Origin of the sequence: Streptomyces sp. NPDC045470, from assembly GCF_040646595.1 — a bacterium.
GTDB lineage: Bacteria > Actinomycetota > Actinomycetes > Streptomycetales > Streptomycetaceae > Streptomyces.
On record NZ_JBEZAN010000029.1, the window covers coordinates 1 to 57671 of the forward strand.

Genomic DNA, 57671 nt, shown 5'->3' on the forward strand with positions numbered 1-57671 from the left:
CCTTCGGCGGAGCCGCCCGCGGCGCCAGGGCCATCGGGGAAGCCGGGGGCGTCAAAAACGTCCTGGGCCACATGAAGCTGGACGGCTTCCGCAACATCAATGCTCCGCTGCGCAACTTCAGCAAACGATGGCGCGCGCTCGACAATCCGCTGCGCAATCTTGACCTGTCGCTGCCTGATCTGGGCGGCCGCCGCCTGGCCACGGCCGGTGGGGGCCCTGCCGGCCCCATGGGCCGCCCCCTGCTGCGCAATACTCAAGGCAACGTCGGCGGGCTTGCCCGCGCGAAACCGAGCGGCAAGTTCCCCGACTCCGCCCGGCATCACGTACTCAAGGGAGAAATCAAGTACGGCGCAAACGGCCAGGCGCGGGTCACGGGGTACCACGTTCGCCCCGGAGGACGGGACAGGCCGGGTGTGAAGGTGCCGAAGATCACCGACCGCGATCATGCGACCGGACTCACGCGGGGACATGTGTGGATGAAGAATCCCCGTGACGGAGAGTGGATCAAGAAGCGCGCGCAAAGCACCTTTTTCCCTGAGACCTGGACGCCGGCACAGTGCGACCGGGCCATCCGGAAAGCGTTTATGAATGCGGGAGTGGTCGACCCCATCAGCAACATGTGGGAGAGCACGTACAAAGGAATCCGGATCCAGGGGTATTACGATCCGGTCACCGGTCACGCCCTGACCGGCTACCCTGTCTTCCCACCGTCATAAGAAAGGTTTCACACCAATGGAGCGAGTCACCGAGTACTTCGCCAGCGATGGCGGTTACCCAAGGTACGTGGGCCCTGAGGACCTACGTGTGCTGGGGCAATGGGTGACGACGGACATCCAGCTCGCCCCCAACGGTCTGCTGGAAGTCGCCTCCCTGGTCGCAGAGGCCCGACGAAACCCCAAGGCTCAGGTCGAAGAATTCGGCGGCAATGCACACTATGCGGAGATTTCTCCTGACGGTGTGCACATCCAGAACGAACACGTTGACCATGTGCAGGGCGATTTTACCGTCGATCAGGCCGCCGCTGTCCTGTCGGACTTCTGGACCTACTGCATGGCGGTGATTCCGCAGAGGGCACAAGAGGCTCAGAACGCGTTCATGGCCGAGCATGGCCACGACCCTGTCCCGGATTTGTCCTGAGCGGGAGGGTTCGGCCGGTCGCCGAGCATCCTTCAGTCGCCCGGCCCAGCATGTGCCGCCGGACCGGGTCGCGCAGAGGCACCAACCGTTCCCACCCGATCCCAACACATGCATCGCCCCGCCCTGTCCCCCAACAGGGGCGGCGGCCTGGGAAGAACGCGTGGGTGGGCGTTGTTGTCTCCGGGGAGTCCCGTCCGCAACAGCGGTCCCGTAGCGAGGAGCCTGAACGTGAGCCTGTACGACATCCCTCTGCGCACCCTGAACGGTGAGCCCGCCTCGCTGGCCGACTACCGGGGCCGCGCCCTGCTGGTGGTCAATGTGGCGTCCAAGTGCGGTCTGACGCCGCAGTACTCGGGGCTGGAGCGGCTTCAGCAGCAGTACGGCGACCGCGGCTTCAGCGTCCTCGGCTTCCCCAGCAACCAGTTCGCGGGCCAGGAGCCGGGCAGTGCCGAGGAGATCGCCACGTTCTGCTCGGCCACCTACGGGGTCAGCTTCCCGCTCTTCGAGAAGACGGACGTCAACGGACCGGACCGCCACCCGCTGTACGCGGAACTCGCCCGCACCGAGGACGGCACGGGCGAGGCCGGTGACGTGCAGTGGAACTTCGAGAAGTTCCTCATCGACGCGGCGGGAACGGTCGTGGGGCGGTTCCGGCCCCGGACCGAGCCCGAGGCGGCGGAGCTGACGGAGGCGATCGAGGCGCACCTGCCGGCCTGACGTCTGTTCAGGCGACGGCGGTGTCCGAGGGGGCGTCCGGGGTGGCCGGGCGGCCTCTGTTCTCGGGGTGTGTGCAGGAGCAGCCGTCGTCCGGCCGGGGCTCGGCCGCGCGTCCGGGTACGGCGTCGGTGTCCGGGGCGAGGCAGAGGTCGAAGGCGGGCAGGAGGCCGGTCAGCCGGAGCAGTCGCAGCACGCTCGGGCTGTCGGCGACTCCGGCCAGGCGCAGGCGGCCCGCCTTGGCCTCGACCCGGCGCCGGGCGCGGCACAGCATCGACATGCCGCAGCAGTCGATGAAGGTCACGTGCCGCACGTCCAGGACGAGATCGGGGCGGCGCACTCCGGTGATCTCGTCGAGACGCGTGGTCAACGCGGTCGCCGCCAGGATGTCCATTTCTCCACTCAGTTCCACCACCGTGGTCGCGCCCACCACGTGTTCCCTGCTCGCGTAGCTCCGCCCCTGCTCCACCATGCCTGTCCCCACCTCCGTGCCTGTGCGTGTGATGCCGCCGCACGCTGGCGGTGGAGACGTACGGAAGTTTGGGGACTCGCCCGTTGCGGCCCGGGCGGAGATGACCACCGTCGGCGTTCGGCATCCGCGCGGTGCCAGCCTCCGGCGGGGTCCGGGTCGTCGGCTGCGCCCTACGTGTCTACGGCTTACCCGCTGGCCCCACCGTCAGTCCGGACGGCACATACGTAATGAAGTTGTCTCAAACTCATGCCGTGGGCCTGGTCGGTGGACACTCGCCCGCCGGTGGCCGCGCGGGTGGCGGCGGCCACGGCGGGCGGCGCCGGTCCGGTGGAGCGGTTGCCGGGCGGGGCGAGGGTGGGGAGAGGTGTCAGCCGGGCGGGAGAGGTGCGATATGCACCCTTTTCCGTGCCGCGCTTCGGCTGAAGTGCCGAGCTGTTTCCGGTCAGCGCTTATGCCTTAACCATATTTGTCTTACGCGGCCTCTGGGGCCTTCCTCCCCGATCGGTCATGAGGCCACAAGATCACTCAGTTCACTCAGTGCACTCCGTTCACTCAGTTGGGCGAACTGTAAGCGAATTCGCCAGCTCGCCATCCGGGGTGGCGGGCCGTCATGTGCCGATGATCTGCAAGGCTCCCCACAGGGCCAGTGTCGACAGGACCAAGCCTCCGGGGACGGTCAGCAGCCCGAGCCGAGTGAAGGTGCCCAGGTCCGGTGCGTCGCCCTGCTCCTGGAGGATGCGTCGCCACAGGAGCGTGGCCAGCGAGCCCACGTATGTCAGGTTCGGGCCGAGATTCACGCCGATCAGCACCGCGAGGACGGGGCCTGCGCCGCCGTGTGCCGCGACCGGCAGCAGCGCCAGTACGGCCGGCAGGTTGTTGATGACGTTGGCGAGGAGGGCGGCGAACACGGCCACGCCGAGGAGTGCGGGCAGTGAAGCGCCTTCGGGCAGCAGCCGGCCGACGGCGTCGCCGAGGCCGTTGGTGACGACCGCCTCCACCACGACGCCCAGGGCCAGCACGAAGAGACAGAAGAAGGGGTTGGCCGCCTTCACGATCCCGGCTGCGGTGCCGGTCACCGTACCGGTCGCGGTGCCGGTCACCGTACCGGTCGCGGTGCCGGTCGCGGTCCCGGTCGCGGTGCCGGTCGCGGTCATGGACGCAGTCGCGTCCCGGCGCGCTATCGCGCGTATCCCGAGGACGAGTACGCCGCCCAGCGCCGCCCAGACCGGAGCGACCCCGGCGAAGGAGGTCACGACGAACCCGGCGAGCGTCAGCGAGAGGACCACGAGCGCGAAGACCGGGAGCGGCGGCGGAGCGGCCCGCCGCCCGTGCGCCGCTTCCGCATGGAGCTCCCCCCTGCGGGGCTCTCCCGTGCGAGGCTCTCCCGCGTCCACGCGCCCTTCGTCGTCCGCCAGCTCCCGGTTGAAGAAGCGCCGGAACACCACGTACTCGAAGGCCACCGCGACGACCCACGGCAGCACCATCAGGGCGGCGAACCGCGTGAAGGACAGACCGGCCGCGCCGAGAGCCAACAGGTTGGTGAGGTTGGAGACGGGCAGCAGCAGCGACGCGGAGTTCGAGAGATGGGCGCAGGCGTACAGGTGGGGCCGGGCGCGTGCGCCGGCGTGCGTGACGGTGGCCAGGATCACCGGCGTCAGCAGCACCACCGTCGCGTCCAGGCTGAGCACCGCCGTGACCGCGGCGGCGAGTACGAAGACTCCGGCCAGCAGGAGCCGCGGCCGTCCCGCGCAGCGCCGCGCCAGCGCCGCGCCCGCCGCCTCGAACAGCCCTTCCTGGGCGCACAGGTACGCCAGCACCAGTACAGCGGCCAGAAAGCCGACGACCGGCAGCAGCTTGTGCACCTGCTCCCACGCGGCGTCCGGCGACACCGCGCCGACCAGTACGAGCAGACCCGCCGCCGGTACGGCCGCCACCGCCTCGGGCGCGCCGCCCGGCCTCCGTACGGCGAAGACCAGGACGCAGACCAGCAGCAGGAGGGAAAGGATCTCGGCGACGGCGGTGCTCACCCCCGCAACCTACAGGGGCGGAACCACGGGGAGATGTTGCACTGATTAGGGTGTATTTGCACCCACACCCACACCCACACCTGCATCTGCATCTGCATCTGCCCATGCTTCTCGCCGCCACCGTCCTACCGAAAGGAGCGCCGGTCATGCCGACACCGGACGCCCGCGACTCCGAGATCACCCTGCACCCGCTGCGGCCCGAGCACCTCCCGGCCGTCCTGGAGCTGGGCGAACGGGTCTACGACACCGACGCCATGCCGTACACCGGATGGTCGCTGACCGCCGTCGCCACGCACCTCGACGCCTCCGTGCCCGCCTGCCGGGTCGCCATGGCCGGTGACCGGCTCGCCGGGTTCGTGCTCGGCTCGATGACCTTCGAGCAGCGGGAGGACTGGGGCTACCTGGAGTGGATCGCGGTGGACCCGGACTTCCAGGGGCGCGGCGTGGCCGGGCGGCTGGTGCAGGACTGCTGCGCCGCGCTGACCGAGGCCGGTGCCTCGTCCGTGGTGACCGACGTCGAGGTGAACAACACGGCGTCGGCGACGCTGATGCGCCGTAACGGCTTCACCGAAGGCGTCACCGTCACCCTCTTCGTGCGGCCCGGCGCCGGCGAGACGGCGCACCCCGGCGGCATCTCCCTGCCGCACTTCGCCCGCACGGGCCGCCCTCGGCCCACCCATCGCGACGGCCGCTGAGCCGGGACCGAGGGCGAAGCGGGGGCCGGGGCCGAAGCGAAAACTGGGACCCAAGCGAGAAATGGGGCTGAAGCGGGGACTGGGGCCGAAGCAATAGCCGGGACGCCTGTTTCTCACCCGGTCGCAGGAGGTACCCGGTGGGCGCGGTGGCGAGGGCCGCCGCCCCGTGCCAGCGTGGCCGGGAGCCGACACAGCTGCTGACAGAGGCGAGGACGCGTCATGGAACGACCCAGAGTCCTGATCGTGGGCGGCGGCTTCGCCGGGGTGGAGTGCGCCCGGGGCCTGGAGCACGGGCTGTCCGCCGAGACGGCCGAGATCGTGCTGGTCACACCCAACAACTACGAGCTGTACCTGCCGCTGCTGCCGCACGTCGCCGCCGGAGTGGTCACCCCGCAGTCGATCGCGCCTTCCTTGCGGCGCATTCTGCGCCGGACGCGTCTGGTGCCCGGCGGGGTGATCGGCATCGACACCGCGGCGAAGGTCTGCGTCGTACGGCTGATCACGGGTGAGACGACCGACATCCGTTACGACCGGCTGGTACTGACGCCCGGCAGCATCACCCGTACGTTCGACATCCCTGGCCTGACGACGTACGCGCGGGGCATGAAGACGCTGGCCGAAGCGGCGTACATCCGGGATCACGTCATCGCGCAGCTCGACATCGCCGCGGCCTCGACCGACCCGGAAGAGCGCGCGGCGCGGCTCCAGTTCGTCGTCGTCGGCGGCGGTTACGCAGGGACGGAGACGGTCGCCTACCTCCAGCGGCTCACCAACGCCGCCGCCCGGCGCTACCCGCGCCTGGACCCCACCCAGATCAAGTGGCACCTCATCGACATCGCGCCGAAGCTGATGCCCGAGCTGGGCGACCGGCTGGGCCAGAAAGCGCTGGAGCTGATGCGGCAGCGCGGTACGGAGGTGTCGCTCGGCGTCTCGGTCGCCGAAGTGACCGAGGACTGTGTGCAGTTCACGGACGGGCGGGTACTGCCGTGCCGGACACTGATCTGGACGGCGGGCGTGGCGGCCAGCCCGCTCATCGGCACCCTCGGGGCGGAGACCGTACGGGGCCGGCTCGTCGTCGACGCCGATCTGACCGTGCCGGGCACGCCGGACGTGCTGGCCTGCGGTGACGCCGCGGCCGTACCGGACCTGACGAAGGGCGCCGGCGCGGTCTGCCCGCCCACCGCGCAGCACGCCCAGCGGCAGGGCAAGCACGCCGCGCGCAACATCATCGCCGGACTCCGCGGGGCGCCGCGGACGCCGTACCGGCACAAGGACCTCGGGCTGGTCGTGGACCTCGGCGGCATCGACGCGGTGTCCAAACCGCTGGGGTACGAGCTGACGGGGCTGCCCGCCCAGGTGGCGGCGCGCGGCTACCACCTGATGGCGCTGCGTACCGGCGTCGCCAGGTTCCGTACCGTGGCGAACTGGCTGATCAACGCCACCGCCGGGGACGACTTCGTGCGCACCGGCTTCCAGGCCGAGAAGCCCGCGACACTGCGCGACTTCGAGCGGACCGATGTCTATCTCTCGGCGGAGGACGTACGGGAGCGGCTGGCGGCGCACGGGGCCGGGTGAGCGCGGGAGTGCACCCGGGGGTGCGCGCGAAGTGCGTACGAAGATGCGCGCGGGTGCGCGAGGGTGCGCTCCGGGCCGCGGACGGAGTCAGCGGCTGGGTCAGCGGCTGACGCGCCTCTCAGCGGCTCCGGCTCCAGGTCCGGCTCCAGACCGGGCTCCGGCTTCGGCCTCAGAGCTGTAGGTGTCCTCGGCTTCTGCCGTGTCGGGCAGGTCCCGCGCACCGAGCCGCAGGTGCTCGATGTGGTAGACGGCCTCGTCGAGGAGTTGGGCGACGTGCGTGTCGTACAGGCTGTAGACGATCCGGCGGCCCTGCCGCGACCCGGTGACCAGGCCGAGCGCCCGGAGCAGCCGTAGCTGGTGGGAGACCGCGGACTGCTCCATGCCGACCGCCTCGGCCAGCTCGCCCACCGGGCAGGGCCCCTGGCGGAGGCGGGTGAGGATCATCAGCCGCGAGGGGGTGGCCAGCGCCTGGAGCGTGGCGGCGATGGTCGCGGCCGCGTCCGCGTCCAGGTGTGCTGCCGGTGTGGTCCTGCCGTCGACTCCGTGTCCCATATGCCTCATCGTATATTCGGTAATACTTGAAGACGTCTTCATGTGTTCGGCTATGGTGTCCGGGTTCCACTCCCGCCCCCCTCCCCGCACCGAGGTACCGATGACGTCCACGTCCAGTCACGGCCGTACGCAGCAGCCGGCGACCGGCCGGCCGGCCCCCGCCACGCCACCGGCCGACCGGTCAGCCCCCGAGGCGCCGTCCGCTGCCGCACCGCCCGCTGCCGCACCGCCTGCCGCCGCTCCCCCGCGTCCGACCGCGCCCCAGGCCACAGCCCCGACGGCAGCCCTGACGGCACCCGCTCCCCCGCCCCGACCGCGCCGCACCCGCCTCTCCGCTCTCCCGGAGGTGCGCTGGGCGGCCCTCTCCGCCCTCGCGTTCCTGCTCGCCTTCCCCCTCGACCTGGCGGGCGCCCCGGCGTGGGCGTGGGGCCCGCTGTACGCGGTGTGCTACACGGCCGGCGGCTGGGAACCGGGCCTCGCGGGCCTCCAGGCACTGCGCGAACGCACCCTCGACGTCGATCTGCTGATGGTTGTCGCGGCGATCGGCGCGGCGGGGATCGGGCAGTTCCTCGACGGCGGCCTGCTCATCGTGATCTTCGCGGTGTCCGGCGCTCTGGAGGCCCTGGCCACCCGGCGCACCGAGGACTCCGTGCGCGGCCTGCTCGACCTCGCGCCCTCCACCGCCGTACGGCTGGCACCCGACGGCCGGGAAGAGACCGTCGAGGCGGCCGCGCTGCGGGTGGGCGACACGGTGCTCGTACGCCCCGGAGAGCGGCTGCCCGCCGACGGCACGGTGCTGGCCGGCGCGAGCGAGGTGGAGCAGGCCACCATCACGGGCGAGCCGCTGCCGGTGGCCAAGGGCCCGGACGACGAGGTGTTCGCGGGAACGCTGAACGGCACCGGCGCGCTGCGGGTACGGGTCGGCAAGGATGCCACCGAGTGGGCGATCGCCCGCATCGTGGCCATGGTCGAGGAAGCCGGCCGGACGAAGGCGCCCACCCAGGTGTTCATCGAGAAGGTGGAACAGCGGTACTCCGCCGCGGTGGTGGCCGTGACCCTCGCCCTGTTCGCGGTGCCGCTGTTCTTCGGCGCGGACTTCACCACCACCCTGCTGCGTGCCATGACCTTCATGATCGTGGCATCACCTTGCGCGGTCGTGCTGGCCACCATGCCCCCGCTGCTGTCCGCGATCGCCACCGCGGGGCGGCACGGCGTCCTGGTCAAGTCGGCTGCGGCGATGGAGCGGCTGGGGGCGGTGACCCGGGTCGCGCTGGACAAGACCGGCACGCTCACCGAGGGCGCGCCGCGCGTGGCCGGGGTGCGTTCACCGGTGCCGGGCGACAGCGGTACGGACGAGGCGCGCGCCCTCGCGCTCGCCGCCGCGGCGGAGCAGCCCAGCGAACACCCGATCGCCCGGGCGGTGGTCGCGGCCGCGCGGGAGCGCGGCCTGCGGGTGCCCGGCGCGTGTGAGTTCTCGTCCACGCCGGGACGGGGCGTGCACGCCGTCGTCGACGGGTGCACCGTACGGGTCGGCAGCCCCGCCGCGCTGCTGAGCGCGGGGGCGCCAGGGAGCGGGGAAGGGCTCACTGAGGAACAGTTGCGCGGGGCGCGCGCCGTCGCGTCGGAGATCGAGGCCACCGGGCACACAGCGGTGGCTGTCCTCCTGGACGGCGTGCCCGTCGCCGTACTGGCCCTCACCGACCGGCTCCGCCCGGGCGCCCCCGAAGCGGTGGCCCGGCTGCACCGCCTGACGGGGGCCGAAGGCGGCTCCGGAGTGGGAGCCGGGCCGGCATCCGAAGCCGGCGTGACCTTGCTGACCGGCGACAACGTCCGCGCCGCCCGCCGTACGGCCGAGGAATGCGGCATCACGGACGTACGGGCCGGGCTGCTGCCGCAGGACAAGGTGGCCGCGGTCCGTGCCTGGCAGGACGACGGGGCGAAGGTACTCATGGTCGGCGACGGGGTGAACGACGCGCCCGCGCTGGCCACCGCGCACAGCGGCGTCGCCATGGGCCGGGTGGGATCCGACCTGGCGCTGGAGACGGCCGACGCGGTGGTGGTACGCGACGAGGCCGGGGCGGTGCCGACGGTCGTCGCGCTCTCCCGCCGGGCGCGCCGACTGGTGGTGCAGAACCTCGTCATCGCGTCCGTGTGCATCGGCGCGCTGGTCACCTGGGACCTGGCCGGTCACCTGCCGCTGCCGCTGGGCGTGCTCGGGCACGAGGGATCGACCGTCCTGGTCGGCCTCAACGGGCTACGGCTGCTGCGGTCCGCGGCGTGGCGGCGCGCCGCGGACGCCTGAGGCGTCGGACGCCCTGCGCACGCCGGGCGTGCACACCACTCCGTGCGCTGGGCGTACGCATCAGTCCGTACGCCCGGCGCACGCACCACCCCGTACACCCGCCAGCACACCACTCCGCCCGGCTCCCGGCGCGCCGACAAGGGAATCCCTTGACCTCAACATTGGTTGAGGTCATAGCTTCTGGCATGTCGCCGGTCACCACGGCCCGCGATCGACAACGTGCCGACCACGCCGCCCCGGAGGACCGCGATGGACATGGAAGTCACCGCCTGGCACTCACTGCACAGTGCCTCGTACGCGCAACAGGGCAAGCGCCCGTTCTCCCGCTCCACCTTGCGGCGGATCGTCGCCTTCGCCCGGCCGCACCGACGCTCGCTCACCTGGTTCCTGGTGCTGAGCACGGTGGCCGCCGTGCTGGCGGTCGCCACCCCGCTGCTCGCCGGCCGGGTGGTCGACGCCATCGACGGCGGCGAGGCGTCCGGCACCGTCCTGAAACTGGCCGGGCTGATCGCCGCCATCGCGCTGGCGGAGGCGGGGCTCGGCCTGCTGACCCGGCGGCTGTCGGCGGGCCTCGGCGAAGGACTGATCCTCGACCTGCGGACCACCGTCTACGACCACGTGCAGCGGATGCCGGTCGCCTTCTTCACCCGTACGCGGACGGGTGCCCTGGTCAGCCGCCTGAACAACGATGTGATCGGCGCGCAGCGGGCATTCAGCGACACGCTGTCCAGTGTGGTCGGCAACGTCGTGACACTCCTGCTGACGCTCGCGGTGATGCTGAGTCTGTCGTGGCAGATCACGCTGATCGCGCTGGTGCTGCTGCCGGTCTTCGTGCTGCCCGCCCGCCGCGTCGGCCGCCGGCTGGCCGGGCTGCGCCGGGAGGCGTCCGACCACAACGCCGCGATGGGTACGCAGATGACCGAGCGGTTCTCCGCGCCGGGCGCCACCCTCGTCAAGCTGTTCGGCCGCCCGGCCAGGGAGTCCGCCGAATTCGCCGCGCGGGCCCGCCGGGTGCGGGACATCGGGGTCCGTACCGCCATGGTCCAGACGTACTTCGTCACCGCGCTCACCCTGGTCTCCGCCCTCGCGCTGGCCGTCGTCTACGGCCTCGGCGGCTTCCTGGCGCTGCGCGGCCACCTCGAAACCGGCGCCATCGTCTCGCTGGCCCTGCTGCTGACCCGCCTGTACGCGCCGCTGACGGCCCTGTCCGGCGCGCACACCGAGGTGATGAGCGCGCTGGTCAGCTTCGAGCGGGTCTTCGAGGTGCTCGACCTGAAGCCGCTGATCGAGCAGAAGCCGGACGCCCGCGCGGTGCCGGACGGGCCGGTCTCGGTGGAGTTCGACTCCGTACGCTTCGGCTACCCGTCGGCCGACAAGGTCTCCCTCGCCTCCCTCGAAGAGGTGGCGTCCCTCGACACGCGGGGCGGCGCCGAGGTGCTGCACGACGTCTCCTTCCGCGCGGAACCCGGCCAGATGGTCGCCCTGGTCGGCTCCTCGGGAGCGGGCAAGTCGACGATCGCGCAGTTGCTGCCGCGCCTGTACGACGCGGACGCCGGCGCGGTACGGCTCGCCGGCGTGGACGTACGCGACCTGACGGCCGACTCGATCCGCGACACCCTCGGCATGGTGACCCAGGACGGGCACCTCTTCCACGACACGATCCGCGAGAACCTGCTGCTGGCCAGGCCGGCGGCGGGCGAGGACGAGCTGTGGGACGTGCTGCGCCGCGCCCGCCTGGACGGCCTGATCGCTTCGCTGCCCGACGGCCTGGACACGGTGGTCGGCGAGCGCGGCTACCGGCTCTCCGGCGGTGAACGGCAGCGGCTGACCATCGCCCGTCTGCTGCTGGCCCGGCCGCGCGTGATGATCCTGGACGAGGCCACCGCGCATCTGGACAACACCTCCGAGGCGGCGGTGCAGGAGGCACTGGCCGAGGCGCTGGAAGGCCGTACGTCCGTGGTCATCGCGCACCGCCTGTCGACCGTACGGGCCGCCGACCTGATCCTGGTGGTCGAGGACGGCCGGATCGTGCAGCGCGGCACCCACGACGCGCTGCTCGCGGCGGGCGGGCGCTACGAAGAGCTGTACCGCACCCAGTTCGAGCAGGCGCAGACCTCGGCCGAACGGGCGGCAAACGAAGCGGCGGCACCGGCTTCGGCCCGCTGACCGGCAGACCGCCCGCCCGCGTGGGCCCCGCCTCCGGGCGGGGCCCACGGCCGTGCCGCGTCCCGGCCCACCGCGTACCGCGCCCCGGCCCTTGGCGGGGACGCACGCATGCCGAACACTGAGGCGATGACCCAGCGTGTGGAACACACCACTGTCATGGACCGCCTCGCCATCGACGACCTGGTCACCGGCTACGCGATCGCCGTGGACGACGGCGACTGGACGGCCTACCGGGCCCTGTTCGTCCCCGAGGGGCGCGTCGACTACCGCTCGGCAGGCGGCATCGCGGGCAGCGTCACCGACGTCGCGGGCTGGCTGGCCGAGATGATGCGGCGCTTCCCGGTACGCCAGCATCTGATCGTCAACCGGCGGATCGGCATCGAGCTGCGCGACGGCGGCGCGCCCGGCGACACGGCCACCGTGCAGGCGGACTACCTCAACCCGATGCGCCTCGCGGGCCCGCACGACGCGCCACCCGGCGCGGCCGCCGATCCGCACTCCGGCGCGAACACCGGCGCGTCGGCCGCCCCGAACTACACCTGCGCGGGCCGCTACGCCTTCGCCGCCCGCCGTGCCGCCGAGGGCTGGCGGCTGAGTGAGGTCGTCGTCCACGAGAAGTGGCGGCAGTTGGTACCGGCGGGTGGCTGACGGGCCGCGCCCGCCTGCTGTCCATGATCGGCCGACGCGCGCACACTGGGTGCTGCGGTCCGACGTCCGACGGAGGGAGCGGTATGCGGAAGGCGGCCGGCTGGTGGGAGAAGGCGCTCGCGTCGCCTTGGGGACGCGGTGCCGCCGCGGTCGCGGCCGGAGCGCTGCCCGCGCTGGCGTTTCCGGCGCCCGCGCTGTGGTGGCTGGCGTACCTCGCCCTCGTCCCGTGGCTCCTGCTGGCGCGTTCGGCCCGTACGAACCGCCGGGCGGCGCTGGACGGCTGGCTCGGCGGCGCCGGGTTCATGCTGGCGGTGCACCACTGGCTGCTGCCGAGCCTGCACATCTTCATCCTCGTCCTGGCGGCGCTGCTCGGGCTGTTGTGGGCGCCCTGGGGCGTGCTCGTACGGAGCCTGCTGCACGGCGCGCCGGGCGTACGCCGGTGTGCAGCGGCCCTCGTCCTCGTACCGTCCGGCTGGCTGATGGTCGAACTGGTCAGGTCCTGGGAGTACTTGGGCGGCCCCTGGGGGCTGTTGGGAGCCAGCCAGTGGCAGGTGCCGCCTGCCCTGCGGCTCGCGTCCATCGGCGGGGTGTGGCTGCTGAGCCTGGTCATCGTGGCCGTCAACACCGCGCTCGTCGTACTCGTCGCCCTGCCACGTGCCCGCGTCCCGGCTGTGGCGGGCCTCCTTGTCTGCGCGGTCGGCGGCGGCGCGGCATGGCTGTGGGCGCCGGTGCCGCGGGCGGCGGGCAGCGTCCGTATCGGCGTCGTCCAGCCGGGCGAAGTCGTGGGCGCCGAAGCGCGGATAGCGCGCGGCGAGGCGCTGACCCGCTCGCTCGCGGGACGCGGCGTCCAGCTGGTGGTCTGGGGCGAGAGCAGCGTCAACCGCGACCTGACCCGCAGCCCGGCCATGGCGGCCCGGCTCGGCGCGCTCTCCCGGGACGTGGGCGCCGACCTCCTGGTGAACGTCGACGGTCGGCACGCCGGCCAACCCGGCATCTACAAGAGTTCCGTCCTGGTCGGCCCGCACGGCGCGACCGGCCACCGCTACGACAAGATGCGGCTGGTCCCCTTCGGCGAGTACATCCCGCTCCGCTCCGTACTGGGCTGGGCGACGCACGTCGGCAAGGCCGCCGACCAGAACCGCATGCGCGGCACCCGGCAGGAACTGATGCCCGTCGCTTCGGCGGGCGGACTGCGCGTGGGGCCGCTGGTGTGCTTCGAGTCGGCGTTCCCGGACATGAGCCGCCAACTGGTGCGCGACGGCGCACAGCTGCTGGTCGCGCAGTCCTCCACGTCGACCTTCCAGGAGAGCTGGGCGCCCGCGCAGCACGCCTCGCTGGCCGCGCTGCGCGCCGCCGAGACCTGGCGGCCGATGGCGCACGCCACGTTGACCGGGGTCAGCGCGGTGTACGGCCCGCGTGGGGAGCCGGTGGGCGACCGGCTCGGCACCGAGCGCGGTGCGGCAGCCGTGTACGACGTCCCGCTGGCCGAGGGCACGAGCCCGTACGCGCGTCTCGGTGACTGGGCGTTGTACGGAGCGATGGCGGCGCTCGGCGCGTACGCGGTGGCGAAGGGAATCCGCGCGCTCTCTGCGCGCCGGGGGCGCGTGCCGGGACGGGACCGCTCATGACTCCCCAGAGAGCGGGAAGGAAGCGTCAGATCTGATTCTCCCCGCCGTCGACATAGAGGTTGGCGCCGAGGACGTAGCTGCTCTGCTCGGAGGCGAGGAAGGCGACCGCCGCGGCGACCTCCTCCGGACGTCCCGTCCGGCCCATCGCGACGCCTGCGGCGAGGTGCGCCCGGACGCCGGGCGCGCTCTCCTCGCCGAACAGGTCCGTGATCCCGGTGGTGTCGACCGGACCCGGCGAGACGGCGTTGACCCGGATGCCGCGCCCCTTCAGTTCGTCGGCCCAGGTGCGGGCGAAAGACCGGCCGGCTGCCTTGGAGGCCGCGAACACGCCGAACGCCTCCGTGCCGTTGCCGGCCGCGGTGGAGGCGTTCAGTATCACCGAGGCGCCGTCGTTGAGCAGCGGCAGCGCCTTCTGCACGGTGAACAGCGTGCCCCGCGCGTTGACCGCGAAGGTCCGGTCGATCTGCTCCTCGGTGTCCTGCTCCAGCGTCGCGAGCGAGGCGGTCGCCGCGTTCGCGAAGACGACGTCCAGGCCCCGCCCCCGGGCACGGACCGCGTCGTAGAGGCGGTCCAGGTCGGCCAGGTTCGTGATGTCACCGGCGACGGCGGTGGCCCGTGCCGAGCCGATGGTCTCCTCGGCCGCGTCCAGTTCGGCCCTGCGCCGGCCGATGATGAACACGTGCGCGCCCTCGGCCGCCAGCCGTACGGCGCTGGCCAGGCCGATCCCGGTGTGCCCGCCGGCGATGACCGCGGCCTTGCCTTCGAGCTGTCCCATGGGGATGACCTCCGCCCACTTCCGTACCGATCGATGCGGAATGGGGACGTAGCACATCTGCACCGCCCGGTACGGAAGAGGTAGGGTTGCGGCCATGGAGACGCGACGGAAGGGACCGGTCGGCCGGCCGAGAGGCTTCGATGCCGACACGGCCCTCGAACAGGCCATGCGGGTCTTCTGGGAACAGGGATACGAGGGCGCCAGCCTCACCGACCTGACCAACGCCATGGGCATCACCCGCACCAGCATGTACGCGGCCTTCGGCAACAAGGAGGACCTGTTCCGCAAGGCTCTGGAGCGCTACTCCGAAGGCCCCGCCTCGTACGGAGCCCGCGCTCTGCAGGAGCCGACCGCCCGGCAGGTGGCCACCGCGTTCCTCAACGGCTCCGTCCGGACCACGACCCAGCCCGGCTGTCCCGCCGGATGCCTGGGCGTCCAGGCCTCCCTGGCCTCCGGCGACCCGGGACGCGCCGCCCGCGACGCCCTCGTCGCCTGGCGCGAAGAGGGCACTTCCCAGCTCCGCGACCGGTTCCGGCAGGCCGTCGCCGAAGGCGACCTGCCGCCCGGCACCGATCCCGGGCTGCTCGCCCGCTACATCATGACCGTCGCCAACGGCATCGCCGTCCAGGCCGTCGGCGGCGCCACCCGCGAGGAACTCCAGCAGGTGGCCGACATGGCCCTGCGCACCTGGCCGCCTGCCTGACGGTGCGGACGCCTCCGACGGACGACACGGACGACACCGGCGGCACGTCCGATCGCCGCAAGCACCACACACGCCCCCAAGACGCTGGTCACAGCCGTCGGGCGCGTGGCCTCACGCTCCCTGTGCCAGCGCCTCACGGATCACCCGCTCGCACAGCTCATGCGTACGGAGCGCGTCCTCCGCCGAGACGAACCTGCCCGCCCGCACGTCGTCCAGGAACGCGAGGACGATCTGCTCGATGCCGCGCTGCCGGGCCACCGGCACCCAGTCGCCGCGCCGCCGCACGCTCGGCTGCCCCTTGTGGTCGATGACCTCGGCGAGGTTGACGACCTGGCGCTTGGTGTCCTGGCCCGACACGTCGAGGATCTCCTCCGCGGAACCGCTGAGGCGGTTCATGCTGCCGATGGCGCTGAAGCCGTCGCCGGAGAGGTGCAGCACCACGTGGTGCATCAGACCGTCCTGGAGCTTCGCCCGCACGTTCACGTGATCGACGGCGCCGGGCGCCAGGAAACGCAGCGTGTCGACCACATGGATGAAGTCGTCCAGCACCAGCGAACGCGGGTCCTCCGGCAGGCCGACCCGGTTCTTCTGCATCAGGATCAGGTCGCGGGGGTGCTCCAGGCACTGCGCGTAGCCGGGGGCGAAGCGGCGGTTGAAACCCACCGCCAGGCTGACGCCGCGCTCCTCGGCAAGCCGCACGATGCGCTCGGTCTCGGCCAGCTCGTAGGCGATCGGCTTGTCGACATAGGTGGGCACTCCCGCCTCGACGAGGCGGCCGACGATCTCCGGGTGCGCGGTGGTGGGAGCGTGCACGAACGCCGCGTCCAGGCCGGCGGCGAGCAGCCCGTCCAGGTCGGTGTGGCACTGGCCGGCCGGCAGGCGATACGTTCCGGCGACCCGCTCCAGGGTGGCCGGGGTACGGGTCTGAAGGTGCAGCTCGACACCGGGCTGCGCGCCGAGCACCGGCAGATACGCCTTCTGTGCGATGTCGCCGAGTCCGATGCAGCCGACCTTCACGCGTACTCCCTGGGTTACGCCGCCGCTGCGGGCCGCCTGCGCGGACCGGCGCGCCGGACGTGCCGATGTTGCCGCCCGCCTTGATGCCGTACGGTCATCGAGCCGGGCACGCCGGTGGTGTCCCCGGCGCCCCGGAAGCATACGTGCCGCCCGGCGCACGGCGATCTCCCTGGTCCGTGGCGGCCGACCACCGCGTGTGCGCGTCGCGGGCACGCTCGTACGCGTCGTGGGCGGCCGGCAGCCTCCGGGCCGACACGACGTGGTGGCACCTGGCCCGGTCGCGTCCTCCACGGTCTGGGGGCGGACAGCGGGCGCCCGGCCCTGCCTGGCCGCCTCAGTGCCCGGGTGCCTCGATGCCTGCACGCCCTGCATGCCTGATGCCTGATGCCTGCATGCAGCCGACTCCGGGTCAACACCGTCCGTCACGTTCACCCCTGCGGGGCCTTCCCAACGGCAGCCGATGTCGGCAGAGTTGGCCGGTGTTCCGTATTCCCGCAGCGGCGGTCCTCATGCTGACGACGGCGGCCGTCACCACCGGCTGTGTCACCGTCGCCCACCGCCCGGCCCCCGAGAGTCTCCTGCCGCGCCCCGCGCTGCCCGCCCCTTCCGTCGAGCCCAACGGTCCGGAAGTCAGCCGGCCCCCGGCGCGCAAGCGGCCGACGACGCCGTCCGCAGCCGCCGCGCAGCGGTCGGCGCCCGCCCGGCCTCCCGCGCCAGGAGCCCAGCGGCCACAGCGGCCGGAACCCGCGGCGACGGGCAAGAAGAAGGGAAAGGACGTCGACCGGGGTGTACGGGGCAAGCCCAAGGCTCCCGGTTCCCGCCGGTACGGTCCGCCGTGGCCGCGCGCCGAGAACCGCCGCCCGGCCGCCCCGGCTCCGGGCCTGTGCAAGCTGGCGCGCGAATACGGGCGCTGGCAGGACGACGACCGGGCCGACACCCTCTGCCGCGACGTCTACGGCGACTGACCTTCCCCACCGCCCGCATCACCCGCACCACCCGTCCCCCCTGAGTCCTCGGAGCCCCCGGCGCCTCCCGTACCGTCCCTCGTGCCGTCCCCGGGCCCACCGCCCGGCCCGTCGGCCTCTCCTCCCCCATCCACCCCACCCGAGCCCGCGATCCGGATCCCCAGCCGCTCGATCGCCTGCCGCACGCCGCGGCCGTACTCGTCGTCGGCCAGCGGTGCGGCCGTCTGCCGGGCCCGGTCCAGTTCGGCGCGAGCCTCGCCGTGGCGGTCCAGGGCGGCGTAGTCGGCGGCGAGGCTCAGGTGGAGGGAGGGCAGCAGCGCCGCCACCGCCGGAACGGACCGGCCCGCCGACGCCGCCCGCTCCCCGTCCCGGTCCGCCGCCGAAGCGCCCTTCGCCTGCCGTGCCGTTTCGAGCGCGGTGAGATCCCAGTCCAGCTCGTCGGCCGGGTCGTCCTGCGTGTCGGCGAGGTAGTGGGCCAGCGTGCAGCGGTGGAACGGGTCGCCGTCCGGACCGATCTCGGCCCAGAGCCGCGCCAGGCGGTTGCGGGCCTCCTCCCGGTCGCCGCCCCGGTGCAGCATGACCGCCTGCCCGATGCGGGTCAGGACGACATCGCCGCCGGCCCTCGCACGCTGATCGTCCACCGCCGCACTCTCCCGCCCTCGTCCGCGCCACGTCGGGCCTGCTTTCCCCGACGCTAACCGGCGCCCGGCGGTACCGCGCGGTGTGCGCGGCACGCCGCGGCCGCCCGGCTCAGCCCAGGTCGGGGATCCGCCAGTCGATCGGGGTGTGGCCCTGCGCGGCGACGGCCTCGTTTATCCGGGTGAAGGGCTGGGACCCGAAGAACTTCTTCGCGGACAGCGGGGAGGGGTGCGCGCCCTCCACCACCGCGTGCCGCTCCGTGTCGATCAGCGGCAGCTTCTTCTTCGCGTAGTTGCCCCAGAGCACGAACACCACCGGGTCGGGACGGGAGACGACCGCCCTGATCACCGCGTCGGTGAACTTCTCCCAGCCCTTGCCCTTGTGCGAGTTGGCCTCGCCCGCCCGTACCGTCAGCACCGCGTTCAGCAGGAGCACGCCCTGGCGGGCCCAGGGCATCAAGTACCCGTTGTCCGGGACCGGGTGGCCCAGCTCCTCCTTCATCTCCTTGTAGATGTTGCGCAGCGACGGCGGCGTCTTGACGCCGGGCCGAACGGAGAAGCACAGCCCGTGTCCCTGGCCCTCGCCGTGGTACGGGTCCTGCCCCAGGATCATCACCTTGACCTGGTCGTACGGGGTGGCGTCGAGGGCCGCGAAGACCTCCTCGCGGGGCGGGTAGACCGGCCCCTTCGCCCGCTCCTGCTCGACGAACTCGGTGAGCTCCTTGAAGTAGGGCTTCTCCAACTCCTCGCCGAGGACGCCGCGCCAGGACTCGGGCAGCATGTCGGTCATCACTGAGCAACCTCCGGTGTGCGATCCGTTCTCGGCAACGAACTTACCGGCGACCACTGACAACGCCCGCACCCCGCCCCGCGCCCGGCTCCCGCCCGGTCTCCGTCCGGCTCCTACCCGGCCCGCACCCGCTCACGCCGTGTCGAGCCGCGCCCGCTGCGCCGCGTCCAGTTGCAGATCCAGCGCCGCCAGGCACTCGTCCAGCTGTGTCACCGAACTCACACCGAGGACGGGTACGACCGGCACCCGGCCACCCGTCAGCCAGGCCAGCACCACCTGGTTCACGGTGGCCCCGGCCTCCGCCGCGACCTCCTGGGCGACCCGCAGCCGCGCCACCGACCCGGGGTGGTCGTACCGTTCGGGCAGCGGCTCCTCCGGCCGCGCGTATCCGCCGTGCATCAGCGTCGAGTAGCCGAGCAGCGTCAGATCGTCGTGTGCGGCGGCGTAGTCGAGCAGTTCTCCGTCGGTCTCCCGCTGGAGGCCGGACTCCGCGTCGTACCGGGGCCGCAGGTAGGTGTGCCGCTGCTGTACGGCGCGGAAGCCGGGCAGATTCCGCGCGCCCGCGAGGTGGCGGGCCTCGGCGAGCCGCCACGTGGCGTGGTTGCTGGCCCCGAGGACGCCCACGGCGCCGTCCCGCACCAAGTCCGCGAGCACTCCGACGGTCTCCTCCAGCGGCACGGTCCGGTCCTCGACGTGGGCGTAGTACAGATCCACCCGGTCGGTGCCGAGCCGCCGCAGACTGCCGTCGATCGCGTTCCGTACGGACTTCTCGCCCAGTCCTTCCAGGTTGGCGGGCCACTCGGGACCGCGGGACGGGTCGGGGCGGGCGCCGGCCTTGGTGGCCAGGACCGTACGGTCCCTGGCGCCCCGGCTGCGCAGCCAGCGCCCGAGCAGCAGCTCGCTCTCGTCGCCGGTCGCGCCCGGCACCCAGCAGGCGTAGTTGTCGGCGGTGTCCAGGAAGGTGCCGCCTGCCTCGGCGAAGCGGTCGAGGACGGCGAACGCGGTCGGTTCGTCGACGGTGGTGCCGAACGGCAGGGTGCCCAGGCACAGAGTGCTGATCATGGGCCCCGTACTGCCGCCGAGGGTGCGGTAGCGCATGGTGGGTCTCCTTCGAGAGGCGCGTCGCGAGCCCGTACGCGGACACCCGGCCCGGAACGGCTGCGGTGCCGGTCCCCTCCGGACCGGCACCGCAGACCCTGCCTCTTGAAGTGCACATCAACGCAAGCGCCGCCGGACCTTCCGCGCGCGGGCGCACATACCGGCACGCGCTTGCTGCTCGCGCCCCCTGCCTGCCCTTGCGGCGCTGTCTCTCAGGTCTCAGACACCCGCGTTGAGGAACAGCCCGCCGTCGACCTGGAGCGTCTGCCCCGTGACCCAGCCGGCGGCGTCGGACAGCAGGAACGCCGCCGCGCCCCCGATGTCCTCCGGGACGCCGAGGCGCCCCATCGGGTAGCCCGCCGCCGCCTCCTCCTCGCGGTTCTCGTACAGCGCGGCCGCGAACTTGGTCTTGACCACCGCGGGGGCGATGGAGTTGACCCGTACCACCGGCGCGAACTCGTGCGCCAGCTGGAACGTCAGGTTGATCATCGCGGCCTTGCTCATGCCGTACGCGCCGATGAAGGGCGAGGCGGAGACGCCGGCGATGGAGGCGATGTTGACGATCGCGCCGCCGTTGTCCTTCTGCCACGCGTGCCAGGTGCGCTGCGCGAAGCCCAGCGCGGAGACGACGTTGGTCTCGAACACCTTGCGGGCGACGTTCAGGTCGAGGTCCGCGATCGGGCCGAAGACCGGATTCGTACCGGCGTTGTTGACGAGGTAGTCGACCCGGCCGAACGCCTCCATGGCGCGCTCGACGGCGACGCCCTGGTGCGCCTCGTCGTGCGCCTTGCCCGCGACGCCGATCACGCGGTCGGCGCCCAGCGTCTCGACGGCCTCCTTGAGGGCGTCCTCGTTGCGGCCGGTGATGCAGACCTTGTCGCCGCGCGCCACGAGCGCCCGCGCGATGCCGTACCCGATGCCCCGGCTGGCGCCGGTGACCAGCGCCGCCTTGCCGGAGAGCGGGGGCAGCGGCTTGTCCTGTGCGGTCATCTTCGTCACCTCCGGTGTCAGTTGAGCGGTCCGCCGGCGACGTACATGACCTGGCCGGAGACAAAGCCGGCCGCCTCGCCCGTGAAGAAGGCGATGGCGTTGGCGATGTCCTCGGGCCGGCCGACGCGCTGGACGGGAATCTGGGTGGCGGCCGCGGCCTGGAAGTCCTCGAAGCCCATGCCGACGCGCTCGGCGGTGGCGGCGGTCATGTCGGTGACGATGAATCCGGGGGCGACGGCGTTGGCGGTGACGCCGAACTTGCCCAGTTCGATGGCGAGGGTCTTGGTGAAGCCCTGGAGGCCGGCCTTGGCGGCCGAGTAGTTGACCTGCCCGCGGTTGCCGAGCGCCGAGCTGGAGGAGAGGTTGACGATCCGGCCGAACTTGGCGTCGACCATGTGCTTCTGACAGGCGCGCGACATCAGGAACGCGCCCCGCAGGTGCACGTTCATGACGGTGTCCCAGTCGCTGTCGCTCATCTTGAACAGCAGGTTGTCACGGAGTACGCCCGCGTTGTTGACCAGCACGGTCGGCGCGCCCAGCTCCGCCGCGACCCGCGCGACCGCCGCCTCCACCTGCTCCGCGTCCGAGACGTCGCAGCCCACGGCCAGCGCCTTGCCACCGGCCGCGGTGATCTTCTCGACGGTGTCCTTGCAGGCCGCCTCGTCCAGGTCGAGGACGGCGACGGCGCGGCCCTCGGCGGCCAGGCGTACGGCGGTGGCCGCGCCGATGCCGCGGGCCGCGCCCGTCACGATGGCTACGCGCTGCTCGGTGGTGGACATGCGGGGTTCTCCTCACCCTCGAAACCTCGACGAGCGGTCCGCCGCACCGCAACCTCGGGTGAGCAACCGCTTAGTAGCTTCAGCAGGGGTGACGCTAGAAGCCCGGCCACCCCCTGTCAACGCCTCTCCGGCGCGCCCGCGCACTTCAGGGCGGCCGCCGGACCCTACGGACCGGCGGCCGTCCCGCTCACCTCACCAGCAGTTCGAGCAGCCGCTCCGCCTCCCCGGACGGATCCACGGTCAGCCCGGTGTGCACCGGCCCGGGCTGGACCACGGTGCTGCGCGGCGCGATCAGCCACCGGAAGCGCCGCCCCGCGTCGTCACCCGCAGCCTGCCCGGCCCGCTCGCCGCCCACGCAGATCCCCTCGACGGCACGCAGAGCCGCCCTGACCCCGTCGACGTCGACGTGCGCGTCGAGTGCCCGCAACCGCCCCTCGTCCAGATACGTACGCGCTTCCACGAAGCGCCGGGCGCGGCAGTACACGACCACCCCCGCGTTGATCATCTCCCCGCGTTCGACCCGCGGTACGACCTTGAGCAGGGCGTACTCGAACACGTCACGTCCGTTGTGCAGGCCGCTCACTTCACTGCCCTCCGCGGCAACTCGGTCGCCAGCCAGCCCGGCACCCGCGAGGGCCCGTCCTTCGTGGGTTCCCCGACCTTGATCCGCTCACCGATCACCGGGGCGCGGCCCAGCAGGGCCCGCACATACGCACCGCGCAGCTCGTCGGGCGAGTCGAATCCGGGCTCGCCCACCAGCCACTCGTCCGGCACCGCGGCCGTGACCTCGGTCAGCAGCTCCTCGGTGACCAGCGGCGCGAACTCGGCCGCCGCGGCCTCGATGTCCGGCCCGAAGCTCGCCAGCACGTGGTCGGAGGCGTCGTACGGCTTGGCGGCCGACTTCTCGGCGGTGGGCCAGTTGTGCTGCCAGATCATCGTGGCGCCGTGGTCGATCAGCCACAGCTCACCGTGCCAGACCAGCAGATTCGGGTTGCGCCACGACCGGTCCACGTTGTTGATCAACGCGTCGAACCACACCACCCGGCCCGCCTCCCGAGCGGACACCTCGAAGGCCAGCGGATCGAACCCGAGAGACCCCGGCAGATAGTCCATCCCCAGGTTCAGCCCGCCACTGGCCTTCAGCAGCTCCTGCACCTCCTGGTCGGGCTCGCTCAGCCCGATCACCGGATCCAGCTGCATCCGCACCAGCTCCGGCACCCGCAGCCCGAGCCGGCGCCCCAGCTCCCCGCAGACGACCTCGGCGACCAGAGTCTTGCGCCCCTGCCCCGCCCCGGTGAACTTCATGACGTACGTACCGAGATCGTCGGCCTCGACGATCCCCGGAAGCGACCCGCCTTCACGCAAGGGCGTGACATAGCGGGTCGCGGTGACTTCGGACAACATGCGGATCAGGCTACTTCCTGGGCTTCGTCGCAGGTCAGCGACGTGCGGTCGATTCGGTCCACAGATAATGATGCAAGCATACCGATACGATCGCATCGAATCCCGTTCCGGTCACCCCCTTTACTCGGAAGCCCCCCGGAAGGCCATGGGGAAAGTTTGGGTGATTTCAACCTTCAACCACAGCGTCCGCCGGATCGCCGAGCAATCATCGATGGCCCGACGCCCTCACCCCTGCCCCCGGCCTCCGGCCTCCGGCATGAAGTGAGCATAGTGACTGAGCGTGATCACCGAGGACGAGTGGCCCAGCCATCTGGCCAAGGTCACCACAGACTCGCCGGCCTCAAGGACCAGCGACGCGTACGTATGCCGCAGCACATGGAAACCGTCCCGGTGCGCAGCCTTCCACTGCCACGACTTCGCGCCCGCAGGCCGCGGAGGGATGATTCCAACGCGCGCCAGCGCAGGCTTCCAGCGGCACCTACTTCTCCCGCGAGACACCCCTCGGCTCCGTCCTGCCGGACCTCTTCGACGAGGACCACTGGCGGCCCGAGTTCTGCTCCCCCGAGCCGGACTCCACCCGCCACCAGGTCGACCAGGCCCTGGCCATCGCCGACACCTACCGCGAGAGGCCGCTGTTCCTGTTCGTCAACGTCTCGGCCACCCACGTCCCCCACGGGCACTACCTCGGCGAGGCGAAGGACACCGCCGCCTCCCAACGGGCCGCCCTCGCCTACGCCGACGCCCACCTCAACCGCCTGATCACCACCGTAAGCGCCCGGAAGCGCTGGCTGATCATCCTGTGCGCCGACCACGGCGACGCGTACGGCGACGACGGCTTCCACGGCCGCGGCATCGGCCATCCCGTCGTGCTGAATGTGCCATTCGCCGTAATGGTGCGCTAAAGGCTTGTCCCGCAATGATCGAATAGCTGAGACAGGCAGCTCCGTGGCGGGACCCCTCGGTCTACCCGGCCAGGGCGAGGTTGTGGAGGCGGGCGATGCCGAGCATCGCGTGGTGAACGCCCTCGTCCTTGAGGCGGCAGTCGCGGGGGATCTTCCAGCTCTTCATCCGGGCGAAGGTGTGCTCGACGCGGGCGCGGACCTTGCGGTGGGAGAGGTTGTGCTCCTCTTTCCAGGCCGGGAGTTCGGTCTGGCCGCGTTCCCGGCGGTGTGGGATGACCAGGCCGGTGCCGCGGTAGCCGCCATCGGCGATCACGGTTGTATCGCCGACGGCCGCCTTCGCGCCGGACAGCTCCCCTGCCTTGCAGTCGTTGCGGTTGCCGGGCAGGGGCTGGCCGACCACCACGACGAGCCGGGTGTCAGCGTCGATGACAACCTGGTGATTGGTGGAATAGCGGTAGTCCTTCGACTGTTCGGCCACCGTGTGGTCATGCGTGGGCACCAGGGTGCCGTCCACGATGAGCACGGTGTCCTTGCGGAACCGTCGGCGCGGCCCGGGGGCGAGGAGGGGGCCAAGGTGATTGATGATGCGGTCGGCCGCGGACTTCGAGTTGCCGAACAGCGGGCCGAGCTGGCGCAGCGTCAAGTTGGTCCGCCAGTAGACCGTGACCAGCAGAACCCGGTCCTCCAGCGGAAGGATCCACGGCCGGCCCCGCCGGACCGAGTCCGTTGCGTCGCGGCGCAGGGCGGTAACCAGCTTGCGGAAACAGCGCGGGCTCAGCCCGGTGAACGGGCCGATCCAGGACGGCTGCGACGCCGTGATCACACCGGGCACCGCAAGATCTTCACATGGATCTCGCCGATGCCGGTGCATGGATCAGCAGGTGGACAGCCGCAGTTCGCCAGCCCAGCTCTGGCACCGGAGACGGCCGGATTCGAAGGTGATGTCCAGCGCGAGCCGTCCGGTGACCGCGTCAGCTTCTTCCCGTACCGCCAGAACCGTCTCACCGAGGTGAGCGGTGAAGGGCGTCTCGTCACGGACCGGTGCCACCTCGACGCGGCCCGCGCCTCCCATGTCGAACCCCTCGTAGGGGGCTGATCGCTCCACGATCAGGCACCAGTCCGAGCCGGCCGTCACGCGCGTGGCCATACCATTCCCGTCGATCAGCCACACATCCAGCGGGCAGGACGACGCTTCCCCATCCTGCCGGTGCCAGGATGCGACGATCCCCTCCAGCCGCTGTCCGACCAGGTGGTCAGGGCTCAGGCCGGCCCCGTGCAACGGGCACTCATTCAACCTCGCGGACTCCATCGCACGACCGTACCGTCGGCAAAGCCACAGCTCACGCGCTTATCCGGGACAAGCTTTAGGTGTGTGGATCGTGCTCACCCTGGCGCGCATCCGGTCCCTCAGCGGGCTGAAAGCGTGGTGCGGCGGCTTCGTGGAAGGACTGCGCAAACCTTGCAGTCCCCGCAAGGCGATGAGGTGGCGCACGGTGTGGCAGATGACGCGCCTGGGGCGTCCCCCGCGGATCTGAGCGTCAGGGTTGTGGCCGCAGATGACGGTCAGGGGCCAGGGGCTGGAAGGGGCGGCCGCCGCCCCCTCCGCAAGGGCTGGGCGGACCGCGACTACCTCGTCGACCACGCCGCCCGCCTCGGCATCGACCTCGGAATCGCCCGCCTCGCCCCCGGCGGCGCCCGCGGCTTCACCGTGCAACCGCGCAGGTGGTGCGTGGAGCGAACGCTGGGGTGGCTGATCCTGAACCGCCGCCTGGCCCGCGACTACGAGGCCCTCCCAGCCCGCTCCACCGCCATGATCTACATTGCGATGATCGCCCTGATGGCCCGCCGCCTCACCAGAATCCACCCCACCTGGTGAGGGCTCTACTGACCTTGTAGGGGTGGTGTCGCGGGGGGCTGACGAGTGATGGTCGTCGCGGTATGTGCAGGGCATGAGGTATCCGCAAGGTGGTGGCCTGACGGACGAGCGCCGGGCATTTCGCGAGCGTATCCGGATGGAAGCGGCCGAGAGGTTCGTCGCCGGACAGGACAACGCCCTGGTGGCGCGGCAACTGCGGATCAGCGTGCGATCGGTGCAACGGTGGCGCCGCTGCCGGCAGGACGGCGGTGGCAAATCCCTCAAGTCCAAGGGCTCCCCGGGCCGGCCACGGCTGAGTGAGACCCTGTTCAGGGTGCTGGAACAGGAGCTGGGCAAAGGGCCGGTCGCACAGGGCTGGCCGGACCAGACCTGGACCCTGGAGCGCATCAAGACGCTCATCGGACGCCGGTTCCACAAGACCATGACGCTCTCGGCCGTCGCGCAGATGCTCCACCGGCACGGCTGGAGCCACCAGGTCCCGGCGAGGCGGGCCGTGGAGCGGGACGAGGAGAAGGTCACCGGCTGGGTGAAGGACACATGGCCACAGGTGGAAACGCCGCGGCGGCGCTCGGAGCCTTCATCGTCTTTGAGGACGAGGCCGGGTTCTCGATGACGCCGCCGACCCGCAAAACCCGGTCCCGGCGTGGGCACACGCCCGTGGTCCAGGTGCGGGGACGGTCCCAGCGCCGTTTCTCCGTCGCCGCCCTGGCCTGCTACAAACCCGGTGAACGTTCGCGTCTGATCTACCGGCCCAAACGGCATTCCGACCACAAGCGCGGCGGCCGGCGCAGTTTCACCTGGGCCGACTATCGCGACCTGCTGATCGCCGCCTACCTGCAGCTCAAGGCGCCGCTGGTGCTCGTCTGGGACAACTTGAATGTGCACCTAGACGCCCGCCTGCGGGACTTCGTCGACGGCCACGGCTGGATCACCTCCTTCCAGCTGCCCTCGTACTCACCTGACCTGAACCCGGTCGAGGGCATCTGGTCTCTGGTGCGGCGCTCGGGTCAGTGCAACACCGCCTTCACCGACCCCGAGCACCTGATGCGGGTGCTACGGCACAGACTCCGGGAGATTCAATACCGACCCGACCTCATCGACGGATGTCTCGCCGCCACCGGACTCACGCTGACGACATCACACCCACAAGGTCGGTAATAGCTCATCAGCGACGCATCTGCGGACGAAACATCGGGAGAAAATGACCTCCAACGAGCGCGCCCTCACCTCCAAGCCCTCATGTCGGCCCAGCTTCAATGAGCCGGCCTACGAGGGCGCTCCCGTCTGCCTGACGGGTCTTTGCAGTCGGCATCGTCCAGGTCTTCTTCGTTGCTGTCCGCCGCGGCGACGGCACGCTCGTCGAAACGACACGGCAGTCGGGCTCTGCGGATCCCGGCAGGCTGTGGTGGACCAAGAGCGGGCCGGCTTGGTGATGACGGCCGCCGTCGTGGCCCCTCGCTGGGGCCCGACAGCAAGTGACGTCAGGCGGACCGGTTGAGGTCGTCGAAGTCGGTGGAGGCCGAGAGTTCGGCCCATGCCAGCATCTCGCGCTCGAAGGCGTCGCGGCCGGCCTGGACGCGCCGAAGCGCGTCGGTGCCGAGCAGCAGGCGCGTCGGCGGCTGGTCGGCCGCCACGATGCGCAGCACCGCGGCCGCGGCCTTGTCCGGGTCGCCCGGCTGGTGCCCGCTGCCGTGGGCGCGCCGGGCGCGCAGCGGCTCGAACAGCTCGTCGTAGTCGGCGATCACACGGGGTGCGCGGACCATCGAGCGGCCGGCCCAGTCGGTCCGGAAACTGCCCGGCTCGACGGCGGTGACATGGATGCCGAAATCGGCGACCTCCTTGCCGAGCGTTTCGAGGATGCCCTCCACCGCGAACTTGCTGCCGTGGTAGAAGCTGAGGCCCGGCATGGTGATCAGCCCGCCCATCGAGGTGACGGCGATGATGTGGCCCGAACGGCGCTCCCGCATGTGCGGCAGCACGGCCTTGATCACCGCCACGGTTCCGTAGACGTTCACCTCGAACTGCCGGCGAAGATCATCTATCGACGACTCCTCGAAGAGGCCGTCATGGCCGTACCCGGCGTTGGCGACGAGTACGTCGACCGGGCCCAGGACGCGCTCGGTCTCGTCCACGACCGTGTCCACCGCGCCATGGTCGGTCACGTCCAGGATGCGGGCGTGCGCGTCGCCGGCGAGCGCCTCGAAGGCCCGTGCGTCGGCGGGCGTGCGCACCGTGCCCACCACCCGGTGGCCCGCGGCCAACGCCGCGCGCGCGAGGGCGCGGCCCAGGCCGGTGCTGACGCCGGTGATCAGGAATGTCTTGGTGTCGGACACAGGAGTTCCCTTCGTGCGATGCGGACAGAGGCCGACCGGGGCGTTGGGCCCCGGTCGGTCTCGGCACGTTCCACTTCAGCACCGGAATCGGCTGCCGAACGTCTTTTGGGGAGCCCGCTTCGCCCCGGGGACAGCCGGACCGGGGACTGTCAGTCCCCCCTTCGCGGGCCGTCGGGGCGATCTGGGGCCCTATCGTGAACGGCATGGACCGCAACACAGCTCTCGGTGAGTTCCTCCGCTCCCGGCGGGCACGGATCACCCCGCGCCAGGCGGGCCTGCCCGACGACGGCGGCCCTCGGCGCGTGCCAGGACTGCGCCGCGAAGAGATCGCGCAACTGGCGGGCGTAAGCGTCGACTACTACGTACGCCTGGAACGCGGACGCCGGCTGAACGTCTCCGAGACCGTGCTGGACGCCATCTCCCGCGCGCTGCGCCTCGATCCCGTCGAGCGCACCCACCTGTTCCAGCTCGCCAAGCCCGCCGCGGGCAGGCCGCGCCGCACGGCGACGCGTCCGCAGCCGGTCCGCCCGGGACTGCGCGACCTGCTCCGGACCCTCGAGCACACCCCCGCCCTTGTGCTGGGGAGACGGCTGGACGTACTTGCCTCCAACCAGATGGCACGTGCGCTGCTCACCGACTTCGACGCGCTGCCGCACCGCGAGCGGAACCTGGTGCGGTTCATGTTCTGCGACGAGACCGCCCGCTCGCTGTATACCCACTGGGACACCCACGCCCAGGACATTGTCGCCTCGCTCCGGCGCGACGCCGGACGCCATCCCCACGATCCGCTGCTGGCCGAACTCGTCGGCGAACTCTCGATCGCGGACGACGACTTCCGCCGCTGGTGGGCCGACCAGAACGTGTATCGGCACACGCATGGCAGCAAACACTTCCATCACCCGATCGTCGGCCCGCTCACCCTCCATTACGAGTCCCTCACCCTGCCCGCCGACCCGGACCAGCGGCTGAGTGTCTACACCGCCGAGGCAGGCTCCAGCTCCGAAGAGGCGCTTCGGCTCCTGGCCGCGTGGATACGGCAGCCCGAGACCTCGCACGAGCAGTACACAGATCATTAGACGCCCGCCGTCCGCGAGGAGCGGTCGGCTACCGTGACTGCGTCCCACGAACCGGGCTGGGACAAGCTCCGGTCCTCCCGTTCTCTGTTCGCGAGTATGTTGTCTGTCTAGTCGGTCTTGGCCAGGTGGACCATGGCTTCGCAGCGGGCGGGGAGAGTTTCCCTGTCGTGGGCCAGGCGGTAGTGGAGGATCAGCCGGCCGGTTGGGACGACTGCTTGGTGAGGTGCCGGCCGTAGCCGGTTTTCTTCCGCTCCGCGCATGGTCCCGCCGGGCCGGAGCCGTTCCTCGTCACGGCCGTGCGATGGTGACCGGCTCACCCGGTGGGCTGAGCTGGATCACGGTGGTGCCCGCGGCCTTGTCGTGCAGGGGCCTGCCCTCTTCACCCAGGAGCCACAAGTGGCCGACCAAGAAGAGGACCTCCCAGCACATGACGGCGAACAGCGCATGCAGGAAGAAGCGGCCCCAGGAACGCGCGACGGACACCGGCTCACCCGTGTTGTAGTTGATCACCCTGAGGCGGAAAACCAGCTTGCCCGGCGTCGCACCCCAGAAATAGGTACAGACCGGCACGTAGCAGAAGAAGACCGCGAGGGCGATCACCGTTCCGGGTACGGTCGCAGCACTATCCAAGTCCCCGCCCAGCAACTCGACGACTGCGGCGTTGATCCCCGGGGGGAGGCAGAACGCTGCTGCCCAGCCCCCCACATCGACGAGAAACGCCGAAAGCCGGCTTCCGGCTTTCGCGGGAATCCCTGCCCCCGACCGGAGCAGTTGCCTGGACATACCAGCCGGTCGGCCTCCGGGAAGACGCGTTCGTCACGGTCGGCCGCGGCCAGTACGGGCAGCACGGCCTCGCCGGCGCGGACGGTCCGCCCGTGCAGCGTGACGTCCTGCCGGGCCTGGAGGACGACGACGCCGTTCTGTACGGGAAGGAAGCGCAGGAGTTCCTCGACCGCGGCGGGCAGCAGCGAGCGGTCGCGCAGCAGCCGCGCGTACCGGTCCGGCTCCGTCAGCAGGGCCGGTACGGCGTTGGCCAGAAACATGGTGCTGGTGCGGTAACCGGCCACGAGCATCGACAGCACGAAGGCCAGCACGCTTTCCTCGTCCACCACTCCGCGGTCACAGGCGTGGGCGAGCGACGTGAGGATGTTGTCGCCCGGCGCCCGGCGGCGGCTTGCCGGCAGCGATTCCGCGTAGGCGCGCAACTGGCGGGTGGCCGCCCGGCCTTCCGGCAGGGTGATCAGTGCGCCGAGCGCGGCGTCGGCCGGGGAGAGGAGCTGGGCCCGGTCCTCGTAGGGGATGCCCACCAGTTCGCACATCACCAGCAGCGGGAAGGGGTCGAGGAAGTCGCTCACCAGCTCGCCGGGCGGCCCGGCGTCGGTGAACCGCGCCAGCAGGCGGTCGGCGGTGGCGCGGAGGGCCGGCCGCCGTTGCCGCGTGGCACGGGTGCCGAACGGCTCCGCCAGCGCATGGCGCAGCGCCGTGTGCCGGGCCCCGTCGAGTTCCATCATGGTGACCAGGCCGGGGCAGCCCTTGGTGCCGGCGTCCGGGTCGAGCGGCCAGTCGTTGATGGTCGGGCGGGTGAACCGGTCGTCGGCGAGCAGGTTCCGTACGTCGTCGTAGCGGGTGACGTACCAGGCCGGAGCACCGAACGGGGTGGTGACCCGGACGACCGGGCACTGGTCGCGCAGCGTCGGGTACTGCGGCGGCGGGCCCATGCCGCCCGGCGCGGGCATCGGGAACGGCTGGGGTTCTTCCTCGGGCTCCGGTGTGGCCGTGTCAGGTGCGTGGGGCATCGGCTCATCGCCTCGCGCGGGTTGTTCTACAGGGTCGGAGCCGGTGGCGGCGGTGGTGCGGAACGCCTCTCGCCGTAGGGGCCGGGCGTCGGGTCCCACTGTCCGCCGCCCACGGGCGGGCCCGTCGCCGCGACAGTGGCTGCTGCGCGCCGCTGATTTCTGATCCTGGGGACACCGGCGTCGCACCGCCTACAGGAACAGTTCCCGGGCACCGATGCGGGAACCGGCGGCGCGCGCAAACTCACCAGCTCCGGTGAACGTGGCGTGCACGGCACCGGGCGTCCGCGCCGGAATTCGCGCCGGGGCGCACTACGGCGTGACTGTCCCCAGCCCCCAGCCCCCCGGCCCCCAGCGCTAGACGGATTCTGGACCAAACCGGGCGCAGCCGGGAAAACGGCCTCTGGGGGGCGTTTTCTCCTGCGCGCGGTGGCCTGATTCCCCGCGGTCCCCTGACGAGGCGGTCGGGCCCTTGAGATTCGAGGGCCCGACCGCCTCGTTCGTTCCGGCCGCCGGAGGGTTACCGCAGGTCAGCCCGCGGGGTAGAACTTGGCGGCCTGGTCGATCTCGTGGCCGGGGACGGAGGTGCCGCCGGGCTGCGGCACCTCGTCGGTGTCGGGCTCGACGACCCACTCCAGGCTGTCGGCGTACGCGGTGGCCGTGGCGAACGCCTCCTGGGCGGTCGGCCGCTCCACCATCACGTGGCCCACCCGGTCGAGCGCCCAGCGCAGCGGCGGGACGCGGTCACCGGCCTTGAACTGGACGTAGAACTCGACGACGTCCTCCTTGTCGCGCACCTCCTCCGCGCCCCGCACCTCCCGCAGGATGCCCGGCTCGGCCTCGAAGAAGCGGACCGAGGCGCCCAGCCGGGGCCGGGGGCTCTCGGTCAGCGCGTCGAGTACCCCGGCGGGGTGGCCGAGGGTGTACGCCTCCATGTCGATGCCGTAGACCCGGCGCGTCAGTTCGCCGATGCGGTCGCCCGCCCGGCGGGTGTGGGTCTCGATGACCTTCGGGCCCTTGGCGGTGAGCATCAGCTCGGTGTGCGAGGCGCCCTCGTCGACGCCGAGCGTGTCGAGGACCCGGCCGACGAACGCGAAGAGTTCGGCGCGCTGTTCCGAGGGCAGCTCGGCCGGGCTGTAGTGCGCCACTTCCATGAAATCGGCGTTGATTTCCTTGTCAGTGCAACCGAGCGGGACGTGCCGCCCGCCGAAGGTGAGGACCTCCACCCCGATTTCCCGGCCTTCGAGGAATTCCTCGACGAGGAAGGTGGAGAGGCCGAGGGCGCTGAGCTTCTCCCAGACCGCATCGATGTCTTCGGGGCCGGAGACCCGGAAGACGCCGTAACTGCCGGACGCGGCGATCGGCTTGATGAGGAAGGGGTAGCCGTAGGTGGAGGCGAAGTCGGTGAGGTCGGAGCGGTCGCGGCCCCGGACCGCTCCCACTTCGCCGACGCCGGCCGCGTTCAGGGCCTCGCGCATGGCGAACTTGTCCGTCACCAGTTCCACCGTACGCGGGGAGACGCCCGGCAGGCCGAGGGCCTCGTTGATGTGGGCGGTGGCGAGCTGGGCCCATTCGGTGATGGTGACGGCCGCGGCGAACGGGCGGAAGGTGTGCAGCCCGCGGGCCACCTCGACCGCCTTGTCCACGTCCTCGTAGTCCAGCAGGACGGTGAGGTCGGCCAGTTCGGCCTGGTCGGGGGTGAATTCCTTGGCGAGTTGCATGTGCAGGACCGTCAGCCCCAGCTTCTGTGCCTTCAGCAGCAGGGAGCGCTTGCCGCCCAGGAGAAGGATGGTCGGCTGCGGGGCGTCCGTGTCCGGCGTGGTCGGGTTGGTCTGCGTCATGTCCTCGGAATTCCTCCGCGGAGTCGTCGTCGGACGCTCCGCCGTTGTTGTGGGGTGGATGTCGTTCGGTGGGTGGGTGGCGTTTGGTGGGTGGGTGGCGTTTGGTGGGTGGGGGGCGTTTGGTGGGTGGGTGGCGTTTGGTGGGTGCAGGGTGTTCACCGGACCGAGGTGATGCGGGAGACGGCGGCGGCGCCGAGGACGCTGACGACCGCGGCCACGACGAAGAGCAGGCGGTAGCCGCCGGACGCGCTGATGAGCGCACCGGCCGCCAGGGGGCCCAGGGACGAGGGCACGAACGCGCCGATGTTCATGATCCCGAGGTCCTTGGCGCGGTCCCGTTCCTCGGGCAGGACCTGCATGATGACGACCTGGTCCACGGCCATGTAGGCGCCGTATCCCGCTCCGAGCAGGGCCGCCGCGAGGAAGGCCGCGCCGAAGGCGGGCACCAGGGCGAGCACCAGGCAGGCGGTGGCCTGCGCGGCCGCCGCACCCGCCACGAAGACGCGCCGCCGCCCCGTCCGGTCCGACAGGGCGCTGCCGCCGTACGTGGCCAGCAGGGTGAACGCCAGGTACACAGAGGTGAGGGCGAGCAGCGCCCGGTCCGGGTCCGCCGCCTTGAGCCCGTCCTTGATGAAGAACAGCAGATAGCTGTTGGTGAGGACGTTCGCGAGGTTGATCAGCAGCCGGCTGCCGAACGCCCAGGCGAACTCGTTGGTCCGCCGGGTCCCGTACGGCCGCGGGGCCGAGGCCGGGCGCCGGCCCGCCGCCGGGCGCGGCGGACCGGTGCCCGCACAGGGCGCGGCAGCGTCCGGGGCGGGGGGCGCGGTGTCGCGGGTCCGCCGCACGAAGGGCCAGCCGAAGGCGACGACCCCGATGGCCAGGGCGGCGTAGCGCAGCGGGGTGTCGCGGAAGGAGGACAGCGCCGCCAGGCCGAGGACCAGGCCGACGGCCTGGGGCCCGTAGATCGCGGTCGAGACCTTGCCCCGCTGGGCCTCGGGGACCTGGTCGGCGACGGCGGCCGTGAAACCGACCGTCGCCATGTTGAACCCCAGGGTGGCCACCAGCCAGGCGGCCCCGACCCCGGTCGCGGTCGTCTGCGCACCGGTCGCGGCCAGTCCGGCGGCGAAGACGCCCAGGCCCGCCGCCATCCATGTCCGGCGCCGCCCGAACCGGGTCCGGGTGCGGTCGCACAGCGCGCCGAACAGCGGCAGGGTGACGAGGGCGGCGACGCCGGCGACCGCGTTGATGACGGCGTAGTCCCCGATCCGGCCGGAGTGGTCGAGCCGGTCGAGCTGGTCGGGCAGGGTGAGCTGGCTCGGCACCAGGTACGCCATCCACAGGCCCAGCCAGGCCAGGGTGAAGCGGACGAGCCAGCTCCGCGGGACCGGTGCCGGCGGTTGGGGTGAGGTGGTACGGGGTCCCGTCGGGCGCCCCGGTACCACGTACGGGCGTGTGTCACCAGGCAAGGGCGTTCGCCTCGGCGTAGGCCGGGTCCGCGAGCGTGCGGCGGTCGGTCTTGCCGCTGCCGGTGCGCGGCAGCTTTTCGAACCGGTGGTGGACGGTGGGCAGCATGTACTGCGGCAGCCGCTGCGCCGCGTGCTCGCGCAGGTCCGCCTCCGAGAGGTCCCCGGTCGTGGACACCGCGGCGCGCAGGACCGGGTGGAGCGGGTCCGGCCGGTCCAGGAGCACCGCGCATTCCGTCACGCCCGGCACCTCCAGCAGGACGCCCTCGATCTCACCCAGGTCGATGCGGATGCCCCGGATCTTGACCTGGCTGTCGTCCCGCCCCAGGAACTCCAGTTCGCCCGACGGCAGCCAGCGGCCGATGTCGCCGGAGTCGTACATCCGGCCGTTCCCGCCGCCGAATTCGGGGACGAACTTGCGGGCGGTGAGGTCGGGGTCGCCGAGGTAGCCGCGCGCGACCCCGGCGCCGGCCAGGAACAGTGTGCCGTACACCCCGACCGGTACCGGCCGGCCGTGGCGCAGCACGTAGACGCGGGTGTTGTCGATGGGGCGGCCGATGGGCACCGGCCCGTCGGGCGGTGTCGCCGGGCAGTCGTGGCCCGTGACGTCGACGGTCGCCTCGGTGGGCCCGTAGAGGTTCACCAGGGTCGTGCCCTGCGGGCCGAGGAGCCGGCCGAAGGCGGCCACCGAACTCGCCGGCAGGCTCTCGCCGCTGGAGAAGCACCAGCGCAGGCCAGGCATCGCGGGCTCGCCGCCGTCCTGAAGATGTTCCAGGAACATGCCGAGCATCGAGGGCACGAAGTGCAGGGCGGTGATCCGCTGCTGGCGGACGGTCTTCCCGATGGCGAGGGGGAAGCGTTCCATGCCCGGTGCGAGCAGGTGCAGGCGGGCGCCGGCGAAGAACCACCAGAACAGCTCCCACACCGAGACGTCGAAGATCACGGGGGTTTTCTGGAGCAGGGTGTCCTCGGCGGTCAGCGGGTAGCGACGCTGCATCCAGGTGAGGCGGTTGACCACCGAGCGGTGTTCGACCATGACGCCCTTGGGCTTGCCGGTGGAGCCCGAGGTGTAGATGACGTACGCCAGGTCCTCGGGGCCGGCGTGGTCCTGCGGCCCGGGGGCGGGCCCGGCGTACAGGTCCGGGTCGTCGAGCCGCAGGACGGTGGCGGCGATGCCGTCCGGTACGTCGGTGCCGGGCTGGGCGAGGACGATCGGCGCGCCGCTGCGGTCCACGAGTTCGGCGTTCCTGCGGGCCGGGGCCGTCGGGTCCAGCGGCAGGTAGGCGCCACCGGCCTTGAGGACGGCGAGGAGCGCCACCGGCAGGTCGAGGCACCGTTGCGCGTGGACCGCCACGATCGTGCCGGGTACCACGCCGCGCGCGACGAGGTGGTGGGCGAGCCGGTCGGTGCGTTCGTCCAGTTCCCGGTAGGTCAGCGACGCGCGGTCGGTACTGACGGCGACCGCGTCGGGGGTGCGGACGGCCTGGGCGTGGAAGATCGCGTGCAGGGTGGTGCGGTCGGGGAAGTCGCGCGCGGTGTCGTTGAACTCCCGCAGCACCCGGTCGCGTTCGGCGCCGGTGAGCAGGTCGTACGCGCCGACCGGCCCCGAGTCGCCGGTGCGGGCGCGGTCCAGGACCGTGCCGTACAGCGATTCCAGGGTCCGGGCGTCGAGGGCGGCGCCGGGGGTGCCGTTGTGCGCGCACCGTGCGCCGTCGTCCGTCACGGTCAGGGCGAGCCGGACGTCTCCGGCGGGATCGGTGGCTTCGGCGAGTCCGGTGCCCCCGGCCGACCCGGTCGGCCGGGCGGCCCCGGTCGGCCCGGCTCCGAGGCGTACGACGAGGTCCGTGGCCGCATCGGTGTGCGGGGCTTGCTCGACGGCGGTCACCAGGGCGGCGAAGTCCGCGGTGGGATCGACCGGGACGGCGAGGGTGCGCGGCGGGGCGTCCTCCGGGAGGACGCGCACCACGGGGGTGTCGTCGTGGGTGACGCAGGACAGGCCGAATACGGCGGCGGCCAGCCGGACGGAGGCGGCCCTCCCGTGCGGAAGGGCCGCCTCCGTCCCGGCCGGGGCGGGGGCTGCGGCCGGGGCGTCGGTCACGGTGCCGTCCTCCCCACGGCGTTGACCAGGGCCGGGGCCAGCGACCGTTCGAGGATCTGCTCGGTGCCCTCGATGATGGTGAGCACCTTGCTGTCCCGGTAGGCGCGGGCGGTCACCGATCGCTCGTTCACCCCGGAGGAGGCGAGGAGCTGGACGCTGGAGGCGGTGTGTTCCTGGGCGGCGCGGCACACGAAGTACTTCGCCAGCAGGATGCGTTCGGTGGCGGCGGGGTCCTTGGACTCCATGGCCCGCGCGGCGGAGACGCACAGGTGCCGGGCGGCCTCCAGGTCGGCCCCCATGCGGGTGATCAGGGTCTGTACCTGGCCGTGTTCGACGAGGGTGCGGTCGAAGGCCCGGCGGGTGCGGACGAAGCGCGCGCACTCGGCGAAGCAGGCTTCGAGCATGCCGAGCGCCATCCAGGCCACGGCGTGCCGGCCGTGTTCCAGGGCGGTCGGTATGAGCACCGACAGGGCGAAGCCCGGCTTGCCGACGAGGGCCTCGGGGGCGATCTCGCAGTCGGTGAAGGTGATGCGGGCCAGTCCGGCGGCGCGCAGGCCGAGCATGTCGCCCATCGGCTCGACCGCGACGCCGGGGTTGTCCCGGCGCACCAGGCACGCTTCGGGGCGGCCGTCGCGCTGGGCGAACACCAGGTAGTCGTCGGCGCGGCGGCCGAAGGTGATGTACACCTTGGTGCCGTTGACGAGCAGCTTGTCGTCCTTCTCGGCCAGGGTGGTGGTGATGCCGGCCAGGTCGCTGCCGGCGTGGGGTTCGGTCATGCAGATCGCGGCGACGCGGCTGCCGTCGGCGAGGGCCGGCAGGACGTGCTCGCGGTGCCAGGCCGTGCCCCACTTCGCCACGGTCTGCGCCATCATGCCGTGCACGTTGACGAGGGAGGCCAGGGAGGCGCCGGCCCTGCCGAGCGCCTCGTACATCAGTCCGGTCTCGACGGCGTTCCAGCCGGCGCCGCCGACGGAGGCGGGCAGCGCGGCACCGAACAGGTCCTGTTCGGCGCACCAGCGCACCACTTCCTCGGGCAGCATCTCGCCGTTCTCCCAGGTGTGGGCGGTGTCCTCCCAGCGGCCGAGGACCAGTTCCAGCATGCGTGCGCGGTGCTCGCGTTCCCGCGGGGTCAGCAGGTGCTCCATGGTGGGCGTCCTTCCCTTCGGGTCAGGCCGGGTCGGACGCGAGCTGCTTGCGCTGCACGAAGTCGGTGATCCTGGCGATGCTGGTGAAGTTGCTGAGGTCGAGGTCGTCCACGTCCAGTTCGATGGTGAAGGCGCGCTCCAGGAAGCTCATGAGCTGGAGGGCGAAGAGGGAGTTGACGCGTCCGCTCTGGAAGAGGTCCTCGTCACGCTCCGGGGCGGGGCCGGGGGCGCGGGTGGCCAGGAAGTCCATGACGGTGCGGTCGATGTCGGTCTGCTGCTGGGCGGTCATCGTGTTTCTCCTGCTGAGGGGAACGGTGGAAGTGAGAGGTGTGCGGGGTGTTGAGAGGTGTTCGGGGTGTTCAGGCGGCGGCCGTGCCGTCGTACTGGTAGAAGCCCTGGCCGGTCTTGCGGCCCAGCCGCCCGGAGGCGACCATCTCGCGCAGCAGCGCGCAGCCGTCGTACCGCTCGTTCCGGTAGCTGTCGTGCAGGTTCTCCAGCGTCAGCAGGACGGTGTCCAGGCCGATCAGGTCCGCCGTCTCCAGTGGGCCCATGGTGTGGCCGAAGCACTTCTTGAAGATCTCGTCGACCGCGGCGGGCTCCACGCCCTCGTCCTGCACGGTGCGGATCGCCTCGTTGAAGAAGAGGTGGGAGATGCGGTTGCTGACGAATCCGGGGAAGTCGCCGACGACGATGGCTTGCTTGCCCAGCAGGGAGAGCAGTTCGCGGACGTGGTCCAGGCACTTCTCGCCGGTGTCGGCGCCGCGCATGACCTCCACGGAGTCCTTGAGGTAGGACGGGTTCATGAAGTGGATGCCGACGACGTCCTGGGGGCGGCCGGTTTCGGCGGCCAGCCGTCCCACGGGGATGCTGGAGGTGTTGACGCCGATGCCGGTGCCCGCGGGGAGGACGGCGTCGAGCCGCCGGTAGAGGTCACGCTTGGTCTCCCAGCGTTCGCTGACGTTCTCCACCACGAACTCGCAGTCGGCGAGGGCGGCCAGGTCGGTGCCGGTCACCAGCCGTTCCTTCACCTCCGCCGGGGTGAGGCGGGTCAGTCCGGGCCGTACGGCGGGCAGGAAGCGGTTCACGTCGCGCAGCAGGGTGCGGGTGGCGTCGAGCGCCGTCGCGTCGGTGTCGACCGCGACGACGCGGAAGCCGTGGACGGCGAAGTCGACGCACACGGTGGCTCCGATGCAGCCGGCGCCGACCACGCCGATGGTGCGCAGGGGTGGGGTCATGGTTGCTCTCTCCGGGGTGGGTGGTGCGGATGGGGGGTCAGCGGGCATCGAGCCAGTCGTGCACCGCGGTGGCCGCGGCGTCGGCGTGCTCGGCGACGATCGTGCAGTGGTCGCCCGGGATGGTGGCGGTGGTGTGCGGCAGCGGCCAGTGGGCCCGCCAGTCCTCGGTGACCGGCGGGGCCGCCGGGTCGCCGGGGACGCACTCCTCCGGGCGGACGAACAGGGTGGGGGCGGCGACCGGCAGCGGGGTCCAGGCGCGGAACAGCTTCCGGTAGGTGCCCAGGGCCGTGAGGGTGGTGAAGTTCATCGTGGTGAACCGGGACCGCCGCTCGTTGACCTCGTACGTCATGGCCTGGCGCAGGCTCAGCGGCATGCTGTCGGGCAGGTAGGTGTCCAGCAGGACCACGCCGTTCGCGGGGGTGCCGGCCTTCTCCAGGGCGGTGGCCACCGCGTGGGCGAGCCAGCCGCTGGAGGAGTAGCCCAGCAGCGCGAAGGGTTTGCCGTCGGCGCAGCGCAGGGTGGCGTCGGCGAGCACGTCCACCAGGGCGTCGATGTCCGCGGCGAGCGGCTCGTCGGGCAGGAAGCCGGGCACCGTGACCATGGACAGGTCCCGGCGGCCGCGGAAGAACGTGGCCAGCCGGGCGAACTGGAGGGACTGCTCGACGGGCGCGAACGGCGGGAAGCAGATCACCGCCGGGCCTTCGTCCCCGGTGGCGAGGCGGACGAAGCCGGGTCGGGTGTCCGCCTCGGACCGGTCGGTGAACCGGTCGCGCAGCGCGGCGGCGCCGCTGAGCAGCGCTTCCACTTCGGTCATCCGGCCGCGCAACGCGATCTGCCGGTAGATGGCGGCGAAGGACTCCGCGGAGTCCTCGGTCCCTCCGGTGGCGGCGGGCGCCTGCCGTGCCGCGCCGCCCGCCAGTTCGCCGGACAGGAAAGCCCGTACGTCGGCCACCGTCGGGTGGTCGAAGACGAGCATGGCGGGCAGGGTGAGGCCGGTGGCGAGGTTGAGGCGGTTGCGGACCTCGACGGCGGACAGCGAGTCGAAGCCGAGTTCCACGAACGGCTTGTCCACGGGGACGGCGGCGGCGCCGGAGTGGCCGAGGACGTCGGCGACCGTGCCGCGTACCAGGTCGGTCAGGGCGGCGTCGCGCTCCGCGCCGGACATACCGGCCAGCCGGTGGCGGATGTCGCCACCTTCCGGGGCGGCCGGTGCCGCCGCCCGCGGGCGCAGCGCCCGCACCTGCGGCAGGTCCCGTACCAGCGGGCGTTCCCGGGCGGCGGTGTAGCCGGCCAGGAACGTCTCCCAGTCCACGTCGGCCACCACGACGCCGCTCTCGTCCGCGTCGAGGACCCGCATCAGCGTGTCGACGGCGTCCTCGGGCCGCATGGGCACCAGGCCCCGGCGGCGCAACTGCTGCTCCGCGTCGGCGTCCACCATGCCGGAGTCCGCCCAGACGCCCCAGGCGACGGCGGTCGCGGGCAGGCTCCGGGACCGTCGCCGTGCGGCGAGTGCGTCGAGGTACGCGTTGCCCGCCGCGTAGGCGGCGTACCGGCCGCTGCCCCAGACGGCGGAGACGGACGAGAACAGCACGAAGGCGTCGAGGCCGGGGGCGTCGAAGAGGTCGTCGAGGACGCGGGCCCCCTCGGTCTTGACGGCGGAGACCGCGGCGAACTCCTCGGGGCTCATCACGGCGAGCGGGGTGTCCTGCCCGACTCCGGCCGCGTGGAAGACCGCCCGTACCGGTTCGCCGTCCGCCGCGAGCCCGGTGACCAGCTCCGTCATCTCCCGGCGGTTCGTCACATCGGCCGCCACGACCCGTACGCGGGCGCCCGCGGCCTCCAGTTCTGCGGCCAGTTCGGCGGCGCCCGGTGCCGCCGGGCCGCCGCGGGAGAGCAGCACCAGTGAGCACGGGCCGAGTGCCGTCAGCCGGCGGGCGACCCGCGCGCCCAGGGAGCCGGTGCCGCCGGTGATGAGGACGGTGCCGCTCGGGCGCCAGTCCCGGCGCGGCGGTGCGATGGGCGCGGGCACGACCCGCCGTACGAACAATCCGCCCGGCCGCAGCGCCAGTTGGTCTTCCGCGCCGCCACCGGACAGGACCCCGGCGAGCCGCCCGGCGGTCCGGTCGTCCAGGCGGTCGGGCAGGTCGATCAGGCCGCCCCAGCGGTCGGGGTGCTCCAGGCTCGCGACGAGGCCGAGGCCCCAGCTCGCCGCCGCGTCCAGGTCGTACGGCGCCTCGCTCCCGGCGATGGCCACCGCGCCGCGGGTCAGGCACCACAGCCGGGCGCCGATGCCGGTGTCCCCCAGCGCCTGGACCAGGGTGAGCAGCGCCTCGGGCCGGTGCAGCAGGCTGATCACTCCGGACAGTGGCGGCAGCCCGATGGCAGCGGCGGCGAGGGCGTGCGCCGTCTCCGTACGGTCCGGGCGCAAAGCGTCGGCCTCGACGGTCACCATGTCGGCCAGCGTCCTGGTCAACGCCCGCAGCACGTCGGGGTCGCCGCCGTCGCGGTCCACCACGACCAGCCAGGAGCCGGGAGCCTGGGCGGTCGTGGCGGGCTCGGCGACCGGGCTCCAGGAGACGCGGTACCGCCACGATTCCATGGTCCGCCGGCGGCGGCTGTCCCGGTGCCACCGCGCGAGTGCGGGCAGCGCCGGCTCCAGCTCGGCCGGGGCGCCCAGCGTCTCGGTCAGGGCCCGCAGGTCCTCCTGCTCGACGGCGGTCCAGAACCGCTCGTCGCCCCCGGCCACCCGGGGGGCTTCAGCCGTTTCGCCGGTGAGCCAGTACGTCTCGTGCTGGAAGGCGTAGGTGGGCAGCTCCACCCGGCGGCCCTCGGGCAGTACGGTTCGCCAGTCCACCGCCGCGCCGTGGGCCCACGCCTGGCCCAGCGCCGCCAGGGCGGTCTTGGACTCGGGCTGCTTACGGCGTACGGAAGCCAGGACCGGACGGTTGTCGTCCACGACGGGAGTGAGCGCCGCGTCCGGGCCCAGCTCCACGAGGACATCCGCCTCGGCCATGCGGGCCACGGCGTCCGCGAAACGCACCGCATGGCGGGCGTGGTCCAGCCAGTACGCGGGAGACGCGAACGGGCGCTCGGAGTCGGCGGACGGGCTGACCGTCACCGTCGGCTCGTGAAAGGTGAGGCCCTCCAGAACCGTCCGGAACTCGACCAGCATCGGCTCCATCAGCGGCGAATGGAACGCGTGGCTGACCCGCAGTCGTATGGTGCGGCGTTCCTGCTCCCGCCAGTACGCCTCCAGACGCGCCACCTCGGCCCCGGCACCCGAGACCACCACCGCCTGCGGGCCGTTGACCGCCGCGACGGACACATCGGAAGCGCCCGCGATCACCGGAGCGATCTCGTCCTCGGACGCGGCGACGGCCAGCATCGCCCCGCCCTCCGGCAACGCCTGCATCAACCGGCCACGGGTCACGGCCAGTCGCGCCGCGTCCTCCAGCGACAGCACACCCGCCACCACAGCGGCGGCGATCTCACCAACCGAATGGCCCGCCACCGTGGCGAAGGTGACACCCCAGGACTGCCACAGCCTGGCCAACGCCACCTCAAAGGCGAACAACGCCGGCTGAGCGAACTCCGTCCGCTCCAACGTCTCCGCCGGACCCTCCCACATCACCGCACGCAGCGAACGGCCCAACAGCGGATCAACGTGCCCGCACACCTCATCCAACGCCTCCGCGAACACCGGAAAGGCGTCGGCCAGTTCACAGCCCATACCAACCCGCTGAGCACCCTGGCCGGAGAACAGCACCCCGACACGGCCCGCACCAGCCGCCGTACTGCCGGAGACCTCCCCCAGCCCCGCCAGCACCTCGTCCCGGCCAGCACCCACCACCACCGCACGGTGATCGAACACCGACCGCGACGCCACCAACGACCACGCCACATCCCCCAACGCCAGCTCCGAACGCGCCGCCACGAACTCCCCCAGCACCGCCGCCTGAGCCCGCACCGCCGCAACCGACTTACCCGAAACCACCAACGCCACCGGACCGCCCTCAGCGGACTCCGCCGCAGGCACCAACTCCTCTTCGGCGGGCTGCTCCAGCACCACATGCGCATTCGTTCCGCTGATGCCGAACGAGGACACCGCCGCCCGGCGCGGACGCCCGGTCTGCGGCCAAGCGCGGCCCTCGGTGAGCAGGCGCACCTCCCCCGCGCTCCAGTCGACGTCGGTGGTGGGGGTGGCGGAGTGGAGGGTCGGCGGGAGCGTCCCGTGGCGCATGGCCTCGATCATCTTGATCACTCCGGCGACGCCCGCCGCCGACTGGGTGTGGCCGATGTTCGACTTCAGGGAGCCGAGCCAGAGGGGTTCGCCCTTGCGGTCCCGGCCGTAGGTGGCGAGCAGGGCCTGGGCCTCGATCGGGTCGCCGAGCCGGGTGCCCGTACCGTGCGCCTCGACCACGTCCACATCGCCGGGCTCCAGGCCGCCGCTGGTCAGCGCTTCGAGGATGACGCGCTGCTGGGAGGGGCCGTTCGGCGCGGTGAGCCCGTTGGAGGCGCCGTCCTGGTTGACGGCCGAACCCCGTACCACGGCCAGTACGTCATGGCCCTGGCGGCGGGCGTCGGAAAGGCGTTCCACGACCAGCATGCCCACGCCCTCGGACCAGCCGGTACCGTCCGCGTCGTCCGAGAAGGACTTGCACCGGCCGTCCCGGGCGAGCCCGCCCTGCCGGCTGAACTCCACGAAGACGCTGGGCGCGGCCATCACGGTGACGCCGCCGGCCAGCGCCATGTCGCATTCGCCGCGGCGCAGCGACTGGACGGCCAGGTGGAGGGCGACCAGGGAGGAGGAGCAGGCGGTGTCGATGGTGAGGGCGGCGCCCTCCAGGCCGAGGGTGTAGGAGATGCGGCCGGACAGCAGGGAGGTGGACACGCCGGTGATGCCGTATCCCTCGACGCCCATGCCGCCGCTCGCCACGTCGAAGCCGTAACCCTGGGTCGCCGCGCCCACGTACACGGAGGTGCGGCTGCCGCGCAGGCCCGCGGGTTCGATGCCGGCGCGTTCCAGCGCCTCCCAGGTGGACTCCAGCAGGAGCCGTTGCTGGGGGTCCATGCCGAGGGCCTCGCGCGGGGAGATGCCGAAGAACGCGGCGTCGAAGGCTCCGGCGTCGTAGAGGAAGCCGCCTTCGCGGGTGTAGGTGGTGCCGGGCCGTTCGCCGTGCGGGTCGTAGATGCCTTCGGTGTCCCAGCCGCGGTCGGTGGGGAACGACGCGATGGCGTCGGTACCGGTGGACACCAGTTCCCACAGGTCGCGCGGGGTGGTCACGCCGCCGGGCAGGCGGCAGCTCGTGCCGACGACGGCGATCGGTTCGTTCTCCCGGGCCTCGTACTCCCCCAGCCGTTGGTTGGCGTTGCGCAGTTCGGCGCTGACCTGCTTGAGGAAGGACCGCATCCGGTCCTCGGTGGGCCGGGTTGCCGGGGTGGGTTCAGACACGGTGGGGCCTTTCGCGGACGTGCCGGTTCGGGAGGGGCGGTGGGGGTGGCAGCGGGTGCCGGGTCACGAGATGCCGAACTCGCGGCCGAGGGCGGAGAGCAGGGCGTCGTCGTCCTCGGTCTCGTGGGGGTCGGCCCCGGTCTCGTCGGGACTGTCGGCGTCCCCGGCGGGTTCCTCGGGGGAGGCCGTTCCGGCGGCCTTCCAGCGGGCGAGGATGCCGGTCAGGCGCATGGTGATCCGGGAGCGGCCGACGGAGGTGGTCTCCAGGGCGGCCAGCGCGGCTTCCAGCCGGTCCAGTTCCTCGTCCGCGGTCCCGGCCGCCGGCCCGTCCTGGGCGCGCAGGGTGTCGAGCAGGTAGGTGGCGGTCTCCGCGGGTGACGGGTGGTCGAAGGCGAGGGTGACGGGGGTGGTCAGACCGGTGCGGGTGTCGAGGCGTTTGCGCAGGCCGACGGAGGCGAGCGAGTCGAAGCCGAGGTCGCGGAAGGAGCGGTTCGTCTCCAGGGCGGCGGGGTCGGCGTAGCCGAGTTCGGCGGCGGCTTCGGTACGGACCAGGTCGAGCATCGCCTCGTGCCGCGCGGTGGGGTCCAGTCCGAGGAGGTGGCGGCGGAAGGCGTCGGCGGGCGCGCCGTCCGCGCCGTCGCCGCCGGTGCTCAGCTGCCGGACCTGGGGCAGGTCCTCGATCAGCGGGCGCGGGCGGGCGGCGGTGTAGCCGGCGGCGAAGGGTTCCCAGTCGACGTCGGCGACGGTGACGGTGGTCTCGTCCCGGTCGAGGGTGGTCTGGAGGGCGGCGATGGCGCGGGCGGGCGGCAGGGCGCCGAGGCCGATGCGGCGCAGTTGCCGCGCCATGTCCGGATCGACCATGCCCGCGTCGGCCCAGACGCCCCAGGCCACCGAGGTGCCGGCGGCGCCGCGGGCCCGGCGCTGTTCCACGAGGGCGTCCAGGTGGGCGTTGCCCGCGGCGTAGGCGCCGCTGCGGGCGCTGCCCCAGACGGCGGAGATGGAGGAGAAGGTGACGAACGCGTCGAGGTCGGCGTCGGCGAGGAGGTCGTCGAGGATGCGCGCGCCGTCGGTCTTGGCGGCGACGACCGCGGCGAATTCGTCGGCGGTCATCTCGTCGAGCGGGGTGTTCTGCGCGACGCCGGCGGCGTGGAAGACGGAACGTACGGGGGTGCCGGCCGTGGCGAGGTCGGCGAGCAGGGTGGCCATGGCGTCGCGGTCGGCGACGTCGGCGGCGACGGCCCGGGCCGGTGTCCCGGCGGCGGTGAGTTCGTCGATCAGCTCGGTGGCGCCGGGGGCGTCGGGGCCGCGCCGGGAGAGCAGGACGAGCGAGCAGCCGCCGTGCGCGGCGAGCCAGCGGGCGACGTGGCCGCCGACCGCGCCGGTGCCGCCGGTGACCAGGACGGTGCCGGAGGGGCGCCAGGCGCGGGTCGGCGTGGTGGGGTCGGCGGTGGTCAGGCGGCGCGCCCGGACCCCGTCGGGGCGGATCGCGAGCTGGTCCTCGGGGCCGGCGGCGGTCAGGGCGCCGAGGAAGTGGGTGAGTTCGCGGGGGCCGGGCCGCTCGGGCAGGTCGATCAGGCCGCCCCAGCGTTCGGGGTGTTCCAGGCCGATGACCCGGCCCAGTCCCCATACGGCGGCGCCGTCGGTGCTGTGCGGCGGGTCGGCCGGCCCGGTGCCGACGGCTTGCCGGGTGAGGCACCACAGCGGTGCCTGGACCTCCGCGTCGCCGAGTGCCTGGGCGAGGGCCAGTACGGCGTCGGCGCGGTCGGAGCGGCAGAGCACGCCGTCCAGGGGGCCGGCGTCGGCGAGCGCGGTGGCCAGCGTCGTGCGGTCGGCTTCGCGGAGGGTGAGCGGCACGGTGGTGTCGAAGAGTTCCGCGGGCAGGCCGGTGCCGTCGTGGTCGGCGGCGAGCAGCCAGCGGCCGGGGACGCGGTCGGCGGCGGGCGGTTCGGGCAGGGTGGTCCAGTGGACGCGGTAGCGCCAGGAGTCCTCGGCCGCAGGGGCGGTGGCGGCGGGGGCCCGGGGAGTGAGCCAGTAGGGGGAGCGCTGGAAGGCGTAGGTGGGCAGGGGGACGCGGTGGCCCGCTTCCAGGACACGGGTCCAGTCCACCGGCAGTCCGCGGACCACGGCTTCCAGCAGGGACAGCAGCATGCGGTCCGGGCCGCCGTGGTCGCGGCGCAGTGAGCCGACGAGCGTCCCGTCGACGCCGATGGCCTCCAGTGTCTGCTGGACGCCGACGGCGAGCAGGGGGTGCGTGCTGGACTCGACGAAGAAGCGGAAGCCGTCGGCGGCCAGCGCCTCCACGGCGTCCTGGAGGAGCACGGTCTGCCGCAGGTTGCGGTACCAGTATTCGGCGTCGAGTTCGTGGCCGGACAGGCGGGTGCCAGTCACCGTCGAGTACAGGGGCACCGTGCCGTCCACCGGCTCGATGCCGTCGAGGGCGGCGATCAGTTCGGCGCGGACGGCCTCCACCTCGGGCGAGTGGGAGGCGAAGTCCACGTCGATCCACCAGGCCCACACGCCGTCGGCCATGCACTGCTTGGCGTACGCGCGCAGGGCTTCCTTCGCGCCGGAGACGACGACGGAGTCCGCGCCGTTGACCGCCGCGAGGGACAGGTCCTCGCCCCAGGGCGCGATGGACTCCCGTACCCGCTCGGCCGACAGGCCCACCGACAGGGCCTTGCCACGGCCGGAGAGGGTGGTGAGCAGCTTGGAGCGGGTGACGGCGATACGGGCCGCGTCGTGGAGGGAGAGCGCGCCGGAGACGCAGGCGGCGGCGATCTCGCCCTGGGAGTGGCCGACGACGGCTTCCACGCGGACGCCCCAGGACTGCCAGACGCGGGCCAGGGAGACCATCACGGCGAACAGCGCGGGCTGGACGACGTCGATGCGCTCCAGCGGCGTCTCGTCGGTGCCGGTGACGACGTCCAGCAGCGACCAGTCCGTCATCGGGTCCATGACCTCGGCGCACTCCCGCAGGGCGGCGGCGAAGACCGGGGAGGCGGCCGTCAGGTCGCGGGCCATGCCCGCCCACTGGCCGCCCTGGCCGGGGAACATCAGGACCACGCGGCCGTCGCCGGCCACGCCGGAGACCACACCGTGCGGCAGGCTCGCGCCGCCTGACAGGGCGTCGAGTCCGGCGAGCAGCGTGTCGCGGTCGGTGGCGAGGACGGCGGCGCGGTGGTGGAAGGCGGAGCGGGTGGTGGCCAGCGACCAGGCCACGTCCCGCGGCCGGGCGTCCGGCCGGGCGAGCAGGTGGGCGCGCAGCCGGTCCGCCTGCGCGGCCAGCGCGGCGGGTGACTTGGCGGTCAGGACGACGGGGACCGGGGCGGCCTCTCCCACCGGGCCGGTCACCGCGTCGGCCGGGGCGGCGGCCGTACGGGCGGTGCCCGTCTCCTCGTCCGCCGGGGCGGGCCGGTGGTCGTGTTCGAGGACGACGTGGGCGTTGGTGCCGCTCATGCCGAACGCGGACACCGCGGCCCGGCGCGGGCGGTCCAGCTCCGGCCAGGCACGTGCCTCGGTGAGGAGGGCGACGTGGCCCGCGTCCCAGTCGGCCTCCGGGGTGGGGGTGCTCACGTGGAGGGTGCGGGGCATCAGGCCGTGCCGCAGGGCGAGGACGGTCTTGATGACGCCACCCACTCCGGCGGCGGTCTGGGCGTGCCCGATGTTGGACTTCAGCGAGCCGACCCGCAGGGGCCGGGCGGGGTCGCGGTCCCGGCCGTACACCGCGATCAGGCTCTGTGCCTCGATGGGGTCGCCGAGCGGGGTGGCGGTGCCGTGTGCCTCGACCATGTCCACTTGGTCGGGGGCGACTTCGGCGGCGGTCAGCGCCGCTTCGATGACGCGCTGCTGGGCGGGCCCGTTCGGCGCGGTCAGGCCGTTGGAGGCGCCGTCCTGGTTGAGCGCGGAACCGCGGACGACCGCCAGCACGTCGTGCCCGTTGCGGCGGGCGTCGGAAAGCCGTTCCAGGACGAGCATCCCGGCGCCCTCGGACCAGCTCGTGCCGTCGGCGTCGGCGGAGAACGCCTTGCAGCGCCCGTCGGGGGCGAGGGCGCGCTGCCGGCTGTACTCGCTGAAGACCATGGGGGTGGCGATGACCGCGACGCCGCCGGTCAGGGCCAGGTCGCTCTCGCCGCGCCGCAGGGACTCGCAGGCCAGGTGGAGGGCGACCAGCGAGGAGGAACAGGCGGTGTCCACCGTCATCGCCGGGCCCTCCAGGCCCATGGTGTAGGAGATGCGGCCGGAGGCCACGGCGGGTGCGGTGCCGGTGACCAGGTGGCCCTCCGCCTCCGGAGGGGCGACCGTCGTTCCGGCGCCGTAGTTGTAGGCGGACACCCCGACGAACACGCCGGTGCGGCTGCCGCGCAGCGTGTCCGGGGCGATGCCGGCACGTTCGACCGCTTCCCAGGAAGTTTCCAGCAGCAGCCGCTGCTGCGGGTCCATGGCCAGGGCTTCCTTGGGCGAGATGCCGAAGAACGCGGCGTCGAACGCGGCGGCGTCGTCCAGGAAACCGCTTTCGGTGACGTAGCTCTTGCCGGGCTTGTCGGGGTCGGGGTCGTAGAGGGAGTCCAGCGGCCAGCCGCGGTCGGTGGGCAGCGGGCCGATCGCGTCGGTCTCGCCCGCGACCAGGTCCCACAGTTCCTCGGGGGAGCCGACGCCGCCGGGGAACCGGCAGCCCATGCCGACGATCGCGATGGGTTCGGTGGAGCGCTCGCGCACCTCGCGCAGGTTCTGCTTGGCGGTCCGCAGGTCGGCGGTGAGGCGCTTGAGGTAGTCGCGGTACTTGTCTTCGGTGGACGTGTTGGGCATGGGTGGGGCTCCTGGGTGCGGTGCGCGGCGGGGTCGTCCGGGGGCTGGTCGGGTCAGTCCGTGCCCAGCTCCTGTTCGACCAGCGCGAAGATGGCGTCGTCGCTCTCGCTCGCGAACGCGGTGTCGAAGGCGGCGGGTGGTGGTCCGTCCGTGGGGGCCTCGTCGTGGCCGTCGGTCCACCGCCACAGCAGGGACCGCAGCCGTGCGGTGATGCGGCCGCGTTCGGCCTGGCCGGGCTGCTCGGCGGCGAGCAGTTCGGCGAGCCGGTCGATCCCGTCGTGCACCGGTGAGGCGGCCGGTCCGGGCTCGATCCGTTCGAGGAGGTGGGTGGCCAGGGCGGACGCGGACGGGAAGTCGAACACCAGCGTCGCGGGCAGGGTCAGGCCGGTGGCCGTGGTGAGCCGGCCGCGCAGTTCGACGGCGGTCAGGGAGTCGAAGCCGAGGTCGGTGAAGGCGGCTTCGGTGGGGACGGCCTGGTCGGAGGCGTGTCCGAGGACGCCCGCCACGGCCTGCCGGACGACGGTCAGCAGCCGTGCGTGGCGTTCGCCCTCGGGCAGCGCCGCCAGTTCTGCGCGCAGGTCCGCACCGGGGTCCGTGCCGTCGGCGGCCTGCTCCGCGCGTCCGGCCAGGTGGTGCAGGAGCGGCGGCAGGCCGGGGTCCGCGGCCCGGGTGCGCAGGGTGCGGACGTCGAGCAGGGCGGCCATCGGCGTGGCGCCGAGGTCGTCGGTGGCGGCGGCGTCGAAGAGGTCCAGGCCGAGCCGGGTGGGCAGGGCGCCGAGTCCGATGCGGCCCATCCGCCGTACGTCGGCGTCGCCCAGTCCGGCGGCCATGCCGCCGGTGGTGCGCCACAGGCCCCAGGCCAGTGAAACGGCGGGGAGTCCGGCCTGCCGGCGGTGCCGGGCCAGTGCGTCGAGGAACGCGTTGGCGGCGGCGTAGTTGCCCTGTCCGGGGGCGCCGAGGACGCCGGCGGCCGAGGAGAACAGCACGAACCCGGCGAGATCCAGATGGGCGGTGGCGCGGTGCAGGGCCCAGGCGGCGTCGGCCTTTGGGCGGGCGACGGCGGCCAGCCGCTCGGGGTTGAGCGCGGAGATCACTCCGTCGTCCAGGACGCCGGCCGCGTGCACGACGGCGGTGAGCGGGTGGGCGGCCGGGACCGCGTCGACCGCCGCCGTGAGGGCGTCGGTGTCGGTGAGGTCCACCGCCCGTACCTGTATCTCGGCTCCGAGCGCGGCCAGTTCGTCGCACAGTTCCCGCACGCCGTCGGCGGCGGGGCCGCGGCGGCTCAGGAGCAGCAGGTGGCGCATGCCGCGGGCGGTGACCAGGTGCCGGGCGACGCGCAGGCCGAGTCCGCCGGTGCCGCCGGTGATCAGGACGGTGCCGTCCGGGTTCCAGTCGGCGGGGACGGCGGTGACCGGGTTGCCCGGGGCGGCCGGATCGTGGTCCTGCGGGGCGGCTGCCGGTTCGGGGACGGTGAAGGGCAGTTCGGGGAGATCCTGCGGCCGTTCCGGCAGAACGGCGGGGCCGCCTGCTGGCGCGGTGAAGTCGGCGAGCGCGGCGAACCGGGCATCCGGCGACGCCAACGCGGCGGTTTCCTGCGCCGGTTCGCCGGCGGGCGGGTCGAGGACGAGGTCCAGGCGCCGGCCGTCGAGCGTGTCGGCGAAGACGCGGGCGGCTCCCGTCGTCCGTGAGGAGGCGAGGTGGGCCGTGTCCAGGCCGAGGCCGCGCAGGGTCTCGCGCAGCGCGGGCGGGGCGGTGGCGAAGACCTCGATGCCCCGGTGCCGGGCGAGGGCGACGACGGCCAGGGCCGGTGCCGAGACCGCGTCGTGCACCAGGACGGCCGCGTGTGCCGGGACGTCGGCGAGGGCCGCCGCGGCGGTGACGTACGCGGTGGCCGCGGCACCCCGGGCGTACGACCAGCCGTCCGGCAGGGGCCGCAGGGCGTCCGGCGTGGCGAGCGCACGGCGCTGCCCGGCCGCGGGCAGGCCGGTGAGCACCCGGTCGCCCACGGCGACATCCGTGACGCCGGGGCCGGTTTCCACGACGGTTCCGGAGGCGCCGCCCGCGCCGACGGCGCGCAGGGCGACGAGGACCGTGCCCGGCTCCGCAGCCTCCGGCTCGGGGGCGCGCGGTGCGGGCGCAGGGGCCCGCAGCAATCGGGGGACGAGCAGGTCGCCGTCCCGGACCGCGTACTGGGGCTCGCCCTGGGCGACGGCGGCGGGGACCGCGGCGGCCGAGGTGGCCCGGTCGTCCAGATCGACGAGGACGAGGCGGCCGGGGTTCTCGGACTGGGCCGAGCGCAGCAGGCCCCAGACCGTGGCCTGGGCCGGATCGGCGGCGGGGTCGTCGTCCCCGGCCCGGACGGCGCCGCGGGTGAGGAGGACCAGGCGGCTGTCGGCGAAGCGCTCGGCGGCGAGCCAGTCCTGCACGAGCGCCAGGGCGCGGGCTGCCGACTCCTGGGCGGCGTGCGGGAGTTCGTTTTCCCTGGCCGTCACGGGATTCCACCAGAGCACGACCGTGTCGTCGGCGCGCTCCGGATCGTCCAGCACCTCGCGCAGGTCCGCGCAGGTGTGCAGGTCGGTAACGGTGTCGCTCCACAGGGCGGCGCGCGCATCGGCGTCGCCGACGATGCTCCACCGCTGTCCGGCCGGGGCCGGGACCGCGCCGGCCGGGACCCACTCCACGCGGAACAGGCTGTCGCGTACCGCCCGGTCGCCGCCCGGGGCGGCGTCGGTGAGCGGACGGACCGTCAGCGCGCCGACGGAGGCGACGGGCGCCCCCGTACCGTCGGCGAGTTCGAGGGCGGCGGGCCCGTCCGTGCCGCCGGTCAGGCGGACGCGCAGTTCGGTGGCGCCGGTGCCGTGCAGGCTCACGTCCTCCCACAGGAACGGCAGCAGCGGCGCACCGCCCCGCCCGGCGCGCAGCGCGATGGTGTGCAGGGCCGCGTCGAACAGCGCCGGGTGCAGGCCGAAGCGGCGGGCCCGGCCATGGCTGTCCTCGGGCAGCCGGACGTGCGCGTACAGGGTGTCGCCGTCCTGCCAGGCCGAGGTCAGGCCGCGGAACAGCGGGCCGTACTCCAGTCCGGCGGCGGCGAGCCGGTCGTAGAGCCCCGCCACGTCCAGGGGCGTGGCGTCGGCGGGCGGCCACGCTGCCGGGGCGGCCGGGGCGGGCGCGGGCCCGGTGGTGAGGGTGCCGGAGGCGTGGCGCGTCCAGTTCTCGTCGGCGTCCTCGGCGCGGGAGTGCACCAGGATCGCGCGGTGGCCCCGCTCGTCCGGGGCGCCCGCCTCGACGCGCAGCAGCCGCGCGGTGCCCGTCTCCAGCACCAGCGGGCTTTCGAGGGCCAGTTGGCCGACCTGCGGGCAGCCGACGGTGGCGCCCAGGTGCAGGGCGAGTTCGGCGAAGGCGGTGCCGGGCAGGAAGACCTGCCCGTCCACGACGTGTTCGGCAAGCCAGGGCTGGGCGGACAGGGACAGCCGGCCGGAGGCGGTCACGGTGTCGCCGTCCACGGCGGTGATCAGCGCGCCGAGCAGCGGGTGGCCTGCGGGGGCCAGTCCGGCGCCGCGGACGTCCGCACCGGCCGCCGTCTCCGGCCAGTACCGGGTGTGCTGGAAGGGGTGGCCGGGCAGGCGTACGGGGCGCGCCGGGCCGCCGTCGTACGTGCGGCGCCAGTCCACCGGCACACCGCGAACCCACAGGTGGGCCAGGGCGTGCAGGAGGGCGGCGCGGTCGGCGGGGAAACCGGCGCCGAAGCCGATGTCGAGGACCAGGGCCGCGTCGTCGCGCGGTTCGTCGGCGGCGGGCTCCCCCGGCCCGGCGGCGGGCTCCCCCGGTTCGGCGGTGAGGGCCGCGTCCAGGGTGAGGGCGCCGTCGAGGTATGCGGCGACCGGGGTGGCGTCGCCGCTCCCCCGCACGCCGGCCGGGGCCACGCCGTAGCCACGCCACATGCGGGCCAGCGCCAGCCAGCCGGCGAACGCGGTCAGCCTCGCGTCGCTGCCGTCCAGCCTCGCGTCGCTGCCGTCCGGCTTCGCGTCGGTGCCGTCGGCGAGGGCGCCCGCCACGTCCCGCCCGGTCGCGGCGGCGAGTTCGGCGGCGGTCTCCTCCAGGGCGGCGGCGAACGGCGGCAGCGTGTCGCGCAGGGCGCGGACGGCGTCGGCCGTGACCGGGGTGCGGGCGGACAGCCGCAGGGTCACCGCGGCGGGGGCCGTGACCTCCCCGGTGACCGGGGCGGTGCGCAGCCGTTCGGCGAGGGTGGCGGTGTCGTCGCCGAGGACGACGGCGCGGTGGGCGAAGCGGGTCGCGCGTCCGGCGAGGGCGGCGCCGATGTCGGCGGCCGCCGCGGTCGGATCGGCGTCGGCGACGCGGGCGCACTGCTCCTCCAGCGCGGCGGCCGTGCGGGCCGAGATCACCCAGGCGACCGGGGACGGTGCGGGGGCGTCGTCCGACGACACGGTGGTCTCGCGCGGGGGTTCTTCGAGGATGACGTGGGCGTTGGTGCCGCTGATGCCGAAGGAGGAGACCCCGGCGCGGCGGACGTCCTCCCCGGCGGGCCACGGCTGTTCCGCGTCGAGCAGCCGGACCTCGCCCGTGCTCCAGTCCACGTGCGGGGTGGGCCGGTCGATGTGCAGGGACGGCGGCAGGGTGCCGTGCCGCATCGCCTGCACCATCTTGATGATCCCGGCGACACCGGCCGCGGCCTGGGTGTGGCCGATGTTCGACTTCAGGGAGCCCAGCCACAGCGGCCGTCCGGCGCGGCGGCCCTGGCCGTAGGTGGCCAGCACCGCCTGCGCCTCCACGGGGTCGCCGAGGGTGGTGCCGGTGCCGTGCGCCTCGACGGCGTCCACCTGACCGGGCGAGAGCCGGGCGTCGGCGAGCGCCTGCCGGATGACGCGCTGCTGGGCGGGGCCGTTGGGGGCGGTCAGGCCGTTGGAGGCGCCGTCGGAGTTGACGGCGGAGCCGCGTACCAGGGCCAGGACCCGGTGTCCGTTGCGCCGGGCGTCGCCGAGGCGCTCGACGGCGAGGAGGCTGACGCCCTCGGCCCAGCCGGTGCCGTCGGCGGCGGCGGCGAACGGCTTGCAGCGGCCGTCGGGGGCCAGGCCGCGCTGCCGGCTGAACTCGACGAACATCAGCGGGCCGGAGATGACGGTCACGCCGCCGGCCAGTGCGAGGTCGCACTCCCCCGCCCGCAGCGCCCGCACGGCGAGGTGCAGGGCGACCAGGGAGGACGAGCAGGCGGTGTCTACGGTCAGGGTGGGCCCTTCGAGGCCGAAGGCGTAGGCGAGGCGCCCGGAGGCGACGGACAGGGCGTTGCCGGTGGCGAGGTGGCCGCCGACGTCCTCGGTACCGTGCGCGGCCGGGCCGAGGTATTCCTGCGCGCCCGCGCCGACGAACACGCCGGTCCGGGAGCCGCGCAGGGTGGCGGGGTCGGCGCCCAGCCCCTCGAACAGGTCCCAGGAGGCTTCCAGCAGCAGCCGTTGCTGCGGGTCCATGGCGAGGGCCTCGCGGGGCGAGAGGCCGAAGAACTCGGCGTCGAAGCCGGGCGCGTCGTCCAGGAACCCGCCGGAGCGTACGGAGCAGGTGTCGGGCCGGTCCGGGTCGGGGTCGTACAGCGCGTCGAGGTCCCAGCCGCGGTCGGTGGGGAAGTCCCCGACGACGTCGCGGCCCTGGGCGACGACGTCCCACAGGTCGTCCGGCCCGGTGATGCCGCCGGGGAGGCGGCAGCCCATGCTCACCACGGCGATCGGCTCGGTGGCGGCGTCCTCGGCGGCGCGCAGCCGCTCGCGGGTCTCGTGCAGTTCCGAGCTGACCTTCTTCAGGTAGCCGAGCAGTTCGTTCTCGCTGGCCATGCTCACTTCGCTTCCGGGGCGGCGCTGTCGTGGGGTTGGCTGCTGATGCCGAGTTGGTTGTTGATGAAGGCGATGACCGCTCCGGCGTCGGCGTCCTCCAGGCCGTCCGCCGCGCCGGTCTCCGGGGCGGCCGTTCGGCTCCTGGTCAGTTCGCGCAGCCGGGCGTCCACGGCGGCGCGGCCCTCCTGGTCGAGGGTGACGGCGTCCAGGACGGCGTCGAGCCGGTCGATCTCGGCGAGGACGGGTTCCGGGCCGGTGGCGTATTCGCTGAGGAGTCCGGCGCGCAGGAACTCCGCCAGCGCGCCGGGGGTGGGGTGGTCGAAGACCAGGGTGCTGGGCAGGGTGAGGCCGGTGGCGGTGTCCAGGCGGTTGCGCAGTTCGACGGCGGTCAGCGAGTCGAAGCCGAGGCTCTGGAACGGCCGGTCCGGTTCCAGGCGCCGTCGGACGCCGTGTCCCAGGGTGCGGGCGACCTGCGTACGGACCACGTCGAGCAGGCGGGCGTGCTGTTCGTCCCGGGTGAGGCCGAGCAGGTCGCGGGCGAGCGGGGCGTCGGTGTCCGGCGTGTCCGGTGCGGTGACGGTGGTCAGTTCGGCCAGGAGCGGGGCGGGGCGGCCGGTGGTGGTCCTGGCGGCGAAGCGGTCCCAGTCGGCGTCGGTGATCAGTACGGCGGGGGCCGGGTCGCCGACCGCCTGCCACAGGGCCTCGACGGCCGCTTCGGGCCGCAGCGGGCGCAGGCCGCTCTGTTCGAGGCGGTCGGCATCGACGCCCCGGGCCATGCCGTCCTGGTCCCAGGGTCCCCAGGCGATGGAGGTGGCGGGCAGGCCGTGGGCGTGGCGGTGGGCGGCCAGTGCGTCCAGTTCGGCGTTGGCGGCGGCGTAGGTGCTCTGTCCGGCGGTGCCGACGACGCCGGCGAAGGAGGAGAAGAGCACGAAGGCGCGCAGTGGATGATCTCGCGTCAGGTCGTGGAGGGCGAGCGCGGCCTGTGCCTTGGCGGCGCGGACGGCTGCGAGGCGCTGCGGGGTCTGGGCGTCGAGCATGCCGTCGTCGAGGATGCCGGCGGCGTGCACCACGGCGCTCAGCGGCCGGTCCTCGGGAACGGTGGCCAGCAGGCGGGCGAGGTCCGCGCGGTCGGTGACGTCGCATGCGGCGAAGGTGACCTCCGCACCCAACGCCTCGATGTCGCGGCGCAGTTGCTCCGTGCCCGGGGCGTCGGGGCCGCGCCGTCCGGCGAGCAGGAGGTGCTGGGTGCCGCGGGCGGCGAGCGAGCGGGCGACATGTCCGCCGAGGGCGCCGGTGCCGCCGGTGACCAGGACGGTGCCGGGCAGTTCCGGCGCGGTGCCGGTGGGGGCGGGCAGGGCCACCAGGCGGCGGGCCAGCAGGGTGCCGTCCCGGAGGGCGAGCTGGTCCTCGGTGCCGGTGAGCGCGGTGGCGAGCCGCGGGCCCAGGTCCTCGTCCGTGGTGGCGGGCAGGTCGATCAGGCCGCCCCAGCGGTCGGGGTGTTCCAGCGCGGCGACCCGGCCCAGCCCCCACAGGGCGGCGGCCCCGGGGCCGGGCGCCTCGCCGCCGGTGCTGACGGCGCCGCGGGTCAGGCACCACAGCGGCGCCCCCGTCCGCACCTCGCCCAGCGCCTGGACCAGGGCGAGCGTGGCGTCGAGTCCGTGGGCGGCGTCGGGATTCAAGGCCAGAGGGCCGACGGGGCCCGGTGTGAGCGCGAGGGTGGACAGGACGCCGTCGGCCGCGGGCGCCTCGGCCAGCAGCCGGGCGAATCCGGCGCGGTCGGTCGCGGCGTCGGCCGGCAGGTGGACGACCTTGGCGCCGAGTCCGGCGAGAACGGGTTCGAGGGCGGTGTCGAGAGCTGTGCCGGTGCCGACCAGCAGCCAGGTGCCGGTGAGCCGTCCGGCCGCGGCCGGTACGGGCCGCCAGGTGACGCCGTACCGCAGGCCGCCCGCGATGGTGTCGGCGGCGCGTTCGCGCCACCGGGTCAGGGCGGGCAGTACGGCGTTCAGACCGGCGTCGTGGGCGACGCCGAGTTCGGCGGCCACAGCGGCGGGGTCGGAGCCGGAGACCAGGTCCCAGAAGCGGGCGTCCTGGGCGGTACCGGTGCGCGGCGCGACGTCCAGCCAGTGCCGTTCCCGCTGGAAGGGGTAGGTGGGCAGGCTCAGGTGGGGTGTACGGCCGGGCAGCAGTGCCGCCCAGTCCACGTCGGCGCCGTGGCAGTGCAGGCGGGCCAGGGCGGTCAGGGCGGTGCGGGTTTCGGGCCGGTCGCGGCGCACGGTGGCCAGGCACAGTGCGTCGCGGCCGTCCAGGCAGTCCGCGGCCATGCCGGTCAGGATGCCGTCGGGGCCCAGTTCGAGGAAGGTGGTCACCCCGTCGTCCTGGAGGGTGCGGATGCCGTCGTGGAAGCGGACGGCCTGGCGTACGTGCTCGACCCAGTAGTGGGGGTCGGCGAGTTCGGCGGCGGTGGCGAGGCGGCCGGTGACGTCGGAGACGAGGGGGATGGCGGGTTCGCCGTAGGTGACCTGGGAGGTGACGGTGAGGAAGTCGTCGAGCATCGCGGCCATGCGCGGGGAGTGGAAGGCGTGGCTGACGTTGAGCCGCTTGGCGGGGCGGCCCTGGCGCCGCCAGCGTTCGGTCAGTTCGGTGACGGTGTCCTCGTCGCCGGAGACGACGACCGAGCGGGGGCCGTTGACGGCGGCGATGCCGACCTGGTCGGCGCGGTCGGCGACCAGCGCGAGG

The 57671-nt window shown here is 72.9% G+C and carries 42 protein-coding genes and 3 pseudogenes (1 of these 45 running past the window's edge); 17 read left to right on the forward strand and 28 right to left on the reverse strand.

Annotated features, from left to right (window positions below; translation table 11 throughout):
- From AB0A97_RS38710 to AB0A97_RS38720, 3 genes are all read left to right on the forward strand, one after another.
- Nucleotides 1-716 (forward strand): EndoU domain-containing protein (locus AB0A97_RS38710; RefSeq protein ID WP_361159853.1); only part of this gene is annotated, 716 nt, incomplete at its 5' end.
- A gap of 16 nt (nt 717-732) precedes the next feature.
- Nucleotides 733-1137, forward strand: coding sequence for a hypothetical protein (locus tag AB0A97_RS38715; protein WP_361159856.1), 405 nt, complete (start codon nt 733-735; stop codon nt 1135-1137).
- Nucleotides 1138-1365: 228 nt separating this feature from the next.
- Nucleotides 1366-1854: a glutathione peroxidase gene (locus tag AB0A97_RS38720; protein ID WP_361159859.1), complete on the forward strand. Its 489-nt coding sequence runs from the start codon at nt 1366-1368 to the stop codon at nt 1852-1854.
- Nucleotides 1855-1861: 7 nt separating this feature from the next.
- Here AB0A97_RS38720 and AB0A97_RS38725 read toward each other — a convergent pair whose 3' ends face one another.
- Nucleotides 1862-2323, reverse strand: a complete 462-nt coding sequence (locus tag AB0A97_RS38725) for an STAS domain-containing protein (RefSeq protein WP_361159862.1) — start codon at nt 2321-2323, stop codon at nt 1862-1864.
- A 608-nt stretch (nt 2324-2931) separates the two neighbouring features.
- Nucleotides 2932-4350: an SLC13 family permease gene (locus AB0A97_RS38730; protein ID WP_361159865.1), complete on the reverse strand. Its 1419-nt coding sequence runs from the start codon at nt 4348-4350 to the stop codon at nt 2932-2934.
- Nucleotides 4351-4496: 146 nt separating this feature from the next.
- On the opposite strand from AB0A97_RS38730, the gene AB0A97_RS38735 reads away from it, so the two are divergent.
- On the forward strand, nt 4497-5045 hold the full coding sequence (locus tag AB0A97_RS38735) for a GNAT family N-acetyltransferase (protein WP_361159868.1): 549 nt from the start codon (nt 4497-4499) through the stop codon (nt 5043-5045).
- 219 nt (nt 5046-5264) lie between these two features.
- Nucleotides 5265-6620 carry an NAD(P)/FAD-dependent oxidoreductase gene (locus AB0A97_RS38740; RefSeq protein ID WP_361159871.1) on the forward strand — a complete coding sequence of 452 codons (1356 nt, stop codon included), beginning with the start codon at nt 5265-5267 and terminating at the stop codon, nt 6618-6620.
- A 99-nt stretch (nt 6621-6719) separates the two neighbouring features.
- Here AB0A97_RS38740 and AB0A97_RS38745 read toward each other — a convergent pair whose 3' ends face one another.
- The gene (locus tag AB0A97_RS38745; protein ID WP_361159875.1) at nt 6720-7172 is read right to left on the reverse strand and encodes a metalloregulator ArsR/SmtB family transcription factor; all 453 of its coding nucleotides are present in this window, start codon (nt 7170-7172) and stop codon (nt 6720-6722) included.
- Nucleotides 7173-7272: 100 nt separating this feature from the next.
- Here AB0A97_RS38745 and AB0A97_RS38750 point away from each other — a divergent pair, with 100 nt between their 5' ends.
- The 4 genes from AB0A97_RS38750 to lnt all read left to right on the forward strand — a co-directional run bounded on the left by AB0A97_RS38750 (nt 7273) and on the right by lnt (nt 13916).
- On the forward strand, nt 7273-9474 hold the full coding sequence (locus AB0A97_RS38750) for a heavy metal translocating P-type ATPase (RefSeq protein WP_361159877.1): 2202 nt from the start codon (nt 7273-7275) through the stop codon (nt 9472-9474).
- Between the two features lie 249 nt (nt 9475-9723).
- Nucleotides 9724-11640 carry an ABC transporter ATP-binding protein gene (locus AB0A97_RS38755; RefSeq protein ID WP_361159879.1) on the forward strand — a complete coding sequence of 639 codons (1917 nt, stop codon included), beginning with the start codon at nt 9724-9726 and terminating at the stop codon, nt 11638-11640.
- Between the two features lie 126 nt (nt 11641-11766).
- The gene (locus AB0A97_RS38760; protein WP_361159881.1) at nt 11767-12288 is read left to right on the forward strand and encodes a nuclear transport factor 2 family protein; all 522 of its coding nucleotides are present in this window, start codon (nt 11767-11769) and stop codon (nt 12286-12288) included.
- An 83-nt stretch (nt 12289-12371) separates the two neighbouring features.
- Nucleotides 12372-13916 carry an apolipoprotein N-acyltransferase gene (lnt, locus tag AB0A97_RS38765; protein ID WP_361159883.1) on the forward strand — a complete coding sequence of 515 codons (1545 nt, stop codon included), beginning with the start codon at nt 12372-12374 and terminating at the stop codon, nt 13914-13916.
- Between the two features lie 25 nt (nt 13917-13941).
- Here the strand turns inward: lnt and AB0A97_RS38770 are convergent, their stop codons facing one another.
- On the reverse strand, nt 13942-14691 hold the full coding sequence (locus tag AB0A97_RS38770) for an SDR family oxidoreductase (RefSeq protein WP_361159885.1): 750 nt from the start codon (nt 14689-14691) through the stop codon (nt 13942-13944).
- A 94-nt stretch (nt 14692-14785) separates the two neighbouring features.
- Between AB0A97_RS38770 and AB0A97_RS38775 the strand changes: the two genes are divergently transcribed.
- Nucleotides 14786-15394, forward strand: coding sequence for a TetR/AcrR family transcriptional regulator (locus AB0A97_RS38775; RefSeq protein WP_361159886.1), 609 nt, complete (start codon nt 14786-14788; stop codon nt 15392-15394).
- Between the two features lie 111 nt (nt 15395-15505).
- Here AB0A97_RS38775 and AB0A97_RS38780 read toward each other — a convergent pair whose 3' ends face one another.
- A complete protein-coding gene (locus AB0A97_RS38780; protein WP_361159888.1) occupies nt 15506-16411 on the reverse strand; it encodes a Gfo/Idh/MocA family oxidoreductase in 906 nt (301 codons plus the stop codon).
- Between the two features lie 479 nt (nt 16412-16890).
- Here AB0A97_RS38780 and AB0A97_RS38785 point away from each other — a divergent pair, with 479 nt between their 5' ends.
- Nucleotides 16891-17376: a hypothetical protein gene (locus AB0A97_RS38785; RefSeq protein WP_361159890.1), complete on the forward strand. Its 486-nt coding sequence runs from the start codon at nt 16891-16893 to the stop codon at nt 17374-17376.
- Here AB0A97_RS38785 and AB0A97_RS38790 read toward each other — a convergent pair.
- From AB0A97_RS38790 to AB0A97_RS38825, 8 genes and pseudogenes are all read right to left on the reverse strand, one after another.
- A complete protein-coding gene (locus AB0A97_RS38790; protein WP_361159893.1) occupies nt 17364-18017 on the reverse strand; it encodes a hypothetical protein in 654 nt (217 codons plus the stop codon). The two genes, AB0A97_RS38785 and AB0A97_RS38790, sit on opposite strands and share 13 nt — an antisense overlap.
- A 109-nt stretch (nt 18018-18126) precedes the next feature.
- Nucleotides 18127-18804: a uracil-DNA glycosylase gene (locus tag AB0A97_RS38795; protein WP_361159896.1), complete on the reverse strand. Its 678-nt coding sequence runs from the start codon at nt 18802-18804 to the stop codon at nt 18127-18129.
- Between the two features lie 132 nt (nt 18805-18936).
- Entirely contained in the window at nt 18937-19902 is a 966-nt protein-coding gene (locus AB0A97_RS38800) for an aldo/keto reductase (protein ID WP_361159899.1), read from the reverse strand.
- A 219-nt stretch (nt 19903-20121) separates the two neighbouring features.
- On the reverse strand, nt 20122-20892 hold the full coding sequence (locus AB0A97_RS38805) for an SDR family oxidoreductase (RefSeq protein WP_361159901.1): 771 nt from the start codon (nt 20890-20892) through the stop codon (nt 20122-20124).
- Between the two features lie 17 nt (nt 20893-20909).
- Nucleotides 20910-21671 carry a 3-oxoacyl-ACP reductase FabG gene (fabG, locus tag AB0A97_RS38810; RefSeq protein WP_361159904.1) on the reverse strand — a complete coding sequence of 254 codons (762 nt, stop codon included), beginning with the start codon at nt 21669-21671 and terminating at the stop codon, nt 20910-20912.
- Between the two features lie 187 nt (nt 21672-21858).
- Nucleotides 21859-22254, reverse strand: a complete 396-nt coding sequence (locus AB0A97_RS38815; RefSeq protein ID WP_361159907.1) for a DUF3037 domain-containing protein — start codon at nt 22252-22254, stop codon at nt 21859-21861.
- On the reverse strand, nt 22251-23075 hold the full coding sequence (locus tag AB0A97_RS38820; RefSeq protein WP_361159910.1) for a HipA family kinase: 825 nt from the start codon (nt 23073-23075) through the stop codon (nt 22251-22253). Before AB0A97_RS38820 ends, AB0A97_RS38815 begins: the two co-directional genes overlap by 4 nt.
- A gap of 225 nt (nt 23076-23300) precedes the next feature.
- Nucleotides 23301-23546, reverse strand: a pseudogene (locus AB0A97_RS38825) (tyrosine-type recombinase/integrase); the annotation flags it as partial.
- Nucleotides 23547-23587: 41 nt separating this feature from the next.
- On the opposite strand from AB0A97_RS38825, the gene AB0A97_RS38830 reads away from it, so the two are divergent.
- The gene (locus AB0A97_RS38830; protein ID WP_361159960.1) at nt 23588-23977 is read left to right on the forward strand and encodes a sulfatase-like hydrolase/transferase; all 390 of its coding nucleotides are present in this window, start codon (nt 23588-23590) and stop codon (nt 23975-23977) included.
- 61 nt (nt 23978-24038) lie between these two features.
- Here the strand turns inward: AB0A97_RS38830 and AB0A97_RS38835 are convergent, their stop codons facing one another.
- Together AB0A97_RS38835 and AB0A97_RS38840 are read right to left on the reverse strand one after the other, a co-directional pair.
- Nucleotides 24039-24809 carry a transposase gene (locus AB0A97_RS38835; RefSeq protein WP_361159913.1) on the reverse strand — a complete coding sequence of 257 codons (771 nt, stop codon included), beginning with the start codon at nt 24807-24809 and terminating at the stop codon, nt 24039-24041.
- 42 nt (nt 24810-24851) lie between these two features.
- On the reverse strand, nt 24852-25286 hold the full coding sequence (locus tag AB0A97_RS38840; RefSeq protein ID WP_361159916.1) for a hypothetical protein: 435 nt from the start codon (nt 25284-25286) through the stop codon (nt 24852-24854).
- 55 nt (nt 25287-25341) lie between these two features.
- Between AB0A97_RS38840 and AB0A97_RS38845 the strand changes: the two are divergent.
- The 4 genes and pseudogenes from AB0A97_RS38845 to AB0A97_RS38860 form a co-directional block, all read left to right on the forward strand.
- A pseudogene (locus AB0A97_RS38845) lies at nt 25342-25512 on the forward strand (glycosyltransferase family 2 protein); the annotation flags it as partial.
- A gap of 86 nt (nt 25513-25598) precedes the next feature.
- Nucleotides 25599-25853, forward strand: a pseudogene (locus tag AB0A97_RS38850) (transposase); the annotation flags it as partial.
- Between the two features lie 73 nt (nt 25854-25926).
- A complete protein-coding gene (locus AB0A97_RS38855) occupies nt 25927-26466 on the forward strand; it encodes a winged helix-turn-helix domain-containing protein (protein WP_361157844.1) in 540 nt (179 codons plus the stop codon).
- On the forward strand, nt 26463-27011 hold the full coding sequence (locus AB0A97_RS38860; RefSeq protein WP_361159962.1) for a transposase: 549 nt from the start codon (nt 26463-26465) through the stop codon (nt 27009-27011). The genes AB0A97_RS38855 and AB0A97_RS38860 overlap by 4 nt, the downstream gene beginning before the upstream one ends.
- Before the next feature lie 323 nt (nt 27012-27334).
- Here the strand turns inward: AB0A97_RS38860 and AB0A97_RS38865 are convergent, their stop codons facing one another.
- Nucleotides 27335-28186: an oxidoreductase gene (locus AB0A97_RS38865; RefSeq protein ID WP_361159919.1), complete on the reverse strand. Its 852-nt coding sequence runs from the start codon at nt 28184-28186 to the stop codon at nt 27335-27337.
- 203 nt (nt 28187-28389) lie between these two features.
- Between AB0A97_RS38865 and AB0A97_RS38870 the strand changes: the two genes are divergently transcribed.
- Complete coding sequence (locus tag AB0A97_RS38870; RefSeq protein WP_361159922.1) at nt 28390-29262, forward strand: helix-turn-helix transcriptional regulator; 873 nt, start codon at nt 28390-28392, stop codon at nt 29260-29262.
- A gap of 288 nt (nt 29263-29550) precedes the next feature.
- Here the strand turns inward: AB0A97_RS38870 and AB0A97_RS38875 are convergent, their stop codons facing one another.
- The 12 genes from AB0A97_RS38875 to AB0A97_RS38930 form a co-directional block, all read right to left on the reverse strand.
- Nucleotides 29551-29967, reverse strand: a complete 417-nt coding sequence (locus AB0A97_RS38875; protein ID WP_361159925.1) for an RDD family protein — start codon at nt 29965-29967, stop codon at nt 29551-29553.
- Nucleotides 29859-31058, reverse strand: a complete 1200-nt coding sequence (locus AB0A97_RS38880) for a cytochrome P450 (RefSeq protein ID WP_361159928.1) — start codon at nt 31056-31058, stop codon at nt 29859-29861. Before AB0A97_RS38880 ends, AB0A97_RS38875 begins: the two co-directional genes overlap by 109 nt.
- 527 nt (nt 31059-31585) lie before the next feature.
- A complete protein-coding gene (locus AB0A97_RS38885) occupies nt 31586-32896 on the reverse strand; it encodes an ATP-grasp domain-containing protein (protein WP_361159931.1) in 1311 nt (436 codons plus the stop codon).
- A 155-nt stretch (nt 32897-33051) separates the two neighbouring features.
- Nucleotides 33052-34362 carry an MFS transporter gene (locus tag AB0A97_RS38890; protein ID WP_361159933.1) on the reverse strand — a complete coding sequence of 437 codons (1311 nt, stop codon included), beginning with the start codon at nt 34360-34362 and terminating at the stop codon, nt 33052-33054.
- The gene (locus AB0A97_RS38895) at nt 34352-36457 is read right to left on the reverse strand and encodes an amino acid adenylation domain-containing protein (RefSeq protein WP_361159936.1); all 2106 of its coding nucleotides are present in this window, start codon (nt 36455-36457) and stop codon (nt 34352-34354) included. The genes AB0A97_RS38890 and AB0A97_RS38895 overlap by 11 nt, the downstream gene beginning before the upstream one ends.
- The gene (locus tag AB0A97_RS38900; RefSeq protein WP_361159938.1) at nt 36454-37602 is read right to left on the reverse strand and encodes an acyl-CoA dehydrogenase family protein; all 1149 of its coding nucleotides are present in this window, start codon (nt 37600-37602) and stop codon (nt 36454-36456) included. Before AB0A97_RS38900 ends, AB0A97_RS38895 begins: the two co-directional genes overlap by 4 nt.
- Nucleotides 37603-37624: 22 nt before the next feature.
- Entirely contained in the window at nt 37625-37891 is a 267-nt protein-coding gene (locus tag AB0A97_RS38905) for a phosphopantetheine-binding protein (protein WP_361159940.1), read from the reverse strand.
- 70 nt (nt 37892-37961) lie between these two features.
- Entirely contained in the window at nt 37962-38837 is an 876-nt protein-coding gene (locus tag AB0A97_RS38910; protein ID WP_361159943.1) for a 3-hydroxyacyl-CoA dehydrogenase family protein, read from the reverse strand.
- Nucleotides 38838-38874: 37 nt separating this feature from the next.
- Entirely contained in the window at nt 38875-44289 is a 5415-nt protein-coding gene (locus AB0A97_RS38915) for a type I polyketide synthase (RefSeq protein ID WP_361159945.1), read from the reverse strand.
- Nucleotides 44290-44352: 63 nt separating this feature from the next.
- Nucleotides 44353-49095 carry a type I polyketide synthase gene (locus AB0A97_RS38920; protein WP_361159947.1) on the reverse strand — a complete coding sequence of 1581 codons (4743 nt, stop codon included), beginning with the start codon at nt 49093-49095 and terminating at the stop codon, nt 44353-44355.
- 53 nt (nt 49096-49148) lie between these two features.
- On the reverse strand, nt 49149-54935 hold the full coding sequence (locus AB0A97_RS38925; RefSeq protein ID WP_361159949.1) for an SDR family NAD(P)-dependent oxidoreductase: 5787 nt from the start codon (nt 54933-54935) through the stop codon (nt 49149-49151).
- Between the two features lie 2 nt (nt 54936-54937).
- Nucleotides 54938-57671 carry the 3' portion of a type I polyketide synthase gene (locus AB0A97_RS38930; protein WP_361159952.1) on the reverse strand. 2156 nt of this gene lie beyond the right edge of the window, so the window shows 2734 of its 4890 coding nt (coding positions 2157-4890); the start codon falls outside the window, past its right edge — the gene reads right to left on this strand; it ends in the stop codon at nt 54938-54940.

Bases quoted from the DNA above. Each gene is read 5' to 3' on its own strand.
- AB0A97_RS38715 (WP_361159856.1), top strand. From the start codon at position 733: ATGGAGCGAGTCACCGAGTACTTCGCCAGCGATGGCGGTTACCCAAGG.
- AB0A97_RS38725 (WP_361159862.1), bottom strand. From the start codon at position 2,323: ATGGTGGAGCAGGGGCGGAGCTACGCGAGCAGGGAACACGTGGTGGGC.
- AB0A97_RS38735 (WP_361159868.1), top strand. From the start codon at position 4,497: ATGCCGACACCGGACGCCCGCGACTCCGAGATCACCCTGCACCCGCTG.
- AB0A97_RS38740 (WP_361159871.1), top strand. From the start codon at position 5,265: ATGGAACGACCCAGAGTCCTGATCGTGGGCGGCGGCTTCGCCGGGGTG.
- AB0A97_RS38745 (WP_361159875.1), bottom strand. From the start codon at position 7,172: ATGGGACACGGAGTCGACGGCAGGACCACACCGGCAGCACACCTGGAC.
- AB0A97_RS38750 (WP_361159877.1), top strand. From the start codon at position 7,273: ATGACGTCCACGTCCAGTCACGGCCGTACGCAGCAGCCGGCGACCGGC.
- AB0A97_RS38755 (WP_361159879.1), top strand. From the start codon at position 9,724: ATGGACATGGAAGTCACCGCCTGGCACTCACTGCACAGTGCCTCGTAC.
- AB0A97_RS38760 (WP_361159881.1), top strand. From the start codon at position 11,767: ATGACCCAGCGTGTGGAACACACCACTGTCATGGACCGCCTCGCCATC.
- lnt (WP_361159883.1), top strand. From the start codon at position 12,372: ATGCGGAAGGCGGCCGGCTGGTGGGAGAAGGCGCTCGCGTCGCCTTGG.
- AB0A97_RS38770 (WP_361159885.1), bottom strand. From the start codon at position 14,691: ATGGGACAGCTCGAAGGCAAGGCCGCGGTCATCGCCGGCGGGCACACC.
- AB0A97_RS38775 (WP_361159886.1), top strand. From the start codon at position 14,786: ATGGAGACGCGACGGAAGGGACCGGTCGGCCGGCCGAGAGGCTTCGAT.
- AB0A97_RS38795 (WP_361159896.1), bottom strand. From the start codon at position 18,804: ATGACCGACATGCTGCCCGAGTCCTGGCGCGGCGTCCTCGGCGAGGAG.
- AB0A97_RS38800 (WP_361159899.1), bottom strand. From the start codon at position 19,902: ATGCGCTACCGCACCCTCGGCGGCAGTACGGGGCCCATGATCAGCACT.
- AB0A97_RS38805 (WP_361159901.1), bottom strand. From the start codon at position 20,892: ATGACCGCACAGGACAAGCCGCTGCCCCCGCTCTCCGGCAAGGCGGCG.
- fabG (WP_361159904.1), bottom strand. From the start codon at position 21,671: ATGTCCACCACCGAGCAGCGCGTAGCCATCGTGACGGGCGCGGCCCGC.
- AB0A97_RS38820 (WP_361159910.1), bottom strand. From the start codon at position 23,075: ATGTTGTCCGAAGTCACCGCGACCCGCTATGTCACGCCCTTGCGTGAA.
- AB0A97_RS38840 (WP_361159916.1), bottom strand. From the start codon at position 25,286: ATGGAGTCCGCGAGGTTGAATGAGTGCCCGTTGCACGGGGCCGGCCTG.
- AB0A97_RS38855 (WP_361157844.1), top strand. From the start codon at position 25,927: ATGAGGTATCCGCAAGGTGGTGGCCTGACGGACGAGCGCCGGGCATTT.
- AB0A97_RS38860 (WP_361159962.1), top strand. From the start codon at position 26,463: ATGACGCCGCCGACCCGCAAAACCCGGTCCCGGCGTGGGCACACGCCC.
- AB0A97_RS38870 (WP_361159922.1), top strand. From the start codon at position 28,390: ATGGACCGCAACACAGCTCTCGGTGAGTTCCTCCGCTCCCGGCGGGCA.
- AB0A97_RS38880 (WP_361159928.1), bottom strand. From the start codon at position 31,058: ATGCCCCACGCACCTGACACGGCCACACCGGAGCCCGAGGAAGAACCC.
- AB0A97_RS38885 (WP_361159931.1), bottom strand. From the start codon at position 32,896: ATGACGCAGACCAACCCGACCACGCCGGACACGGACGCCCCGCAGCCG.
- AB0A97_RS38900 (WP_361159938.1), bottom strand. From the start codon at position 37,602: ATGGAGCACCTGCTGACCCCGCGGGAACGCGAGCACCGCGCACGCATG.
- AB0A97_RS38905 (WP_361159940.1), bottom strand. From the start codon at position 37,891: ATGACCGCCCAGCAGCAGACCGACATCGACCGCACCGTCATGGACTTC.
- AB0A97_RS38910 (WP_361159943.1), bottom strand. From the start codon at position 38,837: ATGACCCCACCCCTGCGCACCATCGGCGTGGTCGGCGCCGGCTGCATC.
- AB0A97_RS38920 (WP_361159947.1), bottom strand. From the start codon at position 49,095: ATGCCCAACACGTCCACCGAAGACAAGTACCGCGACTACCTCAAGCGC.
- AB0A97_RS38925 (WP_361159949.1), bottom strand. From the start codon at position 54,935: ATGGCCAGCGAGAACGAACTGCTCGGCTACCTGAAGAAGGTCAGCTCG.